Origin of the sequence: Paracoccus sp. JM45 (assembly GCF_003590715.1) — a bacterium.
GTDB lineage: Bacteria > Pseudomonadota > Alphaproteobacteria > Rhodobacterales > Rhodobacteraceae > Paracoccus.
Genome location: NZ_QQVY01000002.1, coordinates 116,460 through 173,262 on the forward strand (window position 1 = coordinate 116,460; position 56,803 = coordinate 173,262).

Sequence of the window (56,803 nt, forward strand, 5' to 3'; positions counted from 1 at the left end):
CCCGATGCCGTATCGTTGCCCGCCCCGCCCGTAATGACATCCGATCCGCCAGCCCCCAGCAGGCGATCGGGCCCATCCGTGCCAAACAGCCATTCCGGTTTGTCCGAAGGGGTATCTTCGGGACGGATGGTAACGGGGTCGATGTCAGGCAGGACATAATGGGCCACCGGAAACAGCGCGTTCGAAAAATCGTTGATGGTCAATGACCGCCCGTCACGCGTCTGGATATCCAGAATAGTCTCGTCATAGATGATCATCACGCCGTTCGCCGTGGGAATGAACCGCAACTGCCAGATGCTGCGGATATTGCCCAGCATCGACAGATCCAGCTGGTCGACCCCGTGATCGTAATCAAGGATCGAGATCCGGCCCTTCACGCGTGACGGCACAAAGATATCCGCGCCCGAACCGCCCTGCAGGGTGACAGGGTTCGCACCGGCGACCAGAATGTCATTGCCACTTCCGCCCTCCAGCCGGGTGGTGCGCGCATCGGCCACCAGAAGATCGCCGTTGTTCCCGCCTGTGACACTGCCCGTTCCGGCAATCGCCGTTGTCCCGATTGATCCGGGGTCGAAGACCAGCTGCGTAATGCCGGTTTCAGTCGCGGAACTGATAAACAACATGATCTGCCCGCCCTGCACTGCTGCCTGAATATCGCTGACATCGGCCAAAGTCATGGCATCGGTATCGGCAATCGTTTCCAGATGCAGCAGCCGGCCATCCGGCAGCACTGTAAAGACAGATATGCCGTCATCGGCGCCACCCGCAAAGACAAAGCTGCGCCCGCCCATTTGCACGGTTTCCAGCGCTGTCACTGATTGAAAGCGGGTCGTGGCCTCGTCAAGCACATGGTCGGTGGTGGTCAGCTGGCCCTTGGCGTCGACCTGAAACACCGTCAGGGACCCCGATCCGGATCCTGCGACAATCAGGAAGCTGTTTCCCCCTGCCGTCACAGACCGGATATCGGTCGGAATGTCATAACCCGCCCCGCGCGCAGCCACATGCACAACGCCAGCCCCCAGACTGCCGCTGTCCGACATCAGGTGGGTCGAAATGAAGTTTCCGTTCCCCGACACAGTCACCAGCATCTTCTGGCCATTGACGGTCAGATCAATCACCTTGTCCAGCGTCGCATCGGTGCTGCCTGCAGGAACGGACAGATCGACCTGCCCTTTCAGGGTCAATTTGCCATCCACTGACAGTTGATGCGTCTGCAACCGCATCCCGCCATCCTGCGCGGAATAGACGATCTGCCCCTGAGCGGTGCCGACCTGACCCAATGCAGTCAGTGATGGCCCCAGACTGCTTTTGAACAGCGCCTGAAACTGCCCGAGCGCGCCGTTGTTGGACCGCAGCTCGGTCGCTTGATCGGCAATGCCGCCCATCTGGCTGACATGGACAAGACTGTGCCCGTCGAGGGTAATCACCGACAGCTCTGGTGGGCCCTGATAGGTGGCATTGTCCAGATAGGCGCGGTTGCGCAATGTGGTGATCGGTTTGTCGGCCCCCCCGATCGCATAGCTGCTGACGCCTCCGCCCAGCTGCGTTGCGACCACCAGCATCATCTGACCATCCACCACGACCAGCGCAAGGTCGGTGATGTTGGCAAGCCAGCGCTGTTGCGTGACACCGAAGGTGGTCACGTGGCGATACTCGATCATGATGTTTTTTATGAAAGCCGGGATTGCGGGATGAGTCGGGATACCGTGAAGATGGCCTTAACCTATCCCTTTGGCTAGCACCGCTTTATTTGCATTTTATGCAAGACGCTGATCCGCAGCCCTTGCAAACGGCGTTCAGCCGCGATGGGGTGGCAAAGCCAGCGGGCCGTAAATGATCAGGCCGGGCTGGCTGACCGGTCCCTGCCGCAGCATATCGGCCAGACCGGTGATCGTCGTCTTGACCAGCCGCTGTGTAGGATGGCCGACCGCCTCGGCGAAGATGGCAGGGGTGTCGCCGGACAGGCCGTGTTCGATAAGCCCCTGTGCCAGTTTGGGAAAACTGCGCTGGCCCATAAAGACGACCGTCGTTACGGCGGGATCGGCCCATGCCGCCCAGTTGATGTCACCGGGCAAATGTCCCGTCACATCGGCACCTGTCACGAACTGCACCCGACGTGCCGTCAGGCGGCGCGTCAGGGGCATGCCGATGGCCGCCGCCGCCGCGCTGGCCGATGTCACACCGGGAATAATTTCAAAGGGAATATCTGCCTGCGTCAGGGCAACCAGTTCTTCCTCCAACCGGCCAAAGATGCCCGCATCGCCCGATTTCAGCCGCACAACGCGGCGACCGGCCTGCGCGTGCTGGATGATCAGGTCGTTCACCGCCTCTTGCCGCGCCGAGGGGCGACCGGCGCGTTTGCCCACCGCGATCAGTTCGGCATCGGGGCCCGCATGGTCCAGCACCGGACCTGACGCCAGATCATCGAACAGCACGACATCCGCCTCGGCCAGACGACGGGCGGCTTTCAGGGTCAGTAGTTCGGGATCACCCGGTCCCGCCGAAACAAGAGAGACGAAACCAAGGGATTGTGCATGATCAGGCAATGTCGGGGGGCCTCTGGAACGGATGATCCACCAGCTATACCACCCCTGACAGGTGTGACAATGCCGCGCATCGGCTTTGGACCTTGCCGATCGCATGAAACTTTCGGCGCTTTGGCGCGTGTTGTCACAAGACCAACAAGGAGAAGACGATGACGGTGATCTGCTGGTTCAGGCGGGTTTTGCGATTGGATGACCACCCCGCGCTGGTCGCGGCCGCCGAGGATGGCGATGTGATCCCGCTGGTGATCCTTGATCCGGCCGAGGCGCGCGACCATCCGGCCAGCGCCCAACGTCAGGCCATGTCACTGCCGCATTTGCAGGCCTCGCTGCATCAACGTCACAGCCAGCTGATCGTGCGGCGCGGCGATCCGGCGCAGGTGCTGGAACAGATCACCCGCGAAACCGGCGCAACTGCTGTCCACACCACCATCGGCTTTCCCTTTGCCAGCGACCACGGGTTACAGGCGGCGGTCGAACGCGGCGGTGCGACGCTGCACCTGCATGAACTGGCCGATCTGGTGCCGCGGGCGTCTGTTCTGACGAAAACCGGTGGCGTCTATAAGGTCTTTACCCCCTTCTGGAAGGCTGTCCGCCAGACGGATATCGCGCCCCCTTTGCCGACCCCCGCCCTGTCATCGCCCGATACATGGCCCGACAGCGACGGCCCCGACTGGCCCGAGGCCCGCGCCGCCATGGATCGCGGTTGGGATGTCATGGCCGAACATATCCGCCCGGGCGAGGATGAGGCCCACACCCGTCTGGAAGAATTTCTGGACAGCCAGCTGCCCGATTACAAAGAACACCGTGACCAGCCGTGGCGACCGCGTGCGACATCGAATATCTCGGACGCGCTGGCCGTCGGGGAAATCAGTGCGCGCCGCATCTGGCACCGCTGCCAGCCGGATTTTCAGGATGGCAAACAGGGCATCGACCATTTCCTGTCCGAGTTGTGCTGGCGCGAATTTGCCCGCGAATTATTCCATGAGATGCCCGAAATGGACCGGACCTGCTGGCGGCCCGAATGGAACGATTTTGCATGGAAGCGCGACAATAACGACGCCGAAAACTGGCGTCGCGGGCGCACCGGTGTGCAGATGGTCGATGCAGGAATGCGCGAACTTTATGTCACGGGGCAGATGCACAACCGTGTGCGCATGATCACCGGCAGTTATCTGACCAAACATTACCTGACCGATTGGAAGGTCGGGCTGGATTGGTTCGCCCGCTGCCTGATCGATTGGGACGCGGCATCCAATGCGATGAACTGGCAATGGGTGGCGGGCTGCGGTCCCGATGCCTCGCCTTTCTTCCGTGTGTTCAACCCCGACACGCAGGCGGATAAATTCGACGGCAAATCCGCCTATCGCGACCATTGGCTGTCGCCGGAAGAAACCGGCGCACAGGAATTCGCAAAAGCTGTCCCGAAATCATGGCAAATCGATCTGAAGAAACGTGCCATGCCCGCAATTTCACTGGCCGAGGGTCGCGCCCGCGCCCTGACCGCATACGAGCAATTGAAATCCTGAAGGAATATCCCATGCAGATGGTTATCCTCTATATCTCGACTCTGGTTATCTTTCTGGGCGTGGATGCGGTGGGCATCACCAAGCTGATCCGCCCCGTTTTCGAACGCCATGTCGGCGATCTGCTGGCTGACCCTTTCCGCCTGGGTCCGGCGGCCTTCTTTTATTCGCTGTATATCGTCGGAGTGCTGTATTTCGTATCGCTGCCCGCCTTGCGGGAAAACCAGCCGACACAGGCGCTGATCGGCGGCGTTCTGATCGGTCTGATGTGCTATGGCACCTATGAATTCACCAATTTGGCGACGCTGCGCGACTGGTCGTGGGAACAGGTGATCACCGATACCCTGTGGGGCGGTGCGCTGACGGGGGCCTCGGCTTGGGCGGGCGTCATGATTACCCGTTGGTTCACCTGATGCGGGCGCTGGTTATCGGGGCATCGGGTGGCATCGGTGCTGCCCTGTGCCAAAGGTTGGGCGATGCGGGCGGTGATGTGACCGGCCTGTCGCGCAGTGGCGACGGGTTGGACCTGACAGCGTCGGACAGCGTCGCCGATCATGCGGCGCGGTTGGCAGACGACCGCTTCGATCTGATTTTTAACACCACCGGTGCGCTGGTCGTCGATGGCCATCAGCCCGAAAAGTCGATGGACGCCGTGGACGCGCAGGCGATGGCCGCGCAATTCGCGCTGAATGCAACGGGTGTTGCGCTGGCGATCCGGTATTTCGCGCCTTTGCTGGCCTCGGACCGGCGGTCGGTCTTCGCCTCTCTTTCGGCGCGGGTCGGGTCGATCGGCGACAACGGTCTGGGCGGATGGGTGTCCTATCGCGCCGCCAAGGCCGCGCAGAACCAGATTTTGCATACAGCCGCCATCGAATACCGCCGCCGCAACCGCCACGCCATTCTGGTGGCCCTGCATCCGGGCACGGTGGAAACCCCGCTGACCCGCAAATACGCGGCCCGCTATCCGACGATTAGCGCCGATGACAGCGCCGAGGCCTTGCTGGGGGTGATCGAAGGGCTGTCTCCAGACGACAGCGGCAGCTTTTGGGACTGGAAAGGCCAACGCGTCCCTTGGTAGGCCTCAGACGTCCAGATAGGGCGTGAACAGCGCATTGATCTGCGGGCCGTCCGGCTTGGTATAGGACCCCCAGCTGCCAAGAACAGCACCATTAGGCCCGATCAGCACCTTGTTGAAGTTCCATTTCGGGACAAAACCGGTCTGCTGCCGGACCCAGGCATAGAACGGATGCACATCGCCTTTGGCCACGGGCAGGATATCGGTCATCGGCAGGGTGATGCCATATTCCATCTGGCAGTAATCGCTGACCTCTTTGGCGCTTTCCAGCTCTTGATGGAAATCATCCGAAGGGACCGCCAGTACGACAAGTCCGCGCGGGCCATAAGCCTCGTGCAGGGCCTGCATTTCGGTCAACTGGCCGGAAAAGCCGCAAAGCGAGGCGGTATTGACGACCAGCACCGGCTTGCCGCGCCATTTTGCAGTCTCGTATTCCCCGCCATCGATTGACGGGAAGCTGAACACAGGCGCATCCGCCGCACGGGACGTTCCCGGCGCAAGGCCCCAAGCCGATATTGCGGTGGCAAGGGACAGGAAAAGGCGGCGTTTCATGATCATGCTCCGCTTATGGAAGGCGTCGGGACATCAGGGCGCGACCTGCCAGCAGGACGGCACCAACACCCGCCAGACCCACGATGGTCCAATTGCCCGAAGATATATTTGCAGCAATCACCCCGATCAAAGCCCAAATGATCGCCAAAGGATAGGCCCATTCCTCAGGCCGCAGTGATTGCACAAACAGCGCCAGGGCGCAGACACCGGTCAGGCACAGGATGGCCGCGACCTGCTGCCCCAGAATGCCGTGCCCCGCCAGCCAGATGCCGATAGATACCCCTGACGCCGCTGTCAGCCAGCCTGCATAAAGCGCAACGGGTCGCCCTTCGAACCACGGGTCCTGACGCCCCGCCCACAACATGGCAACCAGCGCCGACGCCAGCATCGCCAGAATCATCAGCGTTGCCAGACCGGGCAGATATTGTGCCACAGGGATCCACAGAAAACCGACCGCAAGGCTGACCAGCAAAGGTGACCGCATGGACGCCCAGTCGTCGTCATCCACACGCCGCCACACCCCGAATGCCGCACCGACGATCAGCCACAGGTAGATGATACCCCAGATTGAAAAGGCCCAGCCCGCCGGTTGGACAGGTGGGTCTTGCTGCGGAATTGGAAACTGGTCGGCGCTGTAACCGGCAAAGCCCGGAAAGATCATCGGCGATACCGCAAAGGCGATGGTTGCCGCCAGAACAAGCAGGGCAAGGGTGCGGTTCTGCATGGCTTACTCCTCGGTGCTCAGGCGGCGGGTCAGGCGCATGGACAGCCCATAGGGCAAGGCACGGATAAACTTGAGCGAGCGCGTCAGGCGGTGGGGAAAATGCACTTCAAACCCACCCGAGGCCAGCCCCTTGACGATGGCTTTGGCAGCGGCTTCAGGCTTCATGATGGCCGGCATCTTGAATTCGTTCATCTGGGTCAGGCGGGTTTCCACGAAACCGGGGCAGATCAGACGGATGTCCAGATCCTTGCGTTCGGCCCGCAGCGATTCCGCCAGATTGATCACCCCCGCCTTGGAGGCCGAATAGATCTGCCCTTGCGGTAACCCGACATAGCCCGCAACCGATCCGGTCAGCGCCAATTGGCCCCCCTTGCGCAGGACCTTGGGTCCGATCTGGGCGATGTGAAAGCTGCCGGTCAGATTGACCGTAACGATTTGCGCCGCCTTATCGGGATCCAGATCGGCAATCCGACCCGGATCATACATCGCGGCCAGATGGATGATGCGATCAACCGGCCCGACTGCCAGTATGGCATCGGCGGCTGTCTGGACCGTCGCGCGGTCGGAGACATCCAGCACCTGCACGCTGGCATTGCCCAATTGCGCGGCCAGCTTGTCCAATGCATCTTGACTGCGCGCGGACAGGATAACATGCGCCCCCTGCGCGGAATAGGCTTTGGCCAGCGCCAGCCCGATGCCGTCGCTGGCACCGATGATCCAGATGCGTTCGGGGGTGCTGCTGTTCATATCCGACCCTTCCGGTGAAAATTGATAAGCAGGGCAATCGCCAGCACACGCAGCACCAGCGGCAGACCCGCATAGAGCCAACGTAATGCATCCAGTGCCTGTTCCGGATTCTGTTCGGCGGGCCTGAAACCGGCCTGTGCCAATAACGGCAACGCAATCGCCCCTGCCAGCGCCAGCGCCGCCTTGGTCAGAAAGGCCAGCCCCGCATGGGCACGCGTGGCAATACCCGCACTGCCCGTATCACCGATGCGGGCCGACAGGATTGCAGGGGGCAGGACCAGATCGGCACCAAAGGTCAGGCCGGTCAGCAGACAGATGACGAAAAACAGGCCAACGGTCCCTTGGCCCAACGCCAACGCACTGGCAAAGCCCACCACCGAAAGGGTCAGTGCGCCCGTCCAGACAGTCACCGCGCCGATGCGTCCAGCCAGATGGCTGGCAAGCGCCGCCCCCGGCAGGGCTGCGATGAAATAGGCCAGCAAAAAGATACCCGCCAGTTCCTCGGCCCCTAACAGGTCACGGACCAGCATCAGGATCAACGCAGCAGGAAAGGCCGCTGACAGTAACACCAACCCCGCCACCCCATAAAAGGGACCAAAGCTTCGCAGACTGACCGAAGCGGAATCCGGCATGGCACGCAGATCAAAGCTGGCCCCGCGCAGCCAGCGCAGGAACATGGGCAGACAGATCATCATCCCGACCGCCAGAGCAAAGGCCAGCGCCAACAAGGACGCCTGGCGCCCCACCACAACCGCCAGCCCCGCAGGCAGTGATACCGCCAGAATCAGCCCTGCCAGACCGAAGCCTTCGCGAAACCCGCTGATACGGGCTTTGGCCGCAGGGGCATCGCGCCACACACCGCCATAGGTCATCAGGTTTACGGAAATCAGGCTGTGTCCCAGACTGGCTAGCACCATCATCAGCGCGAACCAGACCAGCAGTGGCAGACCCAAGGGCGCGAACAGCCCCGCGACGCCGGCGACCAGCGCCACCGCGCCTGTCACCATCATCGCGGGCCGCGCATGGGGCCAGCGGTCGCCCGCCCAACCGACCAGCGGGTCTTGCACAGCATCGACGGCCCGCAGGGCGGCCAGCACAACACCAAGTGCCGCCAGCCCGACACCCAGATCGGCGGCGTAAAAATCCGGCGCGTGGATATACAATGGCAACCCGCCAAAGGCCAAGGGTGCTGCCAGCGCGCCATAGGCCAGAACCTCGGCCCGCGGAGGGTCCGCTGGCCGAAGGGGATCACGCATGGGCAAGGCGGTACTGGATCACATCTGTCCGGCCAACCTCGAAAGATGCCGCACAGGCTGCCAAATAGAACCGCCAGACGCGGATAAAAGCATCATCGAACCCAAGGGTGCGGATTTCCGGCAAAGCGGCGTCAAACCGCACCAGCCATTCGCGCAAAGTGCGGGCATAGTCGCGGCCAAAGCCGAAGCTGTCTTCGACCCGCAGACCGGCGCGGGCGGCCTCGGCCTGAAAACGCGTGGGCGAGGGCAGCATGCCGCCGGGGAAGATAAAGCTGCGGATCATGTCCGGCCCGCTGCGATAACGGTCGAAGTAGCGGTCGGCGACAGTGATTGTCTGGATCATCGCCCGGCCCTTGTCGGCCAGCACATTCCCCAGCTTGCCGAAATAGACCGGCCAGAATTTCTCACCCACGGCCTCGAACATCTCGATCGAGACGACATGGTCGTATTTGCCAGCCTCGTCGCGGTAATCCTGCAGGGCGATATCGGCACCCTGCCCCAGACGGTTGCGGGCATATTCTGCCTGTTCGACCGACAGGGTCAGGCCCTTGGGCGCGAAATCACCCCGCGCCATGGCCCGTTCGGCAAAGCCGCCCCAGCCGCATCCGACCTCTAGCAACCTGCCCGAATTGCCTGACAGATTGTCGATGATACGGTCGTATTTGCGGTGCTGGGCCGCCATCAGATCATCACCCGGCGCATAGATGCCCGAGCTGTAGGTCATGCTGTCATCCAGCCACAGACGATAGAATTCATTGCCCAGATCGTAATGCGCCTGAATGTTGCGACGCGATCCGGCCTTGGTATTGCGGTTGAAGAAATACAGCGCCTTGGCCGCCATCGCCTGCAACCGGTTGCCATAGATATAGCGGTCCAGCACATCCTCGTTCAGCAGGGCAACGGTCAGCAGGGCTTCCAGATCGGGGGTGTCGCACCAACCGTCGCGGTAAGCCTCGGTCATGCCGATATCGCCCTTGGCCGCCAATGCGGGCACCATGCGCCAATCGTGGATGATCAACTGCGCATCAGGGCCGGGTTCCTTGCCGCCAAAGGCATGGATCGCCCCGTCAGGCGTGGTGATGGTCAGCGTGCCGCGTTCGATACGCTCGGCGGTTTCCAGAAACTGGCGTGACAGTCGTCCTTGCAGCAGCATCGTAATTCGTCATCCCCTGTCTTATGATCCCTTGCCACGATCCAGCGTGGCCGCGTCTGAGGCCTTGACGGCCTTCTGCACGGGCTTTTTCAAATAACGGACGCCGCGCCCGAAAAGTTGCGCGGCCTGCCAATGGATCAGCGCCATGATCCGCTGTGCCTGAAACGGGTGGCGCAGGGCGGCAGCGCGGACGGCGCGCGGCGTCATCGGTCGCATCGGTCCCACCATCGAGGTCCCCAGCTTGACTGCCCCATCCGCGCCGATCCAGTCGACCCAAGCGCCGAAGCGGTCCGGCCCTGCGTCAAAGCGGAAGACATAGCGCCCCGACCGCGGCAGAAAGGGTGAAACATGGAACAGCTTGTCACCCGTCAGGCGGTCACTGCTGTCGATCACGCCCAGATCGGAGCGGTGGCACAGATACAGATGGCGTTCGCCAAAGGTGTTCGACACCTCGGCCAGCACGGCATGCAGATCGCCCGCATCATCGCGGCACAGCCAGAAGCTGACCGGATTGAAGCCATAACCCGATGTCCGTGGCGTCGTGACCAGCGTGACATTGCAGGCATCAGACAGGCCCGCAGGTTCCAGCAAGCCCATGATGAAGGCTTGCAGTGACGATCCGTCGCGCGCGCCGAAATCACGGCGGCGCAATTGCCACGGGGATGCGCGATCCACCACGATGGGCAGATCGCCCGCATCAAAACCGGTCACCGGCACAGCCAGATAGGTCGCATCATAGCGGAAATCACGCGCCACATCGCCCCGCCGGCCATGCCAGATGCGGGTTTTGATCAATGCGGCGTTCCGCGTTCGGGTCATGCAGCCTGCGCCTCCTTGGCCCATGGGTCCTGGCCAAGCGGCCATTCGATTCCCATAGCCTGCGCCACACGCAGGGCCGACAGCAAGCCGTCTTCGTGAAAGCCATAGCGCGTCCAAGCACCCGCGTAATAGACCCCGCCCCGCCCTTGAATCGACGGCAAGCGCCGCTGTGCTGCCATCGCGGCATCGTCGAATTGCGGATGGGCCAGCATCGCCTGATCGTGGATGTCGCGCGGTTCGAATTCCGGATTCAGCGTCACAATCAACGGCTTGGGCGTGTCCAAATTCTGCAGGCGGTTCATCCAGTATGACAGGCTGATCGGCTGGTCCGGCACGGGGCGGCGTTCCTGCGTGATGTAATTCCACGATGCCCATGCCGCCTTGCGACGCGGCATCAGGCGTTCATCCGAATGCAGCACCATGCGGTTGGGTTGAGTGCGGAAGCTGCCCAGAATGGCGCGTTCCTGTGCATCGGGATGATCCAGCATCGCAAAGCTTTGCGGGGCATGGGTCGCAAAGACGACGCGGTCGAAGTCTTCGGCACCTTTGGGGGTAACGACCGTCACGCCATGTCCTTTGCGGATAACTTTGAAGACAGGTGCCCCCAACCGAACCTGCCCGCGCAGGCTGGCGATGATGGCCTGCACATAGGACCGCGACCCGCCCGTCACCGTCAGCCAGTCGGGTTGGCCGCTGACAGACAGCAGCCCATGATTGTCGAAAAAGCGCACGAAACTGGCAGCGGGGAAATCCAGCATATCGCCCGAAGGCGTCGACCAGATCGCGCCGGAAATCGGCTGCAAGAACATCTCGCGGAAGTCGCGGCCAAGGCGCAGTTTTGCCAGCATCTGCCCCAGCGTCAGGCCACTGTCCTGAAAATCATGTGCCTGACGGAAAAATCGCAGGATATCGCGCAGCATCAGCAAATGGCGCGGGTCCAAGGCGCGGATCTTCTGGGCAAACAATGCCGCAGTGGTCGCGGTGCCATATTCATAGCGCCCCCCGCCAAAACTGGCGGAAAACGTCATATCCGACGGCTCCAGCCCGACGCCCAGATGTTCCAGCATCGGAATGAACAGCGGATAGGTGCGGCGGTTGCAGACGATAAAACCGGTATCGACAGGTGTGCCCAGGGCATCGACCGTACGTGCGTGACCACCGGGGCGGGTTTCCGCCTCGAACACCGTTACATCGTGGTGTTTGTCCAGCAACCAAGCGGTGCCAAGCCCCGATATTCCACCGCCAATCACCGCAATGCGGGCACGCGGGCCGGGCGCTGTCATCTGGGGCACGGGGGGAAATCGGGATAGGTCGGTCACGGGTCTGTCTCCTGCTGTCATTGCCAAGACACGGACGTGGCCGGGGAAAGTTGCACCCCCCGATTTCGACGGGGCACAGGGTGGAATGTCAATCTCGATCACAAGGGATGCTTGAAAGCAGGCGACCGATGTCGTGTTATGCAATGCTCTGCACTAACGTGGCAGGATAAGAATGCGGCATCGCGTCGCGGCAGGATACGCAGGACGATGACGCTGAAAGAATTCGCCAAGCTTGTGGGCATGTCCCAGACCACCGTCAGCCGCGCGCTGAACGGCCACCCCGAGGTGAACGAGAAGACCCGCGCACGCCTGATCGAGGCTGCCCGCCAGCATGGCTATGCCGCCAATGCCCATGCACAGTTTCTGGCAACCGGTCATGCCAGCATCATCGGCTGCGTCATCCCCGTCACCGGCCGGTCCGAGATTGTGAACCCGATCTATGCCGATTTTCTGGCCGGCGCGGGCGAGGAATGTTCCGCCCGCCGTTTCGACATCAACCTCAGCATGGTGGCCGATGACGAACAGGCGCAGGCCTATCGCCGTTTGAAATCCAAAGGGCTGATCGGCGGGGTGATCGTCCAGTTTCCCCGCCATGACGACAGCAGGCCCGCGCTGCTGGACAGTATCGGCCTGCCCTATGTCGTGCATGGTCGCGTGACGGGGCATGACGCCCCCTATTCATGGGTCGATGTGAACAACCAGCGCGCCTTTGAACGCGCCACCGGCTTTTTGCTGCAACTGGGCCATCGTCGCATCGCCCTGTTGAACGGGATCGAGGATTTTGATTTTGCCCATCGCCGTCGCCAAGGGTATCTGACGGCCCTGCGCGATGCGGGCCTGTCCACCGACCCTGCGTTGATGGCGTCCCGCGAAATGACGGCGGCCTATGGCTATGGTCAGGCGCTGCGGTTGCTGGACATGCCCGATCCGCCGACCGCGATCCTGTGTTCGGCCACCACCATCGCCACCGGCATCCGCCAAGCGGTCGAGGAATGCGGCCTGACGCTTGGCGTCGATCTGTCGGTGGTCACTTTCGACGATGACCTGTCCTATTATGCCAACCGCGACACGGTGCCGTTCTTTACGGCCATGCGGTCAGGGGTGAGGATGGCGGGGCGGCTTTGCGCGCAACGGCTGATCGAGCGTATAGGGCCCAGAAACGCCCCCGCCACGCAGGACCTGCTGGAGGCGGAACTGGTTGTCGGACGCTCTACCGCGCCACCACGCTAAGCGCCGGACAGCACCTGCGCTGCGGCCTGCTGCAGGGTGGCTTCATGACCGGTGCCAAGGATCTGGCCCTCGCCTTTAAGGTCAGTGATGCGCGGGTCGGGACGAAACAGCGGCATCAGCGCATCGCTGTCATCCAGCCGCCTCAGGGCGCGGGCCAGCACGGTAACCTGCGCCTGATCCATACAGTCAAAGCCAGCGGCATTGCGCAATTGCGCCCCGATGATCGAAGGATAGACCTCGGCCAGAACGACATCGGCGGGCTGCCAATCCTCGAATGGCCAGACGCTGGCACCGGGGCGGTCGCGCAGGCGGGCTAGCCAAGGGATGCCGGTCAGGCTCTGCGCACCGACACAGCCCGCCCCCGCCAGTTGGAAGGGCGATTTGGGGCGCGCGACGGTGATCGCGGTTTCGGTGATGCGATGCGGTGGCAGATCATGGGCCAGTGGCTTCAGGCGGGGCAGATCGGCAATCTGTTCCTTGCGCCCGTTCCCCCAGAACACCGCGCGGCCCAGCTGCCGGTTCATCTGCGCGGCCACATCGCGGTAATTGCTGGCATTCGTGCGGTCATCCTGATGCAGCGCCGCCAGATGGTCCCATATGGCCAATGCCGAAGGATGCCCCGTGATCCGTTCCGCCATGCCAGCGGGATAGCCAAAAGCAAAATCCACCCCGATCAGCACCCGCTGCCCCGCCTTTTGCGCCGATGACAACCGGCAGCGCAGCAGTTTCCACGCCTGCTGGCGGGTTTCGGGGTTCACGGCATCTGCCCGGTCACTGCCGATCCAGATGGAATTCGCGCCCTTGCACGGTTTGCCCGCCGCCGACCAATCGACAATCAGGATCTGGTCAAAGCGCGGCAAATTGCACCTTGGCCTGTGCCAGATCATCGGGGGTATTGATATTGGCAAAGGGGTCAAAGGGCGCTGCGTCCCAGACCGCCTGCCCTGCCTGATGCCGCGCGGCAAAGCTGCGGACGCGGCCTTCGTTGCGGGCCAGCGTCGCCCGCAGGTCATCACGCAGATTGACCGGCCACAGCCCGAAGGTCGGATGATCACGGGTTTCCCCTGCATCACGCGTCGCGGCCAGTGCCAGACCATGCGGCTCTTTTGCGCGGTCCAGCCCCGCCACCAGATCGCACGGGAAAAACGGCGTATCACCCGCGATGGTCACAACCGAGGATGCACCCAGCCCCGCCGCCCAATCCATTGCCACCAGGACCCCCGCCAAGGGGCCGGGATAATCGGGAAGGCTGTCTGGCAGGACCGGCAGGCCAAATGCGGCAAAGCGGGCCGGATTGCCATTGGCATTCAAAGCCACCGGACCATCATGTCCGTCCAGACGGTCAAGAATGATCGACAGCAGGGGCCGACCGGCAAGGGCCAGCAATGGCTTGTCCTGACCGCCCATACGGGTGGCCCGTCCGCCAGCAAGGATCACAACAGGAATGCTCATCGGCAGAACTTCGCGTGGGATGGCACGCGCAGCAAGGGTAAATCCGTTCCGGCCCCCCTATTCTTGACATCTTTAGTATGGTTACGTTAATCCGACATCAATCCTGACCATTTCAGGCAGAAATTGCAGATTGCGGACGGCAGCGCCGCCAGGCCCAAGGAAACACCCCATGAACGAACTTGGCAAGATAATGGCATCCCTGACGCAAATCCCGCTTTTTGCGATGATCCGCGACGGCGGCTGGACGATGTGGCTGATTGCGGCCCTGTCGGTCATCCTGCTGGCGGTGATCTTGTGGAAGGTCCTGTCACTGTGGCGTCTGGGCGTCTGGGGCGGTAGCCATTCGCGGCGCGCGCTGGAACTCTGGGCAAGGGGCGACCGCCGTGGGGCGATCGAACAGGTGCGCGGGCGTCCCTCGGCGCGGGCACGGGTGGCGCAGGCCGCCATCGGCACCTCGCTCGATCCGGCCTTTGACGACAATGCCGCACGTGAGGAAACCGCACGCGTCGCCCGCCAGACCCTGTACCGGTCGCGCGAAGGTCTGCGCGCATTGGAGCTGATTGCCACCATCGCACCGCTGCTGGGCCTTCTGGGGACGGTGCTTGGGATGATCTCGGCGTTTCAGGTGCTGCAAACCTCGGGGAATCAGGCCGATCCGTCCGATCTGGCAGGCGGCATCTGGGTCGCGCTGCTGACCACGGCTGCCGGTATGGCGGTGGCGATTCCCGCAGGCGTCGCGCTGTCGTGGTTCGAAAGCATCAGCGACCGCCTGCAATCCGATCTTGAGGATCTGGCCACCCGCGTCTTCGTCAAGCGCCAGCCCGCAACCCCCGCCCGTCTGGTCGAGGCTGCGGAATGACCCAAGGCGGTTTCGATCTGGGGCCAAGACGCCACCCGCGGCGCATGTCGCTGACGCCGATGATCGATGTCGTCTTTCTGCTGCTGATTTTCTTCATGCTGGCATCGCGCTTTGGCACGGATGTTGCCCTGCCCATCGCTGGCGGGGCCGAGGGTGCCGCCACCGAATGGCAGGGTGTGCCCCGTCTGGTCGATGTCACCCCCGATGACATCCTGCTGAACGGCACAGCCATCGCGCCCGCCGATCTGGTCGCTGCCGTCACCCAATTGCTGCCCGAACCTTCGGATGCGGTCATTCTGCGCCCGCGCGACGATGCCGACCTGCAACGTCTGGTCACGGTGATGGATGCGCTGCGCGAAGGCGGCATCACCAATATGATTCTGGTGGAGTAGACCATGCATATCGACATGCCCCGCCGCAAACCGCCTGGCGAATCGATCATTCCGATGATCAACGTCGTCTTCCTGCTGCTGATTTTCTTTTTGCTGACAGCACAGATTTCGCCCTCGACCCCGTTTCCGCTGACCCCGCCGGACAGCAGTTCCGATGAAACGACGCATACGCTGGATGTGCTTTATATTTCAGCCACGGGCGATCTGGCGTGGAACGAGGCGCGGGGCGAAGCCGTCTGGCCGCTGATTGCCGATCGTCAGGACAATGCCCCTGTGCAGATCCGCGCCGATGCCACCACCCCCGCCGCCATGCTGGCTGCCCATCTGAAACACCTGCGCAGCGTGACCGACAGCGGCGCGCAGCTTGTCGTCAATAAGGGCTAGGTCATGTTCTCGCGTCGCACATTGGAAACGGCAGGCTTTTTCACCATCGCGGCGGCGCTGCATGTGTCGGCGGCGGCATTCCTGCTGCCTGACCAGCTGCAACAGGGCAAGGCTGTGCCTGCCCCTGCCAGCACCCCCGCCACGCTTGCCGCAGGCGGGGTCGAGATGCAGGCCATGGTCGAGGACTGGGAAACCCCGCCCGAGACCGAAATCGCAACTGAAATGACCCAGCCCCAGGTCGAGACCGCGACCGACGACCTGCCAACGCCAGAAGACATTGCCCCCCAGATGGCTGCCATGCCCGACATGGCCCCGCCCGAGGCCAGCAATGCCCGCCCCAATCTGCCGCCACCCCCGCCCGCGCCGCGCATCGATCCGGCCACGCTGGACCTGCCGGAATTGCAGGAAATGACCCCGCCAGAGATTCTGCCGGACACGGCGCTGGCGGCATCGGAACGCCCCGACCGCAAACCCGCGCGCCCCAAGCCCCAGCCCGTACGGCAACAACCGGCACGCCAGCAGGCCGCCCCGACGCGCACCGCCGAACCTGCAAGAACACAACCCGCCGCCCCCCAACGCGCCGGACAGGGTGGTCAAAGCGCCAGATCGAATCAGGGCGGCGGTGGCGGTGGCGTCAGTGCCCAAACCCGCGCCAGCCTGACCCAGCAATGGGGCGCCCAGATCAATGCCTGCCTTGCACGCCAATTGTCGCGCGTGACCGGCGCACGCGGCGCACGCGCTGTGATCAATGTCAGGGTGGCGCGCAACGGTCGGGTGCAGTCAGCCTCGGTTGCGGGGTCGACGGGCAATCCCCGCGTCGATCAGGAGGTGCTGCGCGCCGTCCAGCGCACCCGCAGCTGCCCTGCGGCGCCCGCGCAGCTGACCGACGCCTCTTACGGTTTCCAGCAGCCCTTTACCATCAACTGACCCGCCCGTCAGGCATGGTGCAGAACCAGCGGTCGGCCCTGATGCCGGCCAACGGCAATCGGCGCATCGTAAAGGTCTGACAGGACCGCTTCTGTCAGCACGTCATCGGCAAAGCCTTCAGCCATGATGCGCCCGTCTTTCATGGCAATCACATGATCGGCCCAAGCCGCCGCATAGTTGATTTCATGTACCACCAGACCCACGCTGCGACCTTGGGTATCGATCAGATCGCGCAGGCGGGCCATCAGGGCACGGGCGTGGGACATGTCCAGATTGTTCAGCGGTTCGTCCAGCAACAGCCAATCGGTGTCTTGGGCAAAGGCCATGGCGATATGGGCACGTTGTGCCTGACCGCCCGACACCTCGTCCAGAAAGCGGTTGGCAAGGGGTGTCAGCGCAAAGGCATCCAGCGCCTGTGCAACCTTGGCCCGATCATCCGCGCCGGGGCGACCCTGGTGATGGGGCCAGCGGCCAAAGGCCACCAGTTCTGACAGGCGCAGGCGGCTGGCGATGGCGGTTTGCTGGCCAAGGATCGCCATGACCCGCGCCAGTTCCTCTGTCGGGGTGCGGGACACATCGTGCCCCGCCACGGTAATTTCCCCTTGCTGCAAAGGGTCTAACCGGCCCACCAGCCGCAGCAAGGTCGATTTCCCCGCACCGTTCGGCCCGATCAGCGCGGTCAGCTTGCCCTTGGGAAAGCTGGTCGTAATGTCATGCAGGATCTGCGCGCCGCCGATCTTGTGGCCAAGATTGCTGATCTGGATCATCGGATACGGCCTTTCAGCAAAAGATAAAGGAAGAACAACCCGCCCGCGAATTCCACCACGACAGACAGCGTCGCCGCCTGACCCAGCATGCGTTCGAACAGCCATTGCCCGCCCACCAGCAGGATCGCCGCCGCCAGCGCTGCCACGGGGATCAGCCCCGCATGACGCGCAGATCGCAGCAAACCATGCGCCAGACCGGCCACGATCAGCCCGAAAAATGCCACCGGCCCGACCAGCGCGGTCGACACCGACACAAGGACCGCCACCAGCGCCAGCGTCACCAGCACCAGCCGCTGATGACGCACCCCCAGCGACACGGCAGGTTCGCGGCCCAAGGCCAGCACATCCAGCTGCGGAGCCATACGCCATGCGGCCAGCACGGCCAGCACCGTCAACCCGCCCGCAACCGGCAACAGATCGGCATCGACGCGGTTAAAGCTGGCAAAGCTGACCGATTGCACGACGGAAAACTCATTCGGGTCCAGTATCCGCCCCAGAAAGCCCGAAACCGACCGGAACAGCACCCCCAGGATCACCCCTGTCAGGATCATTCGCGGAATATCGCGCGCGCCCTTGGCCAGCAGGGTGCCGAACAGAACCACGGCCAGCGCGGTCATCACACCCACATCCAGCGCGAATTTCCCCGCCGCAGGCAGCCCCGCAAATCCGGCGTTGCCCAGCAGAACGACCAGAAAGGTCTGCATCAGCACGTAAAGCGCATCAAACCCCATGATGGATGGCGTCAGCACCCGGTTGGCCGCCACTGTCTGGAACAGGATCGTGGCCACGGCGATGGCAACAGCCACCGTTATCAAAGCCGCCAGCTTGGTCGCGCGCAGATGCAGGATAAAGCCGCGATTGCCCGCGCCCAGTCCCTGAAACATCCAAAGGGCCGAAAGCCCCGCCAACAGCAGGGCCATCAGGCCAAGGGTCAGTCTGGTCCGCCTATCCATGGGCTGGCCTGCGGTGCAGCAGCCATAAGAACAGCAGGGCACCAAAGATACCAAGGATCATACCGGCCGGAACCTCATAGGGGTAAATCACCAGCCGCCCGATCAGGTCGCAGGCCATGACCAGAACCGCCCCTGACAGCGCCACGACCGGCAAAGAGGCCCGCAAATTATCCCCCATGATCCGCGCCACAAGGTTCGGGACGACCAGTCCGACAAAGGGGATCATACCGACGGTGGTCACAACCATGGCCGTCACAACCGAAACCACCGCAAGCCCCAGCCGCATCACCGATGCGGTCGACAGGCCCAAGCCGGTGGCGACCTGATCACCCAACCCCAGAATGGCAAAACGGTCGGCGGCAAACCATGCCAGCCCTGCGGCAACCGCGGCCACCCACAGCAATTCATAGCGACCGGCGATGACGCCCGAAAATTCACCGCTCATCAGCCATACGCCGACATATTGCATCAGATCGGTCTGCCAGCCGATGAAGGTCACGACCGAACCCAAGACCCCAGACAGCACCAGACCGGCGATGGGGATCAGCATCACTTCGCGCACAGGCAGGCGGCGGATGACGGTCAGGAACAGCCATGTGGTGGCCATTGCCGAAAGGCTGGCCGCGATCATGCGCAACCACAGCGGGCTGCTTGGCAGAAGAATGGTGATGGCCAGCAGGCCAAGGGCCGCGCCCTCGGCTGTGCCGGCAGTATCGGGACCGACAAAGCGGTTGCGCACAAGCGCCTGTATCAACACGCCCGCCACCGACAGCGCGGCCCCTGTCAGGGCCACGGCCACGGTGCGCGGTACACGCGATTCCAGCAGGACCAGCATCGCCTGCGGATCACTGAAGATATCGCGCAGATCGACATGGGCGGCTCCGACAGTCAGGCTGGCCAGCATCAGCGCGCAAAGCGCCATCAGCAGGGCGGGCATCGGACGCATCAGCTTGCGGGGCTGTCAGCCAGCGCCTTGGTCAGTTGGTCCAGCGTTCCGGTCAGCGCGGAATATCCACCCGCCGCCAGATAGTTCGCCGCCGGATCAAGATAGACCACCTGCCCCTTGGACCATGCCGTCGTTCCGGCCACCAGATCCGAGGTCAGCGTCTGTTCCGCCCCCTGCCCGTCTTCGCCAATGGCAGCACCACGGTCGACAACCAGCAGCCAGTCAGGGTTGGCCTGAGCGATAAATTCATGCGAGACAGCCTGGCCGTGCGTGGCTTCGTCCAGATGCTGCGCGGCTTCGGTCAGGCCGGTTGCGTCATACATCCAGCCAAAGCGTGAATCCTTGCCATAGGCCGACATTTTCGGACCGTTGGTCATGATAATCATCGCGGTGTCATGCCCTGCCGAAGCTTGCTTCAGGGCGGCCAGCTTGTCGTCCAGCGTCGCGGTCAGTTCGGCGGCGCGGTCCGTCTTGTCAAACAGCGTGCCATAGGCGGTGATGCGGTCGCGTGCTTGCGGAACCAGATCGGCATCGATGGTCATGTCGATCGCAGGGGCCACCTGCGACACTGCCTGCAACTGCGGCGATGAACGCCCCGCCACGATCACCAGATCGGGGGCCAGACCAGCCAGCGCCTCAAGGTCGGGTTCGAATAGTGTGCCGATAGGGGTGACATCTTGGGCCGCCTCTTTCAGAGCGGGCAGCTTGATGTCCCCGATTGTGCCCGCCACCGGGACGCCAAGCGCCTGCAACGTGTCCAGCGCCGCCATATCATAGACGGCCACTTTTTGCGGCGATTGTGGCAGGGCGACAGGACCTTGGGCGGTGTCGATGGTGACATCTGCGGCAAAAGCGGCAGAACACAGGGAAACGGCCAGCAGGCCGGATAACGCGATGCGACGCATGGCAAATCCTTTCATCATCGCGTGTCGTGTTCAGGAAATCGGAATGGCACGCGTAGCGATGGCCTAACGCGGGCCGGACACAAGGTAAAGAATATCTGTCTGTTTTTGTCAGGCTCTCGCGGTGATTTGTTGACAAATTTACTTGGTAGCCCTAGCTGATGGTGCCAACGCGCTGATTGCAAGGGATATCCAGATGCTGATGACCGCTGATTTCGCCACCGAACGCGCCACCGCGCTGATGGGAACACTTGGCAAGCATTTCGGACATAAGATCCCCGTCCAGATCGCCGATGACAAAGTCCTTTTGCAATTCGAAATGGGCGAGGCGACCCTGACCACCACCCCGACCGGCCTGCACCTGGTGCTGGAGGGGGCCGATGACGCCCAGCTTGAACGCCTGCGCGATGTGGTCGAAAGCCATCTGCTGCGCTTTGCCCATCGCGAGGATCCCGCCCCGCTGACCTGGACCTTCCAAGCCTGATCGCAGGGTCCTTACCCGAAAGGCCCTTTTCATTTCCGCCCTGCTGGCGTTCTTTGCCTGCAGGAGGCGTGATGGTGCTGTATTTGGGACTTGATGGCGGCGGGACCGGTTGCCGCGCGGCAATTGCCGATGAAAGCGGTCATATTCTGGGCCGTGGTCAAGGCGGCCCCGCAAATATCAATTCCGACCCGCAGGGGGCCACGGTCAGCATTCTGGCCGCCGCCACCGCCGCAATGGTTCAGGCCGGCGCCCGCCCGACCGATCTGGTCGCCGTGCTGGGATTGGCGGGGGGCGGTCTGGCCGCACCTGCCGCTGCCATGCAGCATCGGCTGCCTTTCGCCCGCAGCTTGGTCGTGAATGACGCGGTCACGGCCGCAAGGGGCGCTTTGGGCCGCGATGACGGCATCCTGATCGCCATGGGCACAGGATCGGTTCTGGCCGTCCAGCGCAACGGCAAGCTGCGCCAATACGGCGGTCGCGGTTTCCTGATGGGGGATGAGGGCAGCGGCGCGGTTCTGGGTCGCACCCTTTTGTCGCTGGCCATGCGCGCAGGCGACGGCTTTGCGCCCGACAGCCCGCTTCTGGCGCAGATCCGTGACGATTTCGGCGGGCATGACGGAATCATCGCCTTCGGAAATACGGCTGCTCCTGCAGAGTTCGCAGCGTTGGCACCGCGCATCGTATCATCGGACGATCCACAGGCGCACCGTATCATGGCGGATGCCGTGGCACAGATCTCGGATGCGATCGGCGTTTTGCAGGCAGGACAATCGCTGCCGGTCGTCTGCCTTGGCGGTCTGGGCGATGTCTATGCCGCGCATCTGGCGCGGGACTGGCGGATCGAACCCGCCAAAGGGTCAGCCGTTGATGGCGCGCTGGCGATGGCACGTGATATGGGGGCCGACATATGATCACTTTAACACCCGAACTGCTGTTCGACGGGATCGTGCTGCGGCCCGATATGGCGGTTGTGATCGACGATGGGATGATCAGCGATGTGATCCCCGCATGTCAGGCAGGTCCTTCGGCGCAACCGATGCAGGGTATACTGGCCCCCGGTTTCGTTGATCTGCAGGTGAATGGCGGCGCGGGCCTGCTGGTGGGCGCGGACACCGATGCCGCAGCCCTTGGCCGCATCTGCGGCGCACATCGCGACTTGGGCTGCGCCGCGATACTGCCCACGCTGATCACCGACCGCCCCGAAGTAACAACCAGCGTTATTCAAGCCACCATTCAGGCCATCAATGCAGGGACGGACGGCCTGCTGGGCCTGCATCTGGAGGGCCCGCATCTGGACCCCCGCCGTGCCGGTGCCCATGATCCCGCCTTGATCCGCCCGATGCAGGACGATGATCTGGCACAGCTATGCCAGGCCGCCCGCGATATGCCGGTGCTGATGGTGACGCTGGCCCCTGAATCGGCCACGGCTGACCAGATCGCCCGCCTGACACAGGCCGGTGTGCTGGTCAGCCTTGGCCACAGTGATTGCAGCCTTGAAACCGCCCGCGCCGGTTTTGCCGCCGGTGCCTGCCTTGCCACGCATCTTTTCAACGCCATGAGCCAGATGGGACATCGCCAGCCCGGTCTGGCCGGTGCTGTTCTGTCGGGTGATGTCCATGCAGGGCTGATCGCGGACGGGGTGCATGTCGATCCTGCGGCGCTGACTGTCGCGCTGCGGTCGCGACCAGATGGCCTGTTTCTTGTCAGCGACTGCATGGCCGTGGCGGGCAGTGATATGGATGAGTTCACCCTGCACGGCCGCCGCATCCTGCGCCGGAACGGACGTCTGACCCTGCCCGACGGGACGCTGGCAGGGGCCGATCTGCGCCTTGACCGCGCCATCCGGACCGTCATCGCCGCGGGTGCCAGCCCTGCACGCGCATTGGCCATGGCGACCAGCATTCCGGCCGATTTTGTCAAAGCGGGGGACCGCCTTGGTCGCATCGCCACGGGACGCAAAGCCGATCTGATCCTGCTGGATGCCGATATGACCCTGCAAGGTCCGGTCGTTTTACCGCAGGGCAATACGCCCCGAACCTCTGGTTCTTGAGACAGGCAGACCCTAGATATCCATTATGCGCAAAATCACCCTTCCAGAACGCCCCGATCTGGCCGCCAAGGCCGAAGACGCCGGTTTCACCTTCGCCCATATGCATGGCGAACCCTATTGGGATGAAACATCGGTCTATGAATTCACGCTGGAGCAGATCGAGAACGATCTGGAAGATCCGGCCACCGAATTGCACGCCATGACGCGTGAGGCAGTGGCCCATATCGTCGCCAGCCCCGATCTGATGGCCAAGCTGGGCATTCCCGAACAGCATTTCGATCTGATCGCCGACAGCTGGGCGCGAAACGAACCTGAGGTTTATGGCCGCATGGACCTTGCCTATGATGGCACCGGCCCTGCCAAGCTGCTGGAATATAACGCCGATACGCCGACATCGCTGTATGAAACCGCAGCCTTTCAGTGGCAATGGCTGGAAGACCAGTTGCAATCGGGCGCGCTGCCCGATGGGGCCGACCAGTTCAACGGCCTGCACGAGGCACTGATCGAACGCTTCAAGGAATTGTTCGACCCCGATACCGACATCCATTTCACCGCCATGCCCGATACGCCCGAAGATTACGCCACGGTCGAACAGGTGGCATGGGCCGCGCGCGAAGCCGGAATGGGCGCGCATTACACCGACCTGAACAAGATCGCGATCAGCAAGAACAAGCAGTTCCTTGACGATCAGGATCGGGTGATCGGCACGATGTTCAAGCTGTACCCGTGGGAAGACATGCTGGCCGATGATTTCGGCACGCACATCAAGGGCGCGGGCTGCCTGTTCATCGAACCCGCGTGGAAGGCCGTTGTGTCGAACAAGGGCCTGCTGCCGGTCCTGTGGCAGATGTTCGAGGGTCACCCGAACCTGCTGCCCGCCTTTTTTGCCGATGATGTCGCCGAGGCGCTGGTCGCAGGTGGCCAGACCGTGCCCGCCGTGGCCGATGCCTTTGGGCGCGTGGCCGAACAGATGCGGGCGGCCCATGTGGTCAAACCGATCTTTTCGCGCGAAGGGGCATCGATCAGCATCGTCGAAGGGGGCGATGTGACCGAAACCAGCCCCAACACGGATTACAACCGCCATCCGCGCATCGTTCAGGCCTATCACCCGCTGCCAGAATTCGACGGCTTCCGTCCGGTGGTCGGCGCGTGGATTGTCGGCCATACCTGCGTCGGCATCGGCATGCGCGAAGATAAATCCCGCATCACGCAGGACCTGTCGCGCTTCAAACCGCATTTCATTGCGCCATAATCCGCGCTAAGGAGGGGATATGAGAAAACGTTCCAGAACCGTCGCGCTGACCATTCTTGGCGCTGCCGCATTCACCGTCGCGGGTTGCCGTGATGAACAGGTCGAAGCACAGGCCTTCCCCGATATGGCCAGCTGCGAAGCTGCCGCCGCACAGGACGGTCTGTTTTCCGTCGAGGAATGTGACAAGGCCTTTGCCGACGCCGAGGCATTGCATGTCGAATCCGCACCCCGCTATGACAGTCTGCAGGTCTGCGAAGAACAGCATGGTGCCGGCAATTGCGGGTCCGAAGAACAGCAGGTCAGCAATGGCGGCGGGATGGGTGGCATCTTTATGCCGCTGATGGCGGGCTATCTGATCGGTAATATGCTGGGGGGCCGTGGTGCATCGGGGATGGCCGCATCGCAGCCGATGTACCGCAATGCTCAAGGCGGCTTCACCAACGCAAGCGGCACCACGAACTTTGGCAGCAATGCGGGCCGCGCCACGATGTCATCGCAAAACTTCGCACGCCCCGCCACAACCGCAGGCCGCGCGCCCATGACCCGCGCAACTGCCGGTTCGCGTGGTGGTTTCGGTGGCAGCCGCAGCAGCTTTGGTGGCTAGGCCTTGCCGCGCGCCGTACTGGCGCGCGGAACCAGCCGGAACCCCAGATCGATCGCATGTCCGCGCGGGTGGCCCTGTCCGGCCAACCTGTCGCGGATCTGTTGGATCGAGGCGCGCCCCATCTCGAACCGGTCGGTCCCGACCGATGTCAGTGGCGGTTCCGCAGCAGACATCATCTCGTGATCGTTAAAACCGCAGATGCCCATCTGACCAGGCACGCGAATATTGCGGCGCTGTGCCTCGAACAATACGCCAAGGGCAAGGTCGTCGTTATTGCACAGGACCGCATCCGTTTGCGGACGCGCCCCCATCAGATCAGCGAACAGCTGCCCCCCCAAAGTGACCGAGGAGGGTTCGGGCGTGGTGACAACCGGATCCTCGCCCCCCATGCCCGCCGCCGCCAGACAATCGCGGAACCCCGCCAGTCGCCGCTGGCTGCGCGGGTCCATCTGCGCCCCCAGAAATGCCGGTGCGCGATACCCCATGTCCAGCAGATGTTGCGCCCCGGCATAAGCGGCGCGGTAATGCGACAGGCCGATGGCCAGATCGATCGGGGGCGGTCCGACCTCCATGATTTGCACCACGGGGCATTCGGCATTTTCCAGAAGGGTCTTTGCGCCAGCGGATTGGTCATGCCCCGCCACAATCAACCCCGCAGGGCGTTGTGACAGAAAGACCCGAATCAACTGTTCCTCGGTCGCGGGAACATAGCGGGTTGTCCCCAGCTGCACCCCCAACGGGCTGTCTTGCAGACCATCGTAAATGCCGCGCATCACATCGGCGAAAACGTTATTGCTGACCGAGGGGATGATCACCCCGACAATATCGGTCCGCCCCGACGCCAAGGCCCGCGCCGCAGGGTCGGGGACATATCCTAACCGGCTGATCGCATAGGCAATTCTTGACCGCGCATCCGGCGACACCTTATCGGGATTGCGCAAAGCCCGCGACACGGTAATCGGACTGACATTCGCAATTTCGGCCACATCCGCCAAGGTAACTTTACGCGTTTTTTCCATAATGGCGGCACGTTATCGCCTTTGCAGGAAAAAGTAAGGGGGTTGACGCATGACAGCGCTGTCATGCATGATTGCGCTGTCATCGGAGGAGGACAGATCACATGGGAACGCGACCGATTCTGGTCATGGGCATCTGCGGCGTCGGGAAATCGACGATTGCAAAAGGCATCGCTGATCGGTTCGGCGGAGAGTTTATCGAAGCCGATGACTTTCACGACGCCCAAAGCGTCGCCCATATGCGCGATGGCCATCCGCTGACGGATGACATGCGCTGGGGCTGGCTGGACCGGCTGGGCGATGCTGTGAATAACGCACCCAAACGGGCGGTTCTGGCCTGTTCGGCCCTTGGTCGGGCGCATCGCGACCGGCTGCGGGCGCGGACCGGACCGATCGACATTGTCTTTCTGCATGGCGACCGCGCCCTGATCGAAGACCGCATGAATGGCCGTCAGGGCCACTATATGCCGACCAGCCTGATCGACAGCCAGTTGGCCGCCCTGCAACCACCTGATGCGACAGGCGAAAACGCCCTGTGGCTGACAGTCGCATTGTCACCCGACCGCATCATCGACCTTGCAGCCGGGGCCCTTGCCCCGTCCGCTTGAATTCACATTTCGGAGGAGAACGACATGATGACTATGACCCGTCGCGGCCTGCTGGCCGCCACCGCCTGCTTCGCATTTGCCGCCCCCGCGCTGGCTGCGGATTACACCTTCCGGTTCCAGTCCTCGGACCCTGCCGGCAACCCGAACTTCGTGCTGCAGCAGGGCTGGGCCAAGGACGTCGAGGAGCGTTCCGAAGGCAAGATCGTCATCGACCTGATGCCTGTCGAATCCATCGTCGCCCATAACGAAACGCAGGACGCGATTGCCACCGGCATTCTGGACGGCCACATCACCGACCTGTCCTATTTCGCGGGTAAGGATCCGGCATTCGGCCTGATGGGCAACCCCGTTGGTGCATGGTCGGACCCCGAACAGATGTTCGACTTTCTGGAAAACGGCGGCGGCACCGAGCTGTTGAACGAGATCATGAACCCCTACGGGTTGCAGTTCATCGGCGCCTCGACCCCCGGTCTGGAAGCTTTTGTCAGCGCGGTTCCGATCGACAGCGTCGAGGATCTGAAAGGCGTCAAACTGCGTGCGCCCGAAGGTCTGGTCCAGTCGGTCTTTGCGGCTGCCGGTGCATCGCCCGTCAACCTGCCCGGTTCCGAGGTCTTCACCTCGCTGGACAAAAAGGTCATCGACGCGGCTGACTATTCGGTGTTTTCGGTCAATCAGGCACAGGGTCTGAACGACATCGCGCCGCATCCGATCTATCCGGGTTTCCACTCGATGCCGCTGGTCGAGATGTCGATGAACAAGGACAAATGGGACGCGCTGCCCGAAGACATGCAGCAGTTGCTGACGCAATCGGTCCATGACTATGCCCGTGTCCAGGTGTCATCGCTGGTCGAGGCTGACGAAGCCGCCGTCGCTGAAGCCAAGGAAGGCGGCAAGATCACCATCCATGACTGGTCCGACGAAGAACGCGCCAAGTTCCGCAGCATCGCCATCGGCGAATGGGAAAAAGTCGCCAGCCAGTCGCCCGCCGCACAGCGGGTCTATGACGCGCTGACCGCCTATCTGACCGAAAAAGGTCTGGTTGACTAAGACCGTTCGGGTCGGGCCCCGCGCCCGACCCCACCCGAGGGAGGGGACCACCATGACAGCATCCAACGAGATGCCGCGCGAGGAACATGCCGCCATCGCGCAATCGGGCTTTCTTGGCAGGTGGATCGACCGGCTTGCACTGATCCCTGCATTGGGTCTGGTGCTGGCCATGCTGATCCTGATCCAGGAAGTCTTCCTGCGCTATGTCTTTGGCGCGCCGACCAATTGGGCGCATGAAACCACGGTGTTTCTATGTGCTATCTCATTCATCTATGGCGGGCTTTTGTGCACATCACGCGACCGCCACATCCGCGTTGTGCTGATCTATGACATCCTGCCGCCTGCCGCGCGTCGCGTGGCCGATTTCCTGATTTCGGCGGTTTGCGCGCTATCTGCGGGGGCCTTTGCATGGGCCGCGTGGCAGATGGTGAAGCGCGCAGCATGGCGTCCTGACGGCAGCTTCCATCTGGAAACATCCGGCAGCGCGTGGAACCCCGCCTATCCGGGCATCCTGAAAATCCTGCTGATGGTCGCCTTGCTGGTCATGGCTGTTCAATTCGTGATCCTTGCGATCAACTATGCCCGCGGGCAGGGCATGGGGGCCCGCTGATGGAAATTTTCGGTTCACTTCAATCCTTGGGGATCGAGACGGGCACCCTTGTGCTGTTCGTCATGCTTTTGGGGCTGCTGGTTACGGGCATTCCGCTGGCTTTTGTCACCCTGCTGGTCACGCTGATCTTCGCGCTTGGCTGGTTCGGACCCAATGTGGTCCCGCTGATCACCAGTCGTGTCTATTCCTTTGTCAGCAGCTTTGTTTTCGTATCCGTCCCGATGTTCGTCATGATGGCCGCCGTCCTTGACCGAAGCGGCATTGCCCGCGACCTGTTCGAGGCGATGCGCCTGATCGGTGGCCGCATCCGTGGCGGCGTTGCGGTCCAGACCATCTTTGTCGCTGTCATCCTTGCCGCCATGTCCGGCATCATCGGCGGAGAGGTCGTCCTGCTGGGTCTGATCGCCCTGCCGCAGATGCTGGCCCAAGGCTATGACCGCAAGCTGGCCATCGGCGTCGTCTGTGCGGGTGGCAGCCTTGGCACCATGGTGCCGCCATCGATCGTGCTGATCATCTATGGTCTAACGGCCAACGTCTCGATCGGGGATCTGTTCACGGCATCCTTCCTGCCGGGCTTTATGCTGGCCATGCTTTACGTCGGATATGTCATGATGCGGGCCTGGCTGACGCCATCGGCTGTGCCCCCCGTGGTCAACACCCCCACCCCGCGCGCCGAAAAGCTGCGCCTGATGAAGGGGCTGTTCCTGCCGATCGTCGTCGTGACCATGGTTCTGGGTTCGATCTATGGCGGCATCGCATCCGTGACCGAGGCCAGCGCCGTCGGCGTGGCCGGCGTGCTTCTGTCCACCATCGTACGCGGCGAATTCACATGGTCCCTGCTGCGCGAGGCATCCGTCCAGACGCTGCAAACCGTCGGGATGATCGTCTGGATCGGCATCGGTGCATCGGCACTGGTCGGTGTCTTCAACCTGATGGGTGGCATCAACTTCGTGTCCGAACTGATCACCGGCATCAGCGACAATCCGACCGTCATCATCCTGTTCATGATGGCCATCCTGTTTGTCCTGGGCATGTTCCTTGACTGGGTCGGGATCGCGCTTCTGACCATGCCGATCTTTGTGCCAATCATCGTCAACCTTGGATATGATCCGGTCTGGTTCGGTGTGCTGTTCGCCATGAACATGCAGGTCAGCTTCCTGTCGCCACCCTTCGGCCCTGCCGCCTTCTATCTGAAGTCGGTCACACCGCCGGACATCTCTTTGGGCGAGATTTTCAGTGCCCTGCTGCCCTTTATCGGATTGCAGATTTTGGCCGTCGCGCTGCTGATCCTGTTCCCGATGATTGCCATCTATTGATCGCCTTTGCGGGGCCACAGGGACATATCCTGCGGCCCCGTTCATTTTCCAAGGAACCTTTCCGGCCCTGTGCCATTCTGCTTTTGCCCCGATCTGCGGATCAGCGCGACAGGAAAGGACGACCATGAACACCACCGCCTCTATTGCCGCCGCCGCCGCCCTGATCGGGCTTGGCACCGCCGCTGGCGCACAAAGCATTACCGTTTCGTCGAAAATCGATACCGAGGGCGGCTTGCTGGGCAACATCATCGCGATGGCCCTGCAGGATGCCGGATTGCAGGTCACCGACCGTTTGCAGCTGGGTGGCACGCCCATCATGCGCGATGCCATCACCTCGGGTCAGATCGACATCTATCCCGAATATACCGCCAATGGCGCGTTCTTCTTTAACGAAGCCGACAGCGAGGTCTGGAAAGACGCCGATCAGGGCTATGCCCGCGTGGCCGAACTGGATCTGGAACAGAACGATGTTGCCTGGCTGCAGCCCGCACCTGCCAATAACACATGGGCCATCGCTCTGCGTCAGGATCTGGCGGATGAACACGGGCTGGCCAGCATGTCCGATCTGGGGGCGTGGATCAGCGACGGCGGCGATGTGAAACTGGCCGCCTCGACGGAATTCGTCACCTCGGCGGCGGCCCTGCCCGCCTTCCAGACGACCTATGGTTTCAAGATGGCGCCTGACCAGCTGGTCCAGCTGTCGGGCGGTGATACGGCAGCCACCATTGCCGCAGCGGCCCAGCAGACATCAGGTGTGAACGCGGCCATGGTTTACGGTACCGATGGCGGCATCGCCCCCGCAGGTCTGGTCGTGATGGAGGATGACAAGGGCGTGCAGCCCGTCTATCAGCCCGCCCCCATCATCCGCGCCGAGGTACTGGAGGCACACCCCGAAATCCGCGATATCCTTGCACCGATCTTCAAGGGCTTGGACCTTGAAACCCTGCAGGAGCTGAACGGGCGCATCCAGATCGGTGGCGAACCTGCCAATGCGGTTGCACGTGATTACCTAACCAAAACGGGCTTTCTGGACTAATGAGGGGACGGCTTGACCGCCCCGGACTGCTATTCGCACTGATCGGGCTGGCAGCACTGGCCCTGCCCTTCGTGACGTTCAAGCCTAACCGCATCGTCCTTGGCGAAGGCCTGCCAGCCTTCGCCGCCCTGCCCTTTGGCATGGCAATCACCGCCGCTTTGGCGGTGGCTTTGATCGCCGGATGCCTGCGCTGGTCCGCCCTGCTGCGTCTGGTTGTGGCGATGGCGGGGGTGGCCATCGCGGCCATCTCGCTTGGAGTGGCGGCGACGCATCTGACCCCCGATGGCAATACCTTGGCACGCGTCGCGCCCGCATCGGGGTTCTGGCTGACGCTGCTGGCCTTCGCGCTGATGTTGGCTGATGCCATTACCAGACTGCACCCGCCCCTGATCCTTCGCTGGCTGCTTCTGACCGGTGCCATTGTTTTAACCGTATTGCTGCTGACCAGCGGCATTCTGGACGGCGTTTCGGTCATGCGCGAATACACCGCCCGTCAGGATATCTTCCTGCGCGAGGCATCCGCGCATCTGCTGCTGGCCTTCGGATCACTGGGGCTGGCGCTGTTGGTCGGCCTGCCCATCGGGGTCGCAATCCATCAGGTCCGCGCGTCCCGCAGGCCGGTTCTGTCGGTGCTGAACATCCTGCAAACTATTCCATCGCTGGCCTTGTTCGGCATTATGATCCCGATCTTTGGCTGGATTGCCGCCAATGTGCCGGGGGCGGCCCAAGCGGGGGTCGCGGGCATCGGGGTGTTTCCGGCGCTGGTGGCGCTGTTTCTCTATTCGCTGTTGCCTGTTGTGTCGAACACACTGACCGGCCTGTCCGGCGTCAACCCCGCCACGTGTGAGGCAGCGATCGGTCTGGGCCTGACCCGCACCCAAGTGCTGGGCTGGGTGTTGGTGCCGCTGGCCCTGCCCGTCCTGCTGGCTGCCATCCGTATCGTGCTGGTCCAGAACATCGGCCTTGCTGTGATTGCCGGTCTGATCGGCGGTGGCGGCTTTGGCGCATTTGTCTTTCAGGGCCTGAACCAGACCGCGATGGATCTGGTGCTGCTGGGTGCATTGCCGACCATCGCGCTGGCCCTTGTGGCAGGCATCGCCCTTGACCTGCTGGTCGAAACCACCACCCGTGCCCGAGGATCGCATGATTGAAATCCGCAACCTGACCAAGACCTATGACGGCAAAGCCGCCGTCGACGATGTCAGCCTGACGGTGGAACGCGGGCAGATCGCAGCGCTGGTCGGCACATCGGGGTCGGGCAAGACGACATTGCTGCGGATGATCAACCGGCTGGTCACCCCGACATCGGGTCAGATCATGATCGACGGACAGGATACCGGCGACATCCCCCCGCATCTGCTGCGCCGCCGCATCGGCTATGCCATTCAGGGGCACGGGCTGTTCCCGCATCGCACCGTTGGCCAGAACATCGCCACCGTACCGCGCCTGCTGCGTTGGCCGGCCCGCGATATCCGTGCCCGTGTCGATGAATTGCTGACGCTGTTCCAGCTGGACCCCGATGCCTTTCGCAACCGGATGCCGCATGAACTCTCCGGCGGCCAGCAACAGCGCATCGGCGTCGCCCGCGCCCTGGCCGCAAAGCCGGACCTGTTGCTGATGGATGAACCCTTCGGCGCACTGGACCCCGTGATCCGCGCCAAGGCCCAATCCGACCTGCGCCAGATCCAGCGCCAGCTGGGCACCACGCTGATCCTTGTGACCCATGATATGGAAGAGGCGATCCTGCTGGGCGACCGCATCGCCGTGATGGATCAGGGGAAACTGGTGCAATACGCATCACCGCATGACATTCTGACCAGCCCCGCCACGCCCTTTGTCGCGGACCTGATCGGACCGGATCTGCGCCCCTTCCATTTACTGTCGCTGACCCCCGCCTTCCAGATCGCCACCGAGGGCCACGCCACCGGCACGCCCATCCCGCGCGAGGCGACCCTGCGCGACGCCTTGGCCGAATGTCTCTGGAGCGGGCGTGACGCCCTGCCCGTCGAAGGCGGCGGTGTCGTCACCTTGGCGGCATTGCGCGAACGGGCCACGCCGTGACGGGGCGCATCCTTCTGGCGGCGGCCACGCTGTTCCTGCTGGCTTTCCTTATCAGCCCGACCAGCTTTGCGTGGCTGTTCGAACCGGTGACGCGCAACAACGCACCCGCAATCTATACCCAGACGCCGCTCTGGTCGCTGACCCTGTCGCATCTGGGGTTGGTGGCGCTGGCGGTGGCAGCATCAACGGTCATCGCGCTGGTCTTGGCGATCCTTGTGACGCGACCTGCGGGGCGCGAGTTTTTGCCGCTGGCGCGGATCATCACCTCGGTCGGGCAGACATTTCCGCCGGTGGCCGTGCTGGCCTTGGCGGTGCCGGTGATGGGGTTCGGCGCGGGGCCGACGCTGGTGGCGCTTTTCCTCTATGGTCTGCTGCCGGTTTTTGAAAACACACTGGCGGGACTGACCAATCAGCCCCCTAAAATCACCGAGGGCGCGCGCGGCATGGGCCTGACCCAAGCGCAACGTCTGTGGCAGGTCGATCTGCCGCTGGCCCTGCCCGTCATCCTGACAGGAATGCGGCTGACGGCGGTCATCTCGCTGGGGACGGCGACGATCGGATCGACCGTCGCTGCCCGCACCTTGGGCGAGGTGATTATCGCCGGCTTGCTGTCTTCCAACACCGCCTTTGTGTTGCAGGGCGGCATGGTCGTGGGGATCATCGCCGTGATGATCTATGAAGGGTTCCAGCGGCTGGAACGCATTGCCGCACGTCGCGTCGGCCTGACCTAAAGCGGTTTGACCGCTGTAGCGTGCCAGATATCCTGCATATAGCCCCTGATGGTGCGGTCCGATGAAAAGAACCCCGACCGTGCGATGTTCAGCGCCGCCATCCGGTGCCAGTCATCCTGATCGGCATAGGCCGCATCCACCCGCCGCTGCGCCGCGAAATAATCGTCAAAATCCGACGCGACCAGAAACGGGTCGTCGTTCCACGTCCGGTCCAGCAACCCGTAATAGGTTTCAGCCCGACCAAAGCGCCCTTCCGCGATCAGTTGCAGGGCGATCTGCATATCCTGACTGCGTTCGATTGCGGCGCGGGCATGGCCGGGGCGGGCGTTTTCGACCGCAGCCTGTTCCGTCGTCAGGCCGAACAGGAAGAAGTTTTCCGCGCCGACCTGTTCGCGAATCTCGACATTCGCCCCGTCCAGCGTGCCGATGGTCAGCGCGCCGTTCATGGTGAATTTCATATTGCCGGTGCCCGATGCCTCTTTCCCTGCGGTGCTGATCTGTTCGGACAGATCGGCGGCGGGGATCAGATCCTCGGCCATCGAGACGTTGTAATTCGGCGGATAGGCGATCTGCAGGAACTTCGAGGTCACCGGATCGGTATTGATCCTGGCCGCCACGTCATTGATCAGATGGATCACCGATTTCGCCAGCCAATATCCCGGCGCGGCCTTGCCGCCGAAAATTTTGATGCGCGGGGTCCAGTTGCCGTTCGGGTCGTCATGGATACGCTGCCACAGGGCAATCGCTTCCAGAATGTTCAACAGCTGGCGTTTGTATTCGTGGATGCGCTTGATTTGCACGTCAAAGATCGCATCGGGGTCGGCCTTGATGCCCAGACCCGCCAACAATCCGTTCGACAACAGCACCTTATTGTCCCGCTTGGCCGCGCCAAGCCGGTCACGGAAAGCGGCATCCTTGGCGAAAGGTTCCAGCCCCTTCAGCTGATCCAGATCGCGGGTCCAGCCGGCGCCGATGGTGTCATCCAGCAACCGCGTCAGGGCGGGGTTCGCCATGCGCAGCCAGCGACGCGGGGTCACGCCGTTGGTCTGGTTCACGATGCGGTCGGGATGCAGGCGGTGCAGATCGGCGAAGACAGTGTCCTTGACCAGATCGGTATGCAGGGCTGACACGCCGTTCACACGCCCCGCCATGATAAAGGCCAATTCCCCCATATGCACCTGATCGCCATGGACGATTCCGATATGCGCGGGGCGGTTACTGGTGCGGCGGTGGTCATCATCGATCATCTGGATGATCTGCATATGACGCGGCAACACGCGGCCCATCAGCCATGTGGACCAACGCTCCAACGCCTCGGGCAGCAAGGTGTGGTTGGTATAGTTCAACGTCCCGCGCGCCAGTGTCATCGCGCGGTCGAAGGGCAGCCCGTGTTCATCCATCAACAGACGGATCAGTTCCGGCCCTGCAATGGCGGGGTGGGTGTCATTCAGCTGGATCGCGACCTTTTCGGGCAGCAGGTCCAGATTGCCATGTTCGGACATGAAGCGGCGCAGGATGTCCTGCAGCGCCGCCGAGGTCAGGAAGTATTCCTGCTTCAGCCGTAATTCCTTGCCGGCCTCGGTCGTGTCATCGGGGTATAGGACGCGCGACAGGGTGCGGGCCAATGCCTCGGGTTCCGCTGCCGCCGTGTGGTCGCCCGCGTTGAAACGGTGCAGGTCCAGCAGGGTCGTCGGATGCGCCCCCCACAGGCGCAGGCTGTTGGCCCAATCGCCACCCCAGCCTATGACCGGCGTGTCATAGGCGCGCGCCAGCACGCTTTCGGCAGGACGCCAGACGGCGCGGCCATCGACCTGATCGACATGCCCCTTGAAGCCGATGTCATAGCTGTAATCTATGCGGACGAATTCCCACGGGTGGGGCTGGTTCAGCCAGTCTTCAGGGGCCTCGACCTGCTGGCCGCCTTCGAAACGCTGGCGGAACAGCCCGTGTTCATAGCGGATACCATAACCGAAGGCCGGACAGTTCAGCGACGACAGCGATTCCATGAAACATGCCGCCAGACGGCCCAATCCGCCATTGCCAAGCGCCGCATCGGGTTCGTCGTCAAGAATGACTTGTTCGTCCAGACCCAGCAGGTCCAGCGCCTGACCCATGGCCGGCTCCAACCCCAGATTGATGATCGCATCGCCAAGGATGCGCCCGATCAGAAATTCCATCGACAGGTAATAGACACGCTTGGCCCCCTGATCACGGGCCGCGCGGATCGCGCCCACCCAAGGGCCGACCATCAGATCGCGCACGGTATAGCTGACCGCCATGCGCCAATCGAAAACGGTGGCGAATTCAGGCCCGCGACCCTGCGTATGGGTCAGGTGATGAAGGATCTGGTCGCGCAGATCCTGCGCTGTCGGGGATTGGGTCAAGGTGGCCTCTTTTCGTCAGGTGCGACGCATCGCGCAAATGACTGTCACCCGAAGCCGTGATCTTTCGCAAGAACTACTGATGGTTATCGTCAATGTCGCAGAGAACGAAGACCACCACGGTTTCGGCACTGATCGTTTCGACGGCGTCTGCGGCCAAATCGGTGGCATCGTCGCGACCCGTGTCCAGCCTGCGCCGCCAGACGCTGCCTTGAGGGGTTGGTGGCAGGGTCATCTGCGCGTCATCACCATTATTGAAGATCACAAAGACCGCCCCCGGCAAGGCCGCATAACCGGGCGTCCCCGAGGCCATGCGCATTTCCGCGGCCAGCAGGCGCAATTCGGGGTCGTTCCAGTCATCCCGTGTCATTGGCTGGCCGTCGGCCCTTTGCCAGAACAGATCGACAAGGCCGTCCTGTTCGCGGGGTTTGCTGTGCAGGAAGCGTTTCTGCCGCAGGATAGGATGGGCCTTACGGAAGGCAATCACCCGCTGGCAGAACGCCAGAAACACAGGATCTGCCCCGTCCCAATCAACCCAGCCGATGGGATTGTCCTGACAATAGGCATTGTTGTTACCACCCTGCGAATTGCCCAGTTCATCCCCCGCCAACAGCATCGGCGTGCCCTGCGACAGCATCAGGGATGCGATCAGGTTGCGCCGCCTGCGGTCGCGGCGGGCGAGGATGGCCGGATCGTCGCTTGGCCCCTCGACGCCCATATTGTCGGACAGGTTGTGGTTGTGACCGTCGCGGTTCTCCTCGCCATTCGCCTCATTATGCTTTTCGGCATAGCTGACCGTATCCATCAGCGTGAAACCGTCGTGGGCCGAGATGAAGTTGACCGAACTGGTCGCGGGCCGTCCGTCATGGTCGAACCGCGCCGCCGATCCGGCAATGCGCTTGGCCAGTTTGCCGATCAGACCGGCATCGCCGCGCCAGAACCCGCGCAGCTGGTCGCGATAACGGTCGTTCCATTCCCCGAAGGGCGCAGGATAAGCCCCCAGCTGATAGCCGCCATCACCGATATCCCAAGGCTCGGCGATCAGTTTGACGCGGTTCAGCACGGGGTCTTGCCGCACGGCACGAAAGAACGGTCCGTCGCGGTCGAACATGCCGCCTGTGCGACCCAAGACGCTGCACAGATCAAAGCGGAAACCGTCGACATGCATCACCTCGACCCAGTAACGCAGACTGTCCATCACCAGCCGCAGGGCAAAGGGGTCGTCCAGATCCAGCACATTTCCGGTGCCCGCGTCATTGACGTAAAAGCGCCTGTCTTCGGCCAGACGGTAATAAGAGGCGTTGTCCAAACCGCGAAATGACAGCGTGGGGCCCAACTGGTTACCCTCGGCTGTGTGGTTATAGACAACGTCCAGTATCACCTCGATTCCGGCCTTGTGGAAACGGGCAACCATCTGTTGGAATTCGGCAATATCACCATCGCGCATGTAGCGCGGTTCGGGCGCAAAGAACCCATAGGACATATAGCCCCAGTAATTCGTCAGACCCTTATCGACCAGGAAGCGGTCATCGGCAAAGGCCTGCACCGGCAACAACTCGATCGCGGTGATGCCTAGCTTGTTCAGATGGTCCAGCATCGGATCGGATGCCATCGCCAGATAGCCGCCGCGCCCCGGAATACCCAAACGACCGGCGGTCAGACCCTTGACGTGCGCCTCGTAGATCACCGTGTCGGTCATGGGGCGGCGCAGGGGCCGGTCTTCGCCCCATGTGAAAGACGGGTCCACCACCACGCTGCGCGGAACATGGGCGGCGCTGTCGCGGCGATCAAAAGATAGATCGGCATCGGCATGACCCGCGCGATAGCCGAAGACCGCATCATGGGGCGCAAGTCGTCCCGACAGCCGCTTGGCATAGGGGTCGATCAGCAGCTTGTTGGGGTTGAAGCGATGCCCCTCATGCGGTTTGTAAGGCCCGTGCACGCGGTATCCGTATCGCTGGCTGGGGCGCAGGCCGGTGATATGGCCGTGCCAGACATGGCCGTCGCGTTCGGGCAGATCGACCCGCGTCTCGCGGTTCTTTTCGTCGAACAGGCACAGAACCACGCGCTCTGCGTGTTTGGAAAATATGGCGAAATTGACACCGGCCCCATCAAAGGTTGCCCCCAACGGCGTCGGGTGCCCGGCTGTCATCGCATAGTGGTCGTTCATCTGTCTTTGGTCAGTCCGGCGTAAAGTTCGGCGTAAGCCTTTGCCGACAGCGCCCAGCCCACCGGCTGCGCCATCGCGTTCGTTTGCAGGCGGGACCATGTTTTCCTGTCCTTGTAAAGGGCGCCAAGCCGCACCAAAGCGTTCCGCAACGCCCCCGCCGTCACCGGCGAAAACTGGATTCCCGTGGCAACCTTACGCGCCAATGCGGCGGGTGAGGCGTTAATGACCGTATCAGCCAGCCCCCCCGTCAGCGCCACCACCGGCACTGTCCCATAGCGCAGGGCGTAAAGCTGGGTCAGCCCGCAGGGTTCAAACCGCGAGGGCACAAGAATGGCATCCCCGCCCGCAATCAGCCGGTGCGAGAATCCCTCGTCATAGCCGATCCGCACCGCCACATTCGGGTTTTGGTCAGCAGCGGCCTGAAATGCGCGTTCCAGTTCGGCTTCACCTGACCCCAGCAATGCCAGTTGCCCGCCCTGTTCCAGAAGGGTCGGCAACGCCTCCAACACAAGATCCAGGCCCTTTTGTCCGGTCATCCGTGACACGATCACGCACAGCGGGCCACCCGATTGCGGCAATCCCATTTCCGCCTGCAACGCCGCCTTGGCCGCGGCTTTGCCCGCCGGTTTGGAATAGGGTGTGATCGTGGGATCGGTGGCAGGGTTCCACGCAGCGTCGTCGATCCCGTTCAGGATGCCGTGCAATGATGCCTGACGGTGGCGCATCACCCCTTCCAGACCCATGCCGAATTCGGGGGTCATCAGTTCCTCGGCATAGGTGGGGGATACGGTGGTCAGGGCGTCCGCCTCCATCAGGCCGGCTTTCAATGCAGAAATGCCGCCCCAGAATTCAAAGCCTTCGCTGTGAAAGCGGCCCGGATCAAGGCGCAACGAATGCAGGCGGCCCGGATCGGCGGGGCCGGTGAAGGCGATGTTATGGATGGTCAGCATGCTGCGGATATGGCCCGCATCCATCTGGCGCAGGTATTCGGTGGCAAAGCCCGCCTGCCAGTCATGCCCGTGCAACACCTGCGGATGCCAACCCGCAGCGCCATGGGCGGCGATATGCGCCCCGACCCATGACAGGGCTGCAAAGCGTTCAGGGTTGTCTTGCCAGTCGCGTCCATCCGGCCCCAGATAAGGGTTGCCCGGTCGCGCATAAAGATGCGGCGCGTCGATGACCAACAGGTCCAGACCTGCCGCTGTTCCGGCCAGCACCTGCGCGGGTCCGCCGAACAGGTCATCGAATTGCGCGACGCTTTCGCCCCCTTCCAGCGCGACTGTCACCGCCGGATAGCCGGGCAACAGGGTGCGCATCTGCACCCCCTGTTCGGCCAATGCGGCGGGCAACGCCCCCACCACATCGGCCAGACCGCCGGTTTTCACCAAGGGGGCACATTCCGAAGCGACTGACAGAACCTTCATCACAACCCCGCAGCCCGCCGGTCCAGCATATCCTGCGTGATCAGCGTCACGCCCTTATCGCTGACGCGGAACCATTTCGCGTCATCTTTGGGATCCTCGCCCACGACCAGCCCTTCGGGGATAATCACGCCACGGTCGATCACCACATTGCGCAACCGCGCGTGCCGTTCGACGGTGACATAAGGCAGCACCACCGCATGATCCAATACGGCATAGGAATTGGTATGCACTTCGGTGAACAGCAGCGAATTGCGGATTTCGGTTCCCGACACGATGCAGCCCCCCGACACCATCGACGATATCGCCACCCCGCGCCGGTCCTTTTCGTCATGGATGAATTTGGCGGGCGGCTTGCTTTCTGAATAGGTCCAGATCGGCCAGTCGCTGTCCCAGAGGTTCAGTTCGGGGGTGAAATTCGTCAGGTCGATATTGGCCTGCCAAAAGGCATCGACGGTGCCGACATCCTTCCAATAGGCGGGGGCGCCTTCGGTCCGCACGCAGGAATCGTCAAAGCGGTGGGCCATGGCCTTACCGTTCTTGACGATATCGGGGATCAGATCGGTGCCGAAATCATGGCTGGAGTTCGGGTCCTCAGCGTCCGTCAGCAGCAGATCGCGCAGGAAGGCCCAGTTGAAGACATAGATTCCCATGGATGCCAGCGCCTTGTCGGGATGGCCCGGCATGGCGGGCGGGTCCTTGGGCTTTTCAAGGAACGAGATGATGCGCCCCTTGTCGTCCACATCCATGACACCGAATGCCGTTGCTTCCTCGCGCGGGACGGTCAAGCAGCCGACGGTGACATCGGCGCCGCTTTCGACATGTTCGCGCAGCATCACCTCGTAATCCATTTTATAGATGTGGTCGCCGGCAAGGATGATGATGTAATCGACATCGTAATCATCCACGATATCGATGTTTTGCGTCACGGCATCGGCAGTGCCCTGATACCAGTTCTGTTCCGCAGTCCGCTGGCTGGCGGGCAGGATGTCCAGAAATTCGTTGCGTTCGGCGCGAAAGAAATTCCAGCCGCGCTGACAATGGCGGATCAGGCTGTGGGCCTTGTACTGGGTTGCAACGGCGATCTTGCGGATGCCGCTGTTCATCGCATTCGACAGGGCAAAATCGACAATGCGGGTTTTTCCCCCGAAATAGACAGCAGGTTTGACGCGGCGGTCGGTCAGTTCCTGAAGGCGGCTGCCGCGGCCCCCTGCCAGCACAAAGGCCATTGCACGGCGTGTCAGTCGCTTGGTTTCAGCCATAATTAAACTCTCCCCCCAACAATCAAAATCAGTCTTCAGCCACAAAAATAACCACGGACAGCGGCGGCAAGGTCACCGACATGGAAGCCGGTTGACCGTCCTGCGCCTGCCCGTCCGCAATCACCCCTCCCATATTTCCCATACCACTGCCGCCATAGATCGCGGCGTCGGTGTTCAACGCCTCGCGCCACGGGCCCGCCTGCGGGACGCCGATGCGGAAATCGGGGCGCGGAATGGGGGTGAAATTGCAGACCACAACGACGGGTGGATCACCCGCGTTGCCCTTGCGGATCCATGCATAGGTCGATTGCGCCGGATCGGTGGCAATCCATTCGAACCCGTCAGCGTCGCAGTCTTTGACATAAAGTGCAGGTGTCGCGCGATACAGATGGTTCAGGTCGTGGACCAGCGATTGCACCCCCTGGTTCAGGGGCAAACCGGCGGCATGCCAGTTCAGTTCGCCATTGTGGTTCCATTCCTCGGGCTGGGCAAATTCGCAGCCCATGAACAACAGCTTCTTGCCCGGATGGCCCCACATGAACCCGTAATAGGCGCGCAGATTGGCAAATTGCTGCCATTCGTCGCCGGGCATCTTGTGCAGCATGCTGCCCTTGCCATGAACAACCTCGTCATGGCTGATCGGCAGGATGAAATTTTCGGTAAAGGCATACATCAGACCAAAGCTCATCAGGTCGTGATGGTATTGGCGATGGACGGGATCGCGGCTCATGTACCGCAGGGTGTCGTTCATCCAGCCCATGTTCCATTTGAACCCGAACCCCAAGCCCCCCGCATCCACAGGGGCCGACACTTGCGGATAGGATGTGCTTTCCTCGGCCACGGTCATGATGCCGGGGGTTTCGCCATAGGCAGCGATGTTCATCTTTTGCAGGAAGTCGATCGCTTCATAGTTTTCGCGACCGCCGTCCTTATTCGGAACCCATTCGCCATCCTTGCGCGAATAATCGCGGTACAGCATGGATGCGACCGCATCCACGCGCAGCCCGTCGATGTGGTATTCCTGACACCAGTAGACAGCATTGGCGATCAGGAAGTTCTGAACCTCGGTCCGGCCATAGTTATAGATCAGGGTGTTCCAGTCCTGATGGAAACCTTCGCGCGGGTCTTCGTGTTCATAAAGCGATGTGCCGTCAAACCGCGCCAACCCGTGGGCATCGGTCGGGAAATGCCCCGGCACCCAATCCAGCAATACACCTAAGCCCGCCTGATGCGCGGCATCGACCAGATCGCGGAATTCATGCGGCGGACCAAAGCGGATCGTCGGGGCATAAAGGCCGACCGGCTGGTATCCCCATGATCCGTCAAAGGGGAATTCGCTGACGGGCATCAGCTCCAGATGGGTGAACCCCATATCCTTGGCATAGGCAACCAGATCGCGGGCCATTTCGCGGTATGACAAAGGCCGCCCGCCATCATCCCATTTGCGCCGCCAACTGCCCGGATGCACCTCATAGATCGAGATCGGGGCCGTGCGGTCCTGCGCCGTGGAACGTGACGACATCCATTCGCCGTCCTTCCAGCCAAAGCCCGTAATATCGCGCACGACACTGGCTTTTTCGGGGGGGTGCTGGCTGCCGAAACCGATGGGATCGGCCTTTTGCATGACGCGACCCTGCGCGTCCAGAATCTCGTATTTATACAGGGTGCCTTCGCGCCGGTCGGGCAGGAAGATTTCCCAGATGCCACTGCCACCCAGACGGCGCATCGGGTGGTGACGGCCATCCCAGCCGTTGAACTGTCCGACCACTGAAACACGCTGTGCATTGGGTGCCCAGACCGCAAAATGCGTGCCCTTGACGCCTTGATGCGTCATCACATGCGCGCCAAGCGCCTGCCACAGCCGCCGGTGGGTCCCTTCGCCCAGCAGATGCAGATCGACATCGCCCAGAACAGGATCAAACCGGTAGGGATCGTCGAATTCCCATGTCACTCCGCCGCCGCTTTCGGCCTGCAACAGATAATCACCCTCGGGAATCGGGCCGCAGAACAGGTCGCCTGCGACGCGCGGCAGGTCGGTCGATATGCTGCCCGTCTTGACCTTCAGCGCTGCCAGATCGGGATGATACACCGTCAGCCAACGGTCCTTGCCGTCCTGCTTGGGTCCCAGAACATCGAAAGGGCGATCGCAGCGCCCGCTTTCAAGGGCAATCTGGTCGTCAACGCTTGGCAAATGCGGCTTTGTCAATTTTTTCATCTGTCCACTCTATCCCGATCACAGATTCGGGCAATGCGTAGGTTAACGCTAACTGGTCCTTTTCGATCCCGCTATAGTGGTGTTGTCTGAACACAGGTTTCTGGACCCGAAAGGTGAATGATGACGGAATGGTGGCGCGACGCGGTGATCTATCAGATCTATCCCCGCAGTTTTCAGGACAGCACAGGCGACGGTATCGGTGATCTGCCGGGCATTACCCGCAGACTGGATCACATTGCGGATCTTGGGGCGGATGCGATCTGGCTGTCGCCGATCTTCACATCGCCGCAAAAGGATATGGGCTACGACGTTTCCGATTATACCGGCATCGACCCGCTTTTCGGCACGCTGGACGATTTCGATGCGATGGTCGCCCGTGCCCATGAATTGGGCATCAAGGTCATTATCGATCAGGTCATCAGCCATTCCAGCGACAAACACGCATGGTTTGCCGAAAGCCGCAGCAGCCGCGACAATGGCAAGGCCGACTGGTATGTCTGGGCCGATCCACGTGCCGATGGCACACCACCCAACAACTGGCCTTCGGTCTTTGGTGGTCCGGCATGGGAATGGGACGCCAAGCGCAAGCAATACTATCTGCACAACTTCCTGATCGAGCAGCCCGACCTGAACATGTGGAACCCCGCCGTTCAGGACGCATTGCTGGACACGATGCGGTTCTGGCTGGAACGCGGGGTGGACGGCTTCCGGCTGGATACGGTCAATTACTATTTCCACGATGACAAGCTGCGCAACAACCCGCCCAACCCTGATTACGACGGGCCGGAAACCTATCCGCGCCAGCTGCACATCCATTCCAAGAACCGGCCTCAGAACATCGCATTCCTGAAAAAGATGCGCGCGCTGACCGATGAATTTCCCGACCGCATGATGGTCGGCGAGGTGGGCGATGGCGGCCAGACGGCCATTGATATCATGGCAAAATACACCGCCGGCACCGACCGGCTGCATATGTGCTATAGCTTTGAGATGCTCAGCCCCGAATTTACGGCAGCCCATTTCCGCAAGTGCATCGAAGGCGTGCAGACCGGCGCCCCCGATGGTCACAGCTGCTGGAGCTTTTCGAACCATGACGTCATGCGCCACGTCAGCCGTTGGGCTGCCAATGCCGATGACCCCGACATACTGAGCCGCCAATCCGCCGCAATGCTGATGTCATTCCCCGGCACCATCTGCATCTATCAGGGCGAGGAACTGGGGCAGACCGAAACCACGCTGGTTTACGAAGAACTGACCGATCCCCCCGCCCTGCGCTTCTGGCCCGAGGTGAAGGGTCGCGACGGATGCCGTACCCCGATGGTCTGGGATGCCAGCCAGCCCAATGCAGGCTTTTCGGATGGGACGCCATGGCTGCCGGTCAAGGGCGCGCAGGCCGCCCATGCCGTCGCCGGACAGCAGGGCGACGACAGCGTGCTGGCCGCCTATCGCGACACCATCGCCTTCCGCAAATCGCAACCCGCGTTGCGCTGGGGCCAGACACAGTTTCTGGACCTGCCAGAGCCTGTGCTGGCCTTCACCCGCACGCATGAGGGTCAATCGCTGACCTGCGTGTTCAACCTGTCGACCACCCCTGTGACCCTGTCGGTCTCAGGCGATACAGCCATGACCGGCCCTGCCCGTGCCGACATGCAGGGTCAAAGCCTGTCGCTGCCCGCCAACGGCTTTGCATGGCTGACGGGCGCGGTCGATCTGACCATGTAAGACATCAGGCGATCCGGACAGTTACTTCGGGTCGCCTATCCCGCGTTGCCACGGTGGCACATCCGCAAACGCCTGTGCAACATGGTCGACAAACAGCCGTGTCTTATGGGGCATCGGTTTGATCGGAGGCCAGACAAGGCTGACCGGCATCATCTTTTGCGGCAGATCGGGCAACAGCCTGACCAGCCGCCCGTCCCTGATCGCATCATGGACAATAAACAGCGGCAGCAGCGCCAGACCCAAGCCCCCGATCGCCATATCGCGCATCGCCTCGCCGTTGTTGGCGGTGATACGGCTTTGGGAGGGGGACGGGATATCAAAGGGCCAGATCTCGGCCATGCGGACATTCAGATAGCCGATGCAATCATGGCCATGCAGATCATCGGGGGCCGTGATCTGCCCGTAACGCGCCAGATAGTCGGGGCTGGCTACCAAGGCACGCGGGTCATGACACAGCCGCCGCGCCATCAGGCTGCTGTCTTTCAGCTGTCCGATCCGCAGGGCAACGTCGAAGCCCGCCCGCCCAAGATCGGCATTGCGGTCATCGTAATCCAGCACGATGTCCAGCGCGGGATGGGCGCGGGCGAAACCGGCGATGATGGGACCAAAATGACGGATGCCAAAGCTCATCGGGGCGGCAATGGCCAATCGACCACGCAATTCCGTATCGGCCCCCGCGATGCTTTCGGTGGCAGCGACCAGTTCTGCCAAAGCGGGACGCAGCCGGTCGGCCAATGTCCATGCGCTGTCGGTGGGGGTGATGCGTCCGGCATGGCGGGTGAACAAGGGCACGCCAAGCGTGGTTTCGAAATCGCTGATGCGCTTGCTGACGACCGATTTCGACAGATCGGCCCGCACGGCGGCACCCGATATGCTGCCAGCGTCCAGAACGGCCAGAAAGGTGCGGATATCGGTAAGGGTCCATGTCATGTTTTGACCATAGCGCGGCACGCATCGTTCGCAAGAACCGAACACAGCGTTGCCTGCGCGACGGGTGCCACGAACGGACAGCAGGGTGCATATTCCCCTTAACGCTTATCGAAAGGGGCATCCCATGCAACTGACCGGCATTCACCATCTGACCGCGATCACTGCCAATGCAGCCGCGAACAACCGTTTCTATACGCAGACGCTTGGATTGCGCCGCGTCAAGAAGACGGTCAATCAGGACGACACCTCGGCCTATCATCTGTTCTTTGCGGATGGCGCTGGCACACCCGGCACCGACATCACCTTCTTTGACTGGCCTGCCGCCCGCGAACGGCGCGGCACGAACGCCATCATCCGCACCGGCCTGCGCGTGGATGAAGCCAGTCTGGATTACTGGGCCGCGCGTCTGTCCGGCCTTGGTGTCAGTACCGGCAAGATCACTGCGCTGGACGGTCGTCCCGTCCTTGATGTCGAGGACGCCGAGGGCCAGCGCCTGCGCCTGATCGCAGCGCCCCAGCCCGTGGGCCAGCCTTGGGCCGACAGCGATGTGCCAGCTGGACACCAGATCCGCGGCCTTGGACCGATCACCATTTCCGTTCCCGACCTTGCCCCCACCGAAGCCCTGCTGACGCAGGTGATGAACATGCGAAAGGCGCGCGATTACACCAGCCCCGACGGCCAAGGTCAGGTGCATGTCTTTGAAATGGGCGATGGCGGTGCGGCATCCGAACTGCATGTCGCAGTCCAGCCCGATCTGCCAAAGGCCCGTCAAGGCGCGGGCGGTGTCCACCATGTCGCCTTTCGTGTGCCCGACACCGTTGCGCTGACAGAATGGACCAAGCGCGTTGCCGGATACCGTGTCCCGAACTCGGGCGAGGTTGAGCGTTACTATTTCCGCTCGCTCTATTTCCGTGAACCGGGCGGCAGCCTGTTTGAACTTGCCACCGACGGTCCGGGCTTTGATGTTGACGAACCGCGTGACAGCATGGGTCAGGGCCTGTCGCTGCCGCCGTTTCTGGAAAGCAAGCGCGCCGCGATCGAGGCCAGCCTGAAACCGTTGGACTGACATGAACGGGGCATGGCGCCATGCCCCCTGAAGGAGACTACAATGACGATCAAAACCGCCGATCAGGTTCTGGAGTTCTGGTTTTCCGACCAAATGACGTCCAACTGGTTTGTAAAATCCGAACAGATCGACGCGCAGATTGTCGATCTGTTCGCCGACACCTATCAGGCCGCCCATGACGGCCAATTGGACGATTGGATGAACAGCAGCGATCACGCCTTGGCGCTTTGCATCGTGCTGGACCAGTTTCCGCGCAATATGTTCCGCGGATCACCGCGCAGCTTTGAAAGCAATTATCTGGTGCTGGGCTATGCCCGTATGGCGCTGGACAGGGGCTTTGATCAGGAACAGGACCCCAAGCCCCGCCAGTTCTTCTATCTGCCCTTCATGCATTCGGAAGATCTGTCCGATCAGACGCAATCGGTCGCGCTATATGAAAAACTGGGCAACCAGCATTCGCTGCATTTTGCCCGCGAACATCACGACATTGTCGCCCGCTTTGGCCGCTTTCCACATCGCAATGCCGTGCTGGGCCGCAACACCATCCCCGAGGAGGCCGAATTTCTGAAAACCCATAAGGGTTTCTGACCGCCAAAGGGCTGGATCGTACCTGATGGTCGGCCCTATATGGGCGGACCAGTCACAAGGGGGCCATCATGCGGATCTGCGTTCTGAATACCGGCGGCACCATCGCCTGCACGGGCAGCCCGCTTGCGCCGATGCCATCAAACCGTTTTGCGGATGCCCTGCGCGATCTTTTGGGACATTCACTGGCGGCCAGCCTGCCTGCAACCGGACTGCATTTCGACACCGGCCTGCGCTTTGGCGATACCGGCAGCGGCACATTGGACAGCACCGATCTGCGCCCCTTAGATTGGTGCAAGATGGCGGGGCGGGTTCTGGAGCTATACGACCTCTTCGACGGTTTCGTGATCCTGCATGGCACCGATACGATGGATTATACCGGTGCGGCGCTGTCGTTTTTGCTGAATGTCACCGATGCGCGGGGCCATGCGCGCGCCACCCTGTCCAAGCCGGTAATCCTGACCGGATCGCAACTGCCGCTGTTGACCGAAACGCCCGATGGGCTGGTGCTGAATGCGGCCAGCGACGGGCTGTTGAACCTGACCGGCGCTTTGGCCATGACACACCTGCGCCTGCCCGAGGTTATGGTGTTTTTCGGCGGCCAACTGCTGCGGGGGAATCGTACGCTGAAATCCTCGACCACGGGGTTTGCGGCCTTTGACAGCCCGCATCTGCCCGCACTGGCACATGCGGGGATCGGCATCAGGCATGGCGCGGCGCAGCCTTTGACGGGGCCTGCATCATCGCAGCAGGCACTGGACCACACTGATGCAATGGCCTTGGCACAGGCACAACTGGATGCAGTGGCGCAGGTGATCGACGCGCAATCGGTGGCGCAATTACCGGCGGTGCCAGCGGATGGCCCGCTGATGGCGCATCTGATCGATGCGGCGCTGGCCAGCGGTGCAACCGGATTGATCATCCAAGGCTTCGGCGAGGGTAATATCCCGGCGGCTATTGTCACCAAGGCAGCCCTGCACCGGGCGCAGGATCACGGGGCCATTACTGTGATTGCCAGTCGGGTCACCGACGGGCAGGTGTGGGCATTCCACTATGCCGCAGGGGCTTGGGTGGCGGACACAGGGGCCATCGGCTGCGGGGATATCACCCCTGTAGCGGCGCTGGCAAAGCTGACGGTGCTGCGTGCGGCGGCGGATCACCACGGCTGGGATAACGCCACGGTGCAGGCATTGATGCAGCGCAGCCTTGCGGGTGAATGCGCTGCAACCGATCACAGCACGGGACCGCTGCTTGCGGGCCAAAGCCTGTCGGTTGCGGATGTTGCCTTGCTGAATGACGCCGATGACGGCCCTGTGCTGCGACAGGGCGATAATATCCTGTGGCGTGCCGGTGGCGCGGGTCGGTTGCAGATGCGCGGCGACCGGTTGGTGCTGGTGGCACCTGACGGCGGGATCACATGGTCCAGCCCGCCAGCATCGCCACAATCGGTCCTGACAATTGCGGCCAATCCCCCGCGCCTGATGCTGGTCGACCCCGCCGATCAGGCAGCCGATATCACCGTTTTCTGCCATCAAGGCTGACAGAACGACCAAGGCGCGCTACCACTGGGTTGTCATTGCCAAGGAAATGCCATGTCGCTGATCTATGTCCTGAACGGCCCGAACCTGAACCTGCTGGGGCAGCGCCAGCCCGAAATCTATGGCAGCACGACCCTGTCCGATGTCGAGGATCTGTGCCGCGACGCTGCTGGTCCCCATAAGATCCGCTTTTTGCAATCGAACTGGGAAGGCCAGATCATCGACTGGATCCACGAAGCGCGCCTGGACGGTGCCGCCATCGTCATCAACCCCGCCGCGCTGACCCATACATCGGTGGCGGTGCTGGATGCACTGAACACCTTCGACGGCCCCGTAATCGAGGTGCACATCAGTCAGGTCCATAAACGGGAAGCCTTTCGCCACCATTCCTATGCCTCGATGCGGGCGGACGGGGTCATCGCGGGCTTGGGGGTGCGGGGCTATGCCGCTGCCGTGCGCTATGTGACCAGCCTGATCAAGAACTGAAAAACCGCCATTTCCGACCGCAGGGAGGAGGAGGTGCGGCAGAAATGGCGGCTTTCAGTTGGATCCGAACCGGACCCGGAGGAGGAGCGCCTGAAGCATTTTCAGCTTCGTATCCTCAATATGCGCCGGATGGTGGCGGTGGTCACGTGGCGGTGCTGCACCGTCGCATCCGGCACATTGAATGCCCGAAAAACAGGCTGAATATCTGCCCCATGCCCTGTGGTGCGGCAGTTCCCTTATGAAATGCCCCCCGCTCAGGGCGATTCGCAGGCAATCAGCACGCGGCGTCCAAAGCCTTCAGATAGGTCGCAGACCACCATGCGATATCCTGTTCGACCACGCCTTTCAGCAAAGCGGCGTGGCGTTCGCGGCGTTCTTCCAGCGACATCCGCACCGCTTGGGCCATGGCTTGCGCGATATCATACGGGTCATGGGGGTTGATGATCAGCGCCTCGGTCATGGTTTCGGCAGCACCGGCAAAGCGCGACAGGATCAACACCCCCGGATCGGCTGGGTCTTGTGCTGCAACATATTCTTTGGCGACAAGGTTCATTCCATCCGCCAGCGGCGTGACCAACCCGATGCCCGCCTGACGGTAAAGCCCCGCCAGAACAGGACGTGCCATCGCACGGTGGATAAAGCGGATCGGCGTCCAGTTCAGGCTGGCGAACTGGCCGTTAATGCGACCTGCCAGATGCTCGGTTTCCTCGCGGATGTCCTGATAGGCCTCTACCTCGCCGCGGGTCGGCGGTGCGATTTGCAGAAACGAAATCTTCTCCTGCAGATCGGGGATTTTTTCCAGCAACAGCTGATAGGCGCGGAAACGGTGCGGGATGCCTTTGGAATAATCCAGCCGGTCGACCCCGATCATCATCTTGGCGCCGGTCAGGCTGCGCATGCGGTCTTCATCGGGGGCGTCCTGCGCCTCGGCGATAAAGTTCTTGGCGTCGATACCGATGGGGAATGCGCCTGCATGCAGCTTGCGACCCGACAGGCGGAATTCGGTATCCGACAAATGATCCATATCAGACAGCTGCCGCCCGCTTTCTGCAAAGGCCCCGATATCGCGTTCGGCCTGAAAGCCGACCAGATCGTAATGGGACAGCCAGTCGAACAATTCCTCGGGGTTGGGCAGGGCACCGCAATCGGCGGGGCCGGGGAACGGGATGTGCAGGAAATGCCCGATCGCCGCCGTCACCCCCCGCGCTCGCAATTCGGCGGCCAAGGGGAACAGATGGTAATCCTGCACCCAGATGCGATCCCCTTCGCGCAGATGCGGCATCATCATATCTGCAATCGACCCGTTCACGCGACGATAGCCGTCGACATATTCCGGAAAGATCCGCACCAGATCGGGCCGTCCATGACACAGCGGCCACAGGATCGAGTTGGAATAGCCCAGATAGTAATCTTCGTGATCCTGCGGCGACAGATCGAACGACAACCGCTGGAACGGCGCGCCCGGATGATCTTGCAGGGTGGTGGCAGGGGTGTCTGTCACCTCGCCGGAAAAGCCGATCCATACACCGCCGGAACTGCGCAGCGCATCCTCTAGCGCGACCACCAATCCCCCCGAGGGATTGTCACCAAGCGGAAGGCGGTTCGATACGACGATCAGGCGGGACATATAGGCTCCTTGGAAATTAGTTAATCGATGCGTCCAGCCAAGCGGCCAGCGCCGAAGGATCAGCAAGGCGGTATTCCGCGGCGGTCGGACCATCGCCGATCTTGATGGCAAAGCCGCCAAGCGATTGCGCCTGCACCATCGCGGGTTCATCGGTGGTGTCATCCCCTGCAAAGACGGGCACACGCCCCGCAAAAGGTTCGCGCTGCATCAATGCGGCCAGCGCGCTGTCCTTGCCAACACCTTGGGGTCTGATCTCCATCGCCATTTTTGCCGGTTGCAGCATCAGCCCCGGATAGGTGGCCAACAAATCCTGCATGACCTTTTCGACGTAATCCTGCAGGCCGGGGTCGGCGCGGTAATGCAGCCCGACGCCATGGGGCTTTTCTTCAACCAACAAGGCGGGATGGGGGCGGGCCAGTTCATGCGCCGCGCGGTGAAGGGCCGCGACATCGAAGGGCTGCTGGTGGACAGCCTCGATCATATCGGGGGCCAGTGACAGTTCGGCCCCGTGGCTGCCCGCGACAATACCTTGAAAATCGGGCACATGGCCGCGTAGATCGGCCACATCGCGACCCGATATCAGCGCCACCGCCCCGCCAAGCTGGTCATACAGCTTTCCCAACCGTGCCAGTAATTCAGACGAAACGACGACAGCATCCGGACGGGCAGCAATATCGACAAGACATCCGTCGAAATCCAGAAACAGCGCGGCATCTTGTGGAAGCTTGGGCGGGGTCATGGTCGGATCGTCCTTTGCTTGGTGCACGAAGTGAACCCGCGTATCGAGGCACGGGTTCACGGCAAGGTCAACTTTTTGTGCCGCATTGCAAAAATTATCAGAACTCGACACCCATCTGTGCCTTGATGCCTGCACGGAACGGATGCTTGATCTGTCCCATTTCAGTGACCAGATCGGCCGCCTCGATCAGGCTGTCGGGGGCACCGCGACCGGTCAGCACCACATGGGTCATAGGCGGCTTTTCAGCGGCCAGAAACGCCAGAACCTGTTCCACATCCAGATAGCCATAGCGGAAGGCAATGTTGATTTCGTCCAGCAAAACCATGCGGATTTCGGGGTCGCGGATCAATTCCTTGGCCCGTTCCCAGCCTGCTTCGGCAGCAGCGATGTCGCGGGATTTATCCTGCGTTTCCCAAGTAAAGCCTTCGCCCATGCTGTGAAACTGGCATAATTCGCTGAAATGCGTGGTCAGCAGGCGGCGTTCGCCCGTGTCCCACGCACCTTTGATGAATTGCACGACCGCGCAGGGCATTTCATGGGCGATACAGCGCATGATCATGCCAAAGCCGCTGCTGGATTTGCCCTTGCCGGGGCCGGTATGGACGATGATCAGGCCTTTTTCGCCGGTTTTGGTTTCCATCATCCGGTCGCGGGCGGCCTTTTTCTTGGCCATTTTCTGTATGTGGCGGGCCAGATCCTGTTCGGGAATGGGGTCGGACTGGGTCATGAAATCGCTCCTTCGGGTTGACAAATCGGGGCTGCGGGCCTTTGGTTGGCGCGTGTTGGTTCCTGTCGTAAGGCAGGCGAAGAGGGAATGCGACAGGCAAGGCCACAAAGCCCCGCCCAAGCGCAGCCGCCCCCGCGACCGTGACCGGAAAGGTCGCCCGAACCACTGGCCCATACGCGGGCCGGGAAGGTGGGACGACCATTGGGCCAAAGCCCTGAATCCGCAAGCCGGGAGACCTGCCAGCACATGATGATGACGGGCGACCGGGGTGTGTCGTGACCAGTTGGACAATGGCCGGATGATCCGTGCCGTTATCCTTGGCCACATCCTGATGCCAAAGCTGAAGGGAAGGGCCGCAATGCGCGCCATTTTGCATGTCTGCACCACCTGCCGCGGAATGGTGCCCGCCGAGGACCCCGATGCCCCCCGCCCCGGCGCGGTGTTGCATCAGGCGTTGACGGATGCGCCGCCCGAAGGTGTGGAAATCCGCCCCGTCGAATGTCTGTCCGCCTGTTCGCAAGGTTGCGCCGTCTCGCTTTCGGGTGCGGGCAAGTGGTCCTATGTCTATGGCCGCCTGACCCCCGAAGATGCCGCCGACATCGCCACGGGTGCCGCCGCCTATGCTGCCAGCAGCGATGGCATTGTGCCTTGGCGCGAACGCCCGACCATTTTCCGCAAGCAAAGCCTTGCCCGCATCCCCCCGCAGGAGTGACCCCCATGTCCGATCTGACCAAGACCCCCGTTACCGTGATCACCGGCTTTCTGGGCGCAGGAAAAACCACCCTTGTGCGGCATCTGATGCAGAACCCGCAGGGCAAGCGGCTGGCAGTGCTGGTCAATGAATTCGGCAGCATGGGCGTGGACGGCGAAATCCTGAAGGGCTGCGCCGACGACAATTGCCCGGCCGAAAACATCATGGAGCTGTCGAACGGCTGCATCTGCTGCACGGTCGCCGATGATTTCATCCCGACGCTGGAACGGCTGATGGCGCTGCCGCAAAAGCCCGACCACATCCTGATCGAGACCTCGGGGCTGGCGCTGCCGAAACCCCTGCTGAAGGCCTTCGACTGGCCCGCCATCCGGTCGCGCATCACCGTCGACGGCGTGATTGCATTGGCGGATGCCGAAGCCGTCGCCGCGGGCCGTTTCGCCCCCGATGTCGCCGCCGTGGACGCCCAACGCGCCGCCGACGACAGCCTTGACCACGAAACGCCCCTGTCCGAGGTGTTCGAGGATCAGATCGCCTGCGCCGATGTCGTTTTGCTGACCAAGGCCGATCTGGCCGGTGATGCTGGCGTCGCCGCCGCCCGTGCCGCCATTCTGGAACACGCCCCGCGCAAGCTGCCGATTCTGACCGTCACCGAAGGCGCGATTGACCCGCAGGTGATCTTGGGCCTGAACGCCGCCGCCGAAGACGATCTGGCCGCCCGTCCCAGCCACCATGATGGCCATGACGATCACGAGCATGAGGATTTCGACACGGTCATCATCGACCTGCCCGAAATCACCGACCCCGCGCATCTGGTCGCGGCTATTGAACGTCTGGCCGTTGAACAGAACATCCTGCGCGTCAAAGGCCATGTCGCCGTTCAGGGCAAACCGATGCGTCTGTTGGTGCAGGCCGTGGGTGCGCGGGTGCGTCACCAATATGACCGTCAGTGGGGCGATCAGCCGCGCCGGTCGCAGCTGGTGGTCATCGCCGAACATGACGATGTGAACCCCGAGGCGATCCGCGCCATGCTGACGGGCGTGCCTGCCTGATGCACGTCGTCTTCCGCGAACGCCACGGGCTGGACCAGTCCGACGCCCCCTATGACCCCGGCCAGTCGCCGGCGGATCTGGTGGTGCTGTCCTTTTCGGACAGCGATCTTGGCGCATTCGCGGCGGGCTGGCATCGCGCGGCGGGGGGGCTGCCGTCAACGCGGCTGTGCAACCTTGTCGCGCTGCGCCATCCGGTGTCGGTCGACACCTATCTGGACCAGACGCTGTCGGGGGCCAAAGGCATCCTGATCCGCCTGATCGGGGGCGAGGCCTATTGGCCCTATGGTCTGGCATCCGTGCAGGATCTGGCGCGGCGGCGCGGCATTGCGCTGGCGGTATTGCCCGCCGACGGACGCGATGATGCGCGGCTGGATCAGGTGTCCACCGTGCCCGCATCGGTGCTGCGCGTGTTACGGCGACATTGCGACCAAGGCGGCGCGGTGGCGGCCCAAGCAGCACTGGCACAGATGGCAATCGCTGCGGGACTGCATGCGGCCCCGGTTTTGGGGCGCAAGACCCTGCCCCAGATGGGGCTTTATGATCCCGAACTGGGCATCATCGAAACGCCACCTGATGGTCCCTTGGCGCTGGTCACATTCTATCGCAGCTGGTTGGCCGCGGCCGATACCGCCGCGATTAACGCCATGATCCACGCCTTGCGTGCGCGTGGCCTTAACGCCTGCGGTGCCTTTGCACCGTCGCTCAAGGCCTCGGGGTTTGCCGAATGGTTGCGCGGTGCCTTGCCCGACGTCCCCGCCACCATCGTCAATGCCACCGGTTTTTCGGCCCATACCGAAAATGGTGGCGCCTTCGACGGCTTTGACAGCCCCGTTTTTCAAATCGCCCTGTCCACCAACCGCCGCAGCGAATGGCATCAGGCCGAACGCGGGCTGTCGCCATCCGACCTTGCCATGAACGTAGTCCTGCCCGAGGTGGACGGACGCATACTTGCCGGTGTCATCAGCTTCAAATCCCCCGCCAAACGTGACCCCGACCTGCAATATTCCCGCTTTGCCCATCGCCCCGATGCCGCGCTGGTCGATGCCGCCGCCGACCGCATCGCCGCATGGCACCGCCTTGGCGCGACACCTGCCACAGATCGCAAGTTGGCGTTAATTTTGTCCACCTATCCGGGGCGCGACTGGCAGATGGCGCATGCCGTGGGGCTGGATGCGCTTGCCTCGGCCCATGGGGTGGCGGAACTACTGGCCAATCACGGCTATGATGTTCCCCCCATTCAGGGCGATCTGACCCGCGAACGCAATACATGGCCGCTGGACGAATATCGCACTGCGCTGGCCACCCTGCCCGCAACTCTGCGCGACGATCTGGATGCCGCATGGGGCGCACCCGAAACCGACCCCGACATGCGGGATGGCGCGTTCCATTTCGCCGCCATCCGTGCGGGGAAACTGTTGATGGCGCTGCAACCCGAACGCAGCCATCACGCCACCCGCGATGATGATTATCACGACCTGACCCGCGTGCCGCGCCATGCCTATGTCGCCTTCTATCTGTGGCTGCGGTCACAGGGGCTGCACGCGATGATCCATATGGGCGCGCATGGCACGCTGGAATGGTTGCCCGGAAAATCGGTGGCGCTGTCGGATGATTGCTGGCCGCAGGCGCTGACCGGTGCGTTGCCGGTGATTTATCCGTTCATCGTCAATGATCCGGGTGAGGCTGCGCAGGCCAAGCGCCGCCTTGGTGCCGTGACTTTGGGTCATCTGCCCCCACCTATGCTGGCCGCAGCGGTGCCTGACAGCATGGCGGGGCTGGAACGCCTGCTGGATGAATATTCGACCGCCGACGGGCTGGACCCTGCCCGCCGCGACCGGCTGGTCAGCGATATCCGCGACACCTCGCGCGCGCTTGGCGTCGACCGTGATCTGGGCATCCCCCCCGATGCGAGTGAGGCCGAGGCGATCACCCGCATCGACCGCTTTGTTTGTGACATCAAGGAAAGCCAATACGGGCAGGGTCTGCATATCTTCGGCCAAGGCGAATACGGGCCGCAGGAACAGGCGGGTCTGTTGGCCGCGCTGTCGGGCCGCCATGTCGCGGCGGGGCCTTCGGGATCACCTGCACGGGGCCGGTCGGATGTGCTGCCCACAGGGCGCAACCTTTTTGCCACCGATCCACGTGCCGTGCCGACCCGCGCTGCACATGCCCAAGGCATCAAACTGGCCGAGGAATTGCTACGTCGTCACCTGCAGGATCACGGCGACTGGCCGCGCGGCTTGGTTGTCGATCTGTGGGGCAGCGCCACGATGCGCACCGCCGGTGAGGAGTTCGCCATGGCGCTGCATCTGGCGGGGCTGAAGCCTGTCTGGGACGAAGGCTCGGGGCGGGTATCAGGCGTGGAAATCTTGCCGCTGGCGCTGCTGGACCGTCCGCGCATCGACGTGACGCTGCGGGTGTCGGGCTTGTTCCGCGATGTCTTCCCCGTGCTGGCACAGTTGTTCGAAACCGGCGCACAGGCGTTGGCCGAACGCGAGGAGGCCGCCGATATGAACCCCTACGCCGCGCGTGTGGCACGGGTGTTCGGCCCCGAACCCGGCCAATACGGGCTGGGCATGGGCACCGCCCCCGATACCTTTACCGACGCCGCAAGGCAGGCAGCGGGTGAGGCTTGGATCACCGCCTCCAGCTGGGCCATCGGGCAGGATGGCGCTGTCACGCAAGACCGTGACGGGATCGAGGCCCGCCTGCAAACCGCAGACAGCTTTGTCCACGCGCAGGACCTGCCCGAAAGCGACCTGCTGCTGGCCGCCGATTATGCCGCACACGAGGCTGGCTTTGCCGCCGCCATGGCCCGCATCGGGGCGGATG

The 56,803-nt window shown here is 62.3% G+C and carries 53 protein-coding genes, 1 pseudogene and 1 riboswitch (1 of these 55 running past the window's edge); of the genes and pseudogenes, 29 read left to right on the top strand and 25 right to left on the bottom strand.

What is annotated here, in order from left to right; translation table 11 throughout:
• Positions 1-1,661: pseudogene (locus tag DWB67_RS04295) on the bottom strand (hypothetical protein); the annotation flags it as partial.
• Between the two features lie 135 nt (positions 1,662-1,796).
• Positions 1,797-2,642: a uroporphyrinogen-III C-methyltransferase gene (cobA, locus tag DWB67_RS04300; RefSeq protein WP_119806289.1), complete on the bottom strand. Its 846-nt coding sequence runs from the start codon at positions 2,640-2,642 to the stop codon at positions 1,797-1,799.
• 53 nt (positions 2,643-2,695) lie between these two features.
• Here cobA and DWB67_RS04305 point away from each other — a divergent pair, with 53 nt between their 5' ends.
• Genes DWB67_RS04305 through DWB67_RS04315 form a run of 3 tightly spaced genes read left to right on the top strand, consistent with a single transcriptional unit; the run spans position 2,696 to position 5,147 of the window.
• The gene (locus DWB67_RS04305; RefSeq protein ID WP_119806290.1) at positions 2,696-4,072 is read left to right on the top strand and encodes a deoxyribodipyrimidine photo-lyase; all 1,377 of its coding nucleotides are present in this window, start codon (positions 2,696-2,698) and stop codon (positions 4,070-4,072) included.
• A gap of 11 nt (positions 4,073-4,083) precedes the next feature.
• A complete protein-coding gene (locus DWB67_RS04310; RefSeq protein WP_119806291.1) occupies positions 4,084-4,482 on the top strand; it encodes a DUF2177 family protein in 399 nt (132 codons plus the stop codon).
• Positions 4,482-5,147: an SDR family NAD(P)-dependent oxidoreductase gene (locus tag DWB67_RS04315; protein ID WP_119806292.1), complete on the top strand. Its 666-nt coding sequence runs from the start codon at positions 4,482-4,484 to the stop codon at positions 5,145-5,147. The genes DWB67_RS04310 and DWB67_RS04315 overlap by 1 nt, the downstream gene beginning before the upstream one ends.
• Positions 5,148-5,150: 3 nt before the next feature.
• On the opposite strand, the gene DWB67_RS04320 is transcribed toward DWB67_RS04315, so the two are convergent.
• The 7 genes from DWB67_RS04320 to DWB67_RS04350 are packed head-to-tail and all read right to left on the bottom strand — an operon-like array spanning position 5,151 to position 11,714.
• Entirely contained in the window at positions 5,151-5,696 is a 546-nt protein-coding gene (locus tag DWB67_RS04320; RefSeq protein ID WP_255418550.1) for a redoxin domain-containing protein, read from the bottom strand.
• 13 nt (positions 5,697-5,709) lie between these two features.
• Positions 5,710-6,420, bottom strand: a complete 711-nt coding sequence (locus tag DWB67_RS04325; RefSeq protein WP_119806294.1) for a tryptophan-rich sensory protein — start codon at positions 6,418-6,420, stop codon at positions 5,710-5,712.
• Between the two features lie 3 nt (positions 6,421-6,423).
• Positions 6,424-7,167, bottom strand: coding sequence for an SDR family oxidoreductase (locus tag DWB67_RS04330; RefSeq protein WP_119806295.1), 744 nt, complete (start codon positions 7,165-7,167; stop codon positions 6,424-6,426).
• Positions 7,164-8,423, bottom strand: coding sequence for an MFS transporter (locus DWB67_RS04335; protein WP_119806296.1), 1,260 nt, complete (start codon positions 8,421-8,423; stop codon positions 7,164-7,166). Before DWB67_RS04335 ends, DWB67_RS04330 begins: the two co-directional genes overlap by 4 nt.
• The gene (locus tag DWB67_RS04340) at positions 8,416-9,576 is read right to left on the bottom strand and encodes a cyclopropane-fatty-acyl-phospholipid synthase family protein (RefSeq protein WP_119806297.1); all 1,161 of its coding nucleotides are present in this window, start codon (positions 9,574-9,576) and stop codon (positions 8,416-8,418) included. The genes DWB67_RS04335 and DWB67_RS04340 overlap by 8 nt, the downstream gene beginning before the upstream one ends.
• Positions 9,577-9,597: 21 nt before the next feature.
• Complete coding sequence (locus DWB67_RS04345; RefSeq protein ID WP_119806298.1) at positions 9,598-10,395, bottom strand: DUF1365 domain-containing protein; 798 nt, start codon at positions 10,393-10,395, stop codon at positions 9,598-9,600.
• Positions 10,392-11,714, bottom strand: a complete 1,323-nt coding sequence (locus DWB67_RS04350) for an NAD(P)/FAD-dependent oxidoreductase (RefSeq protein WP_255418551.1) — start codon at positions 11,712-11,714, stop codon at positions 10,392-10,394. The genes DWB67_RS04345 and DWB67_RS04350 overlap by 4 nt, the downstream gene beginning before the upstream one ends.
• Positions 11,715-11,921: 207 nt before the next feature.
• Here DWB67_RS04350 and DWB67_RS04355 point away from each other — a divergent pair, with 207 nt between their 5' ends.
• The gene (locus DWB67_RS04355; protein WP_119806299.1) at positions 11,922-12,944 is read left to right on the top strand and encodes a LacI family DNA-binding transcriptional regulator; all 1,023 of its coding nucleotides are present in this window, start codon (positions 11,922-11,924) and stop codon (positions 12,942-12,944) included.
• Here the strand turns inward: DWB67_RS04355 and DWB67_RS04360 are convergent.
• Entirely contained in the window at positions 12,941-13,804 is an 864-nt protein-coding gene (locus DWB67_RS04360) for a hypothetical protein (RefSeq protein WP_119806300.1), read from the bottom strand. The two genes, DWB67_RS04355 and DWB67_RS04360, sit on opposite strands and share 4 nt — an antisense overlap.
• The gene (gene mobA / locus DWB67_RS04365) at positions 13,791-14,396 is read right to left on the bottom strand and encodes a molybdenum cofactor guanylyltransferase MobA (protein ID WP_119806301.1); all 606 of its coding nucleotides are present in this window, start codon (positions 14,394-14,396) and stop codon (positions 13,791-13,793) included. The genes DWB67_RS04360 and mobA overlap by 14 nt, the downstream gene beginning before the upstream one ends.
• Before the next feature lie 169 nt (positions 14,397-14,565).
• Here mobA and DWB67_RS04370 point away from each other — a divergent pair, with 169 nt between their 5' ends.
• Genes DWB67_RS04370 through DWB67_RS04385 form a run of 4 tightly spaced genes read left to right on the top strand, consistent with a single transcriptional unit; the run spans position 14,566 to position 16,958 of the window.
• On the top strand, positions 14,566-15,255 hold the full coding sequence (locus DWB67_RS04370; protein ID WP_255418552.1) for a MotA/TolQ/ExbB proton channel family protein: 690 nt from the start codon (positions 14,566-14,568) through the stop codon (positions 15,253-15,255).
• Complete coding sequence (locus DWB67_RS04375) at positions 15,252-15,647, top strand: biopolymer transporter ExbD (protein ID WP_119806302.1); 396 nt, start codon at positions 15,252-15,254, stop codon at positions 15,645-15,647. Before DWB67_RS04370 ends, DWB67_RS04375 begins: the two co-directional genes overlap by 4 nt.
• A gap of 3 nt (positions 15,648-15,650) precedes the next feature.
• The gene (locus tag DWB67_RS04380) at positions 15,651-16,031 is read left to right on the top strand and encodes a biopolymer transporter ExbD (protein WP_119806303.1); all 381 of its coding nucleotides are present in this window, start codon (positions 15,651-15,653) and stop codon (positions 16,029-16,031) included.
• A 3-nt stretch (positions 16,032-16,034) separates the two neighbouring features.
• The gene (locus DWB67_RS04385) at positions 16,035-16,958 is read left to right on the top strand and encodes a cell envelope integrity protein TolA (protein WP_119806304.1); all 924 of its coding nucleotides are present in this window, start codon (positions 16,035-16,037) and stop codon (positions 16,956-16,958) included.
• A gap of 8 nt (positions 16,959-16,966) precedes the next feature.
• Here the strand turns inward: DWB67_RS04385 and DWB67_RS04390 are convergent, their stop codons facing one another.
• The 4 genes from DWB67_RS04390 to DWB67_RS04405 are packed head-to-tail and all read right to left on the bottom strand — an operon-like array spanning position 16,967 to position 20,529.
• A complete protein-coding gene (locus DWB67_RS04390) occupies positions 16,967-17,725 on the bottom strand; it encodes an ABC transporter ATP-binding protein (RefSeq protein WP_119806305.1) in 759 nt (252 codons plus the stop codon).
• Positions 17,722-18,678, bottom strand: coding sequence for an iron chelate uptake ABC transporter family permease subunit (locus DWB67_RS04395; RefSeq protein ID WP_119806306.1), 957 nt, complete (start codon positions 18,676-18,678; stop codon positions 17,722-17,724). The genes DWB67_RS04390 and DWB67_RS04395 overlap by 4 nt, the downstream gene beginning before the upstream one ends.
• Complete coding sequence (locus tag DWB67_RS04400; protein ID WP_255418553.1) at positions 18,671-19,624, bottom strand: ABC transporter permease; 954 nt, start codon at positions 19,622-19,624, stop codon at positions 18,671-18,673. The genes DWB67_RS04395 and DWB67_RS04400 overlap by 8 nt, the downstream gene beginning before the upstream one ends.
• Positions 19,624-20,529: a siderophore ABC transporter substrate-binding protein gene (locus DWB67_RS04405; protein ID WP_119806307.1), complete on the bottom strand. Its 906-nt coding sequence runs from the start codon at positions 20,527-20,529 to the stop codon at positions 19,624-19,626. Before DWB67_RS04405 ends, DWB67_RS04400 begins: the two co-directional genes overlap by 1 nt.
• Before the next feature lie 193 nt (positions 20,530-20,722).
• On the opposite strand from DWB67_RS04405, the gene DWB67_RS04410 reads away from it, so the two are divergent.
• The 5 genes from DWB67_RS04410 to DWB67_RS04430 all read left to right on the top strand — a co-directional run bounded on the left by DWB67_RS04410 (position 20,723) and on the right by DWB67_RS04430 (position 24,916).
• Entirely contained in the window at positions 20,723-21,010 is a 288-nt protein-coding gene (locus tag DWB67_RS04410) for a DUF2218 domain-containing protein (protein ID WP_119806308.1), read from the top strand.
• Positions 21,011-21,081: 71 nt separating this feature from the next.
• Positions 21,082-21,921 carry a BadF/BadG/BcrA/BcrD ATPase family protein gene (locus DWB67_RS04415; RefSeq protein ID WP_119806309.1) on the top strand — a complete coding sequence of 280 codons (840 nt, stop codon included), beginning with the start codon at positions 21,082-21,084 and terminating at the stop codon, positions 21,919-21,921.
• Positions 21,918-23,060: an N-acetylglucosamine-6-phosphate deacetylase gene (gene nagA / locus DWB67_RS04420; protein ID WP_119806310.1), complete on the top strand. Its 1,143-nt coding sequence runs from the start codon at positions 21,918-21,920 to the stop codon at positions 23,058-23,060. Before DWB67_RS04415 ends, nagA begins: the two co-directional genes overlap by 4 nt.
• Before the next feature lie 25 nt (positions 23,061-23,085).
• Positions 23,086-24,312: a glutathionylspermidine synthase family protein gene (locus DWB67_RS04425; RefSeq protein ID WP_119806311.1), complete on the top strand. Its 1,227-nt coding sequence runs from the start codon at positions 23,086-23,088 to the stop codon at positions 24,310-24,312.
• Between the two features lie 19 nt (positions 24,313-24,331).
• Positions 24,332-24,916 carry a DUF1190 domain-containing protein gene (locus DWB67_RS04430; protein WP_119806312.1) on the top strand — a complete coding sequence of 195 codons (585 nt, stop codon included), beginning with the start codon at positions 24,332-24,334 and terminating at the stop codon, positions 24,914-24,916.
• Here the strand turns inward: DWB67_RS04430 and DWB67_RS04435 are convergent.
• The gene (locus DWB67_RS04435; protein WP_119806313.1) at positions 24,913-25,935 is read right to left on the bottom strand and encodes a LacI family DNA-binding transcriptional regulator; all 1,023 of its coding nucleotides are present in this window, start codon (positions 25,933-25,935) and stop codon (positions 24,913-24,915) included. The two genes, DWB67_RS04430 and DWB67_RS04435, sit on opposite strands and share 4 nt — an antisense overlap.
• 101 nt (positions 25,936-26,036) lie before the next feature.
• Between DWB67_RS04435 and DWB67_RS04440 the strand changes: the two genes are divergently transcribed.
• From DWB67_RS04440 to DWB67_RS04475, 8 genes are all read left to right on the top strand, one after another.
• On the top strand, positions 26,037-26,540 hold the full coding sequence (locus DWB67_RS04440) for a gluconokinase (protein WP_119806314.1): 504 nt from the start codon (positions 26,037-26,039) through the stop codon (positions 26,538-26,540).
• 24 nt (positions 26,541-26,564) lie between these two features.
• Entirely contained in the window at positions 26,565-27,587 is a 1,023-nt protein-coding gene (locus DWB67_RS04445; RefSeq protein ID WP_370453566.1) for a TRAP transporter substrate-binding protein, read from the top strand.
• Between the two features lie 52 nt (positions 27,588-27,639).
• The gene (locus DWB67_RS04450) at positions 27,640-28,197 is read left to right on the top strand and encodes a TRAP transporter small permease subunit (protein WP_119806315.1); all 558 of its coding nucleotides are present in this window, start codon (positions 27,640-27,642) and stop codon (positions 28,195-28,197) included.
• Entirely contained in the window at positions 28,197-29,513 is a 1,317-nt protein-coding gene (locus DWB67_RS04455; protein WP_119806316.1) for a TRAP transporter large permease subunit, read from the top strand. The genes DWB67_RS04450 and DWB67_RS04455 overlap by 1 nt, the downstream gene beginning before the upstream one ends.
• Before the next feature lie 124 nt (positions 29,514-29,637).
• Complete coding sequence (locus tag DWB67_RS04460) at positions 29,638-30,549, top strand: ABC transporter substrate-binding protein (RefSeq protein WP_119806317.1); 912 nt, start codon at positions 29,638-29,640, stop codon at positions 30,547-30,549.
• Complete coding sequence (locus DWB67_RS04465; RefSeq protein ID WP_119806318.1) at positions 30,549-31,700, top strand: ABC transporter permease; 1,152 nt, start codon at positions 30,549-30,551, stop codon at positions 31,698-31,700. The genes DWB67_RS04460 and DWB67_RS04465 overlap by 1 nt, the downstream gene beginning before the upstream one ends.
• Positions 31,693-32,610 carry an ABC transporter ATP-binding protein gene (locus tag DWB67_RS04470; protein ID WP_119806319.1) on the top strand — a complete coding sequence of 306 codons (918 nt, stop codon included), beginning with the start codon at positions 31,693-31,695 and terminating at the stop codon, positions 32,608-32,610. The genes DWB67_RS04465 and DWB67_RS04470 overlap by 8 nt, the downstream gene beginning before the upstream one ends.
• Positions 32,607-33,341 carry an ABC transporter permease gene (locus DWB67_RS04475; protein WP_119806320.1) on the top strand — a complete coding sequence of 245 codons (735 nt, stop codon included), beginning with the start codon at positions 32,607-32,609 and terminating at the stop codon, positions 33,339-33,341. Before DWB67_RS04470 ends, DWB67_RS04475 begins: the two co-directional genes overlap by 4 nt.
• Here DWB67_RS04475 and DWB67_RS04480 read toward each other — a convergent pair.
• The 5 genes from DWB67_RS04480 to glgB form a co-directional block, all read right to left on the bottom strand.
• Positions 33,338-35,725 carry a glycogen/starch/alpha-glucan phosphorylase gene (locus tag DWB67_RS04480; protein ID WP_119806321.1) on the bottom strand — a complete coding sequence of 796 codons (2,388 nt, stop codon included), beginning with the start codon at positions 35,723-35,725 and terminating at the stop codon, positions 33,338-33,340. The two genes, DWB67_RS04475 and DWB67_RS04480, sit on opposite strands and share 4 nt — an antisense overlap.
• A 73-nt stretch (positions 35,726-35,798) precedes the next feature.
• Positions 35,799-37,892: a glycogen debranching protein GlgX gene (glgX, locus tag DWB67_RS04485; RefSeq protein ID WP_119806322.1), complete on the bottom strand. Its 2,094-nt coding sequence runs from the start codon at positions 37,890-37,892 to the stop codon at positions 35,799-35,801.
• Complete coding sequence (glgA, locus tag DWB67_RS04490) at positions 37,889-39,316, bottom strand: glycogen synthase GlgA (RefSeq protein ID WP_119806323.1); 1,428 nt, start codon at positions 39,314-39,316, stop codon at positions 37,889-37,891. The genes glgX and glgA overlap by 4 nt, the downstream gene beginning before the upstream one ends.
• On the bottom strand, positions 39,316-40,575 hold the full coding sequence (gene glgC, locus DWB67_RS04495; RefSeq protein ID WP_119806324.1) for a glucose-1-phosphate adenylyltransferase: 1,260 nt from the start codon (positions 40,573-40,575) through the stop codon (positions 39,316-39,318). Before glgC ends, glgA begins: the two co-directional genes overlap by 1 nt.
• A 28-nt stretch (positions 40,576-40,603) precedes the next feature.
• A complete protein-coding gene (glgB, locus tag DWB67_RS04500; protein ID WP_119806325.1) occupies positions 40,604-42,790 on the bottom strand; it encodes a 1,4-alpha-glucan branching protein GlgB in 2,187 nt (728 codons plus the stop codon).
• A gap of 120 nt (positions 42,791-42,910) precedes the next feature.
• On the opposite strand from glgB, the gene DWB67_RS04505 reads away from it, so the two are divergent.
• Positions 42,911-44,512 (top strand): alpha-glucosidase family protein, encoded by a 1,602-nt coding sequence (locus DWB67_RS04505; protein ID WP_119806326.1) that lies wholly within the window; start codon positions 42,911-42,913, stop codon positions 44,510-44,512.
• Positions 44,513-44,533: 21 nt separating this feature from the next.
• Here DWB67_RS04505 and DWB67_RS04510 read toward each other — a convergent pair whose 3' ends face one another.
• Positions 44,534-45,442, bottom strand: a complete 909-nt coding sequence (locus DWB67_RS04510; RefSeq protein ID WP_119806531.1) for a LysR family transcriptional regulator — start codon at positions 45,440-45,442, stop codon at positions 44,534-44,536.
• Positions 45,443-45,566: 124 nt separating this feature from the next.
• Here DWB67_RS04510 and DWB67_RS04515 point away from each other — a divergent pair, with 124 nt between their 5' ends.
• The 4 genes from DWB67_RS04515 (at position 45,567) to aroQ (ending at position 49,117) form a co-directional block, all read left to right on the top strand.
• The gene (locus tag DWB67_RS04515) at positions 45,567-46,508 is read left to right on the top strand and encodes a ring-cleaving dioxygenase (RefSeq protein ID WP_119806327.1); all 942 of its coding nucleotides are present in this window, start codon (positions 45,567-45,569) and stop codon (positions 46,506-46,508) included.
• Between the two features lie 42 nt (positions 46,509-46,550).
• Positions 46,551-47,096, top strand: a complete 546-nt coding sequence (locus DWB67_RS04520; protein WP_119806328.1) for a DUF924 family protein — start codon at positions 46,551-46,553, stop codon at positions 47,094-47,096.
• Between the two features lie 68 nt (positions 47,097-47,164).
• A complete protein-coding gene (locus DWB67_RS04525) occupies positions 47,165-48,634 on the top strand; it encodes an asparaginase domain-containing protein (RefSeq protein ID WP_119806329.1) in 1,470 nt (489 codons plus the stop codon).
• Positions 48,635-48,685: 51 nt separating this feature from the next.
• Positions 48,686-49,117, top strand: a complete 432-nt coding sequence (aroQ, locus tag DWB67_RS04530; RefSeq protein ID WP_119806330.1) for a type II 3-dehydroquinate dehydratase — start codon at positions 48,686-48,688, stop codon at positions 49,115-49,117.
• Positions 49,118-49,391: 274 nt separating this feature from the next.
• Here the strand turns inward: aroQ and DWB67_RS04535 are convergent, their stop codons facing one another.
• The 3 genes from DWB67_RS04535 to cobO form a co-directional block, all read right to left on the bottom strand.
• Positions 49,392-50,744 carry a trehalose-6-phosphate synthase gene (locus DWB67_RS04535; RefSeq protein ID WP_119806331.1) on the bottom strand — a complete coding sequence of 451 codons (1,353 nt, stop codon included), beginning with the start codon at positions 50,742-50,744 and terminating at the stop codon, positions 49,392-49,394.
• Between the two features lie 16 nt (positions 50,745-50,760).
• Complete coding sequence (gene otsB / locus DWB67_RS04540) at positions 50,761-51,483, bottom strand: trehalose-phosphatase (RefSeq protein WP_119806332.1); 723 nt, start codon at positions 51,481-51,483, stop codon at positions 50,761-50,763.
• Positions 51,484-51,580: 97 nt separating this feature from the next.
• Positions 51,581-52,210: a cob(I)yrinic acid a,c-diamide adenosyltransferase gene (gene cobO / locus DWB67_RS04545; protein WP_119806333.1), complete on the bottom strand. Its 630-nt coding sequence runs from the start codon at positions 52,208-52,210 to the stop codon at positions 51,581-51,583.
• A 39-nt stretch (positions 52,211-52,249) separates the two neighbouring features.
• Positions 52,250-52,469, top strand: a riboswitch (cobalamin riboswitch).
• A 99-nt stretch (positions 52,470-52,568) separates the two neighbouring features.
• On the opposite strand from cobO, the gene DWB67_RS04550 reads away from it, so the two are divergent.
• The 3 genes in view from DWB67_RS04550 to cobN are tightly spaced (at most 5 nt apart) and all read left to right on the top strand, a layout consistent with a single transcriptional unit that may run on beyond the window.
• Entirely contained in the window at positions 52,569-52,922 is a 354-nt protein-coding gene (locus DWB67_RS04550; RefSeq protein ID WP_119806532.1) for a DUF1636 domain-containing protein, read from the top strand.
• A gap of 5 nt (positions 52,923-52,927) precedes the next feature.
• On the top strand, positions 52,928-53,971 hold the full coding sequence (cobW, locus tag DWB67_RS04555) for a cobalamin biosynthesis protein CobW (protein ID WP_119806334.1): 1,044 nt from the start codon (positions 52,928-52,930) through the stop codon (positions 53,969-53,971).
• A protein-coding gene (gene cobN, locus DWB67_RS04560) for a cobaltochelatase subunit CobN (RefSeq protein ID WP_119806335.1) crosses the window boundary here: on the top strand, positions 53,971-56,803 show its 5' portion. The gene runs 392 nt beyond the window's last position; the window shows 2,833 of its 3,225 coding nt (coding positions 1-2,833); it begins with the start codon at positions 53,971-53,973; its stop codon lies beyond the right edge, outside the window. The genes cobW and cobN overlap by 1 nt, the downstream gene beginning before the upstream one ends.

Excerpts from the sequence above, each read along its gene's own strand:
- cobA (WP_119806289.1), bottom strand. The coding sequence starts at position 2,642 with ATGCGATCGGCAAGGTCCAAAGCCGATGCGCGGCATTGTCACACCTGT.
- DWB67_RS04305 (WP_119806290.1), top strand. The coding sequence starts at position 2,696 with ATGACGGTGATCTGCTGGTTCAGGCGGGTTTTGCGATTGGATGACCAC.
- DWB67_RS04310 (WP_119806291.1), top strand. The coding sequence starts at position 4,084 with ATGCAGATGGTTATCCTCTATATCTCGACTCTGGTTATCTTTCTGGGC.
- DWB67_RS04315 (WP_119806292.1), top strand. The coding sequence starts at position 4,482 with ATGCGGGCGCTGGTTATCGGGGCATCGGGTGGCATCGGTGCTGCCCTG.
- DWB67_RS04320 (WP_255418550.1), bottom strand. The coding sequence starts at position 5,696 with ATGAAACGCCGCCTTTTCCTGTCCCTTGCCACCGCAATATCGGCTTGG.
- DWB67_RS04325 (WP_119806294.1), bottom strand. The coding sequence starts at position 6,420 with ATGCAGAACCGCACCCTTGCCCTGCTTGTTCTGGCGGCAACCATCGCC.
- DWB67_RS04330 (WP_119806295.1), bottom strand. The coding sequence starts at position 7,167 with ATGAACAGCAGCACCCCCGAACGCATCTGGATCATCGGTGCCAGCGAC.
- DWB67_RS04335 (WP_119806296.1), bottom strand. The coding sequence starts at position 8,423 with ATGCGTGATCCCCTTCGGCCAGCGGACCCTCCGCGGGCCGAGGTTCTG.
- DWB67_RS04340 (WP_119806297.1), bottom strand. The coding sequence starts at position 9,576 with ATGCTGCTGCAAGGACGACTGTCACGCCAGTTTCTGGAAACCGCCGAG.
- DWB67_RS04345 (WP_119806298.1), bottom strand. The coding sequence starts at position 10,395 with ATGACCCGAACGCGGAACGCCGCATTGATCAAAACCCGCATCTGGCAT.
- DWB67_RS04355 (WP_119806299.1), top strand. The coding sequence starts at position 11,922 with ATGACGCTGAAAGAATTCGCCAAGCTTGTGGGCATGTCCCAGACCACC.
- mobA (WP_119806301.1), bottom strand. The coding sequence starts at position 14,396 with ATGAGCATTCCTGTTGTGATCCTTGCTGGCGGACGGGCCACCCGTATG.
- DWB67_RS04370 (WP_255418552.1), top strand. The coding sequence starts at position 14,566 with ATGAACGAACTTGGCAAGATAATGGCATCCCTGACGCAAATCCCGCTT.
- DWB67_RS04375 (WP_119806302.1), top strand. The coding sequence starts at position 15,252 with ATGACCCAAGGCGGTTTCGATCTGGGGCCAAGACGCCACCCGCGGCGC.
- DWB67_RS04380 (WP_119806303.1), top strand. The coding sequence starts at position 15,651 with ATGCATATCGACATGCCCCGCCGCAAACCGCCTGGCGAATCGATCATT.
- DWB67_RS04385 (WP_119806304.1), top strand. The coding sequence starts at position 16,035 with ATGTTCTCGCGTCGCACATTGGAAACGGCAGGCTTTTTCACCATCGCG.
- DWB67_RS04390 (WP_119806305.1), bottom strand. The coding sequence starts at position 17,725 with ATGATCCAGATCAGCAATCTTGGCCACAAGATCGGCGGCGCGCAGATC.
- DWB67_RS04395 (WP_119806306.1), bottom strand. The coding sequence starts at position 18,678 with ATGGATAGGCGGACCAGACTGACCCTTGGCCTGATGGCCCTGCTGTTG.
- DWB67_RS04400 (WP_255418553.1), bottom strand. The coding sequence starts at position 19,624 with ATGCGTCCGATGCCCGCCCTGCTGATGGCGCTTTGCGCGCTGATGCTG.
- DWB67_RS04405 (WP_119806307.1), bottom strand. The coding sequence starts at position 20,529 with ATGCGTCGCATCGCGTTATCCGGCCTGCTGGCCGTTTCCCTGTGTTCT.
- DWB67_RS04410 (WP_119806308.1), top strand. The coding sequence starts at position 20,723 with ATGCTGATGACCGCTGATTTCGCCACCGAACGCGCCACCGCGCTGATG.
- DWB67_RS04415 (WP_119806309.1), top strand. The coding sequence starts at position 21,082 with ATGGTGCTGTATTTGGGACTTGATGGCGGCGGGACCGGTTGCCGCGCG.
- nagA (WP_119806310.1), top strand. The coding sequence starts at position 21,918 with ATGATCACTTTAACACCCGAACTGCTGTTCGACGGGATCGTGCTGCGG.
- DWB67_RS04425 (WP_119806311.1), top strand. The coding sequence starts at position 23,086 with ATGCGCAAAATCACCCTTCCAGAACGCCCCGATCTGGCCGCCAAGGCC.
- DWB67_RS04430 (WP_119806312.1), top strand. The coding sequence starts at position 24,332 with ATGAGAAAACGTTCCAGAACCGTCGCGCTGACCATTCTTGGCGCTGCC.
- DWB67_RS04435 (WP_119806313.1), bottom strand. The coding sequence starts at position 25,935 with ATGGAAAAAACGCGTAAAGTTACCTTGGCGGATGTGGCCGAAATTGCG.
- DWB67_RS04440 (WP_119806314.1), top strand. The coding sequence starts at position 26,037 with ATGGGAACGCGACCGATTCTGGTCATGGGCATCTGCGGCGTCGGGAAA.
- DWB67_RS04445 (WP_370453566.1), top strand. The coding sequence starts at position 26,565 with ATGATGACTATGACCCGTCGCGGCCTGCTGGCCGCCACCGCCTGCTTC.
- DWB67_RS04450 (WP_119806315.1), top strand. The coding sequence starts at position 27,640 with ATGACAGCATCCAACGAGATGCCGCGCGAGGAACATGCCGCCATCGCG.
- DWB67_RS04455 (WP_119806316.1), top strand. The coding sequence starts at position 28,197 with ATGGAAATTTTCGGTTCACTTCAATCCTTGGGGATCGAGACGGGCACC.
- DWB67_RS04460 (WP_119806317.1), top strand. The coding sequence starts at position 29,638 with ATGAACACCACCGCCTCTATTGCCGCCGCCGCCGCCCTGATCGGGCTT.
- DWB67_RS04465 (WP_119806318.1), top strand. The coding sequence starts at position 30,549 with ATGAGGGGACGGCTTGACCGCCCCGGACTGCTATTCGCACTGATCGGG.
- DWB67_RS04470 (WP_119806319.1), top strand. The coding sequence starts at position 31,693 with ATGATTGAAATCCGCAACCTGACCAAGACCTATGACGGCAAAGCCGCC.
- glgX (WP_119806322.1), bottom strand. The coding sequence starts at position 37,892 with ATGAACGACCACTATGCGATGACAGCCGGGCACCCGACGCCGTTGGGG.
- glgA (WP_119806323.1), bottom strand. The coding sequence starts at position 39,316 with ATGAAGGTTCTGTCAGTCGCTTCGGAATGTGCCCCCTTGGTGAAAACC.
- glgC (WP_119806324.1), bottom strand. The coding sequence starts at position 40,575 with ATGGCTGAAACCAAGCGACTGACACGCCGTGCAATGGCCTTTGTGCTG.
- glgB (WP_119806325.1), bottom strand. The coding sequence starts at position 42,790 with ATGAAAAAATTGACAAAGCCGCATTTGCCAAGCGTTGACGACCAGATT.
- DWB67_RS04505 (WP_119806326.1), top strand. The coding sequence starts at position 42,911 with ATGACGGAATGGTGGCGCGACGCGGTGATCTATCAGATCTATCCCCGC.
- DWB67_RS04510 (WP_119806531.1), bottom strand. The coding sequence starts at position 45,442 with ATGACATGGACCCTTACCGATATCCGCACCTTTCTGGCCGTTCTGGAC.
- DWB67_RS04515 (WP_119806327.1), top strand. The coding sequence starts at position 45,567 with ATGCAACTGACCGGCATTCACCATCTGACCGCGATCACTGCCAATGCA.
- DWB67_RS04520 (WP_119806328.1), top strand. The coding sequence starts at position 46,551 with ATGACGATCAAAACCGCCGATCAGGTTCTGGAGTTCTGGTTTTCCGAC.
- DWB67_RS04525 (WP_119806329.1), top strand. The coding sequence starts at position 47,165 with ATGCGGATCTGCGTTCTGAATACCGGCGGCACCATCGCCTGCACGGGC.
- aroQ (WP_119806330.1), top strand. The coding sequence starts at position 48,686 with ATGTCGCTGATCTATGTCCTGAACGGCCCGAACCTGAACCTGCTGGGG.
- DWB67_RS04535 (WP_119806331.1), bottom strand. The coding sequence starts at position 50,744 with ATGTCCCGCCTGATCGTCGTATCGAACCGCCTTCCGCTTGGTGACAAT.
- otsB (WP_119806332.1), bottom strand. The coding sequence starts at position 51,483 with ATGACCCCGCCCAAGCTTCCACAAGATGCCGCGCTGTTTCTGGATTTC.
- cobO (WP_119806333.1), bottom strand. The coding sequence starts at position 52,210 with ATGACCCAGTCCGACCCCATTCCCGAACAGGATCTGGCCCGCCACATA.
- DWB67_RS04550 (WP_119806532.1), top strand. The coding sequence starts at position 52,569 with ATGCGCGCCATTTTGCATGTCTGCACCACCTGCCGCGGAATGGTGCCC.
- cobW (WP_119806334.1), top strand. The coding sequence starts at position 52,928 with ATGTCCGATCTGACCAAGACCCCCGTTACCGTGATCACCGGCTTTCTG.